46 protein-coding genes and 3 pseudogenes are annotated in these 51,658 nt (G+C 40.8%); 23 read left to right on the forward strand and 26 right to left on the reverse strand.

All coding sequences use genetic code 11. The features are described from left to right. Positions 1-559 precede the first annotated feature (559 nt). Positions 560-853, reverse strand: a complete 294-nt coding sequence (locus tag WAE57_RS14575; RefSeq protein ID WP_237788475.1) for a hypothetical protein — start codon at positions 851-853, stop codon at positions 560-562. A gap of 529 nt (positions 854-1,382) precedes the next feature. Further along, complete coding sequence (tyrS, locus tag WAE57_RS14580) at positions 1,383-2,615, reverse strand: tyrosine--tRNA ligase (RefSeq protein ID WP_171264069.1); 1,233 nt, start codon at positions 2,613-2,615, stop codon at positions 1,383-1,385. A gap of 63 nt (positions 2,616-2,678) precedes the next feature. Between tyrS and WAE57_RS14585 the strand changes: the two genes are divergently transcribed. Next, the gene (locus tag WAE57_RS14585; RefSeq protein ID WP_237788474.1) at positions 2,679-3,806 is read left to right on the forward strand and encodes an anhydro-N-acetylmuramic acid kinase; all 1,128 of its coding nucleotides are present in this window, start codon (positions 2,679-2,681) and stop codon (positions 3,804-3,806) included. 93 nt (positions 3,807-3,899) lie between these two features. Here the strand turns inward: WAE57_RS14585 and WAE57_RS14590 are convergent, their stop codons facing one another. The 4 genes from WAE57_RS14590 to WAE57_RS14605 form a co-directional block, all read right to left on the reverse strand. Then, positions 3,900-5,186 (reverse strand): lytic murein transglycosylase, encoded by a 1,287-nt coding sequence (locus WAE57_RS14590; RefSeq protein ID WP_337711139.1) that lies wholly within the window; start codon positions 5,184-5,186, stop codon positions 3,900-3,902. A gap of 664 nt (positions 5,187-5,850) precedes the next feature. Then, on the reverse strand, positions 5,851-6,972 hold the full coding sequence (locus tag WAE57_RS14595) for a 5-(carboxyamino)imidazole ribonucleotide synthase (protein ID WP_337711140.1): 1,122 nt from the start codon (positions 6,970-6,972) through the stop codon (positions 5,851-5,853). Between the two features lie 27 nt (positions 6,973-6,999). Continuing rightward, entirely contained in the window at positions 7,000-7,512 is a 513-nt protein-coding gene (gene purE / locus WAE57_RS14600) for a 5-(carboxyamino)imidazole ribonucleotide mutase (protein WP_086176732.1), read from the reverse strand. Between the two features lie 180 nt (positions 7,513-7,692). Next, positions 7,693-8,031, reverse strand: coding sequence for a DMT family protein (locus tag WAE57_RS14605; RefSeq protein ID WP_086176740.1), 339 nt, complete (start codon positions 8,029-8,031; stop codon positions 7,693-7,695). A 257-nt stretch (positions 8,032-8,288) separates the two neighbouring features. Here WAE57_RS14605 and mpl point away from each other — a divergent pair, with 257 nt between their 5' ends. The 3 genes from mpl (at position 8,289) to WAE57_RS14620 (ending at position 12,062) form a co-directional block, all read left to right on the forward strand. Continuing rightward, positions 8,289-9,653: a UDP-N-acetylmuramate:L-alanyl-gamma-D-glutamyl-meso-diaminopimelate ligase gene (gene mpl, locus WAE57_RS14610; protein ID WP_337711141.1), complete on the forward strand. Its 1,365-nt coding sequence runs from the start codon at positions 8,289-8,291 to the stop codon at positions 9,651-9,653. Between the two features lie 337 nt (positions 9,654-9,990). Continuing rightward, complete coding sequence (locus WAE57_RS14615) at positions 9,991-10,140, forward strand: hypothetical protein (RefSeq protein ID WP_337711142.1); 150 nt, start codon at positions 9,991-9,993, stop codon at positions 10,138-10,140. 839 nt (positions 10,141-10,979) lie between these two features. Continuing rightward, positions 10,980-12,062: a zinc-dependent alcohol dehydrogenase family protein gene (locus WAE57_RS14620; protein WP_337711143.1), complete on the forward strand. Its 1,083-nt coding sequence runs from the start codon at positions 10,980-10,982 to the stop codon at positions 12,060-12,062. A gap of 55 nt (positions 12,063-12,117) precedes the next feature. Here the strand turns inward: WAE57_RS14620 and WAE57_RS14625 are convergent, their stop codons facing one another. After that, on the reverse strand, positions 12,118-12,402 hold the full coding sequence (locus tag WAE57_RS14625; protein ID WP_237788467.1) for a GNAT family N-acetyltransferase: 285 nt from the start codon (positions 12,400-12,402) through the stop codon (positions 12,118-12,120). 53 nt (positions 12,403-12,455) lie between these two features. Next, positions 12,456-12,724: pseudogene (locus WAE57_RS14630) on the reverse strand (N-acetyltransferase). Between the two features lie 174 nt (positions 12,725-12,898). Between WAE57_RS14630 and WAE57_RS14635 the strand changes: the two are divergent. The 5 genes from WAE57_RS14635 to WAE57_RS14655 all read left to right on the forward strand — a co-directional run bounded on the left by WAE57_RS14635 (position 12,899) and on the right by WAE57_RS14655 (position 18,081). Continuing rightward, the gene (locus WAE57_RS14635; RefSeq protein WP_337711144.1) at positions 12,899-14,089 is read left to right on the forward strand and encodes a sugar transporter; all 1,191 of its coding nucleotides are present in this window, start codon (positions 12,899-12,901) and stop codon (positions 14,087-14,089) included. Positions 14,090-14,405: 316 nt separating this feature from the next. After that, complete coding sequence (locus tag WAE57_RS14640) at positions 14,406-15,356, forward strand: TerC family protein (protein ID WP_337711145.1); 951 nt, start codon at positions 14,406-14,408, stop codon at positions 15,354-15,356. Between the two features lie 220 nt (positions 15,357-15,576). Beyond that, positions 15,577-16,893, forward strand: coding sequence for a guanine deaminase (guaD, locus tag WAE57_RS14645; protein ID WP_337711146.1), 1,317 nt, complete (start codon positions 15,577-15,579; stop codon positions 16,891-16,893). Between the two features lie 222 nt (positions 16,894-17,115). After that, on the forward strand, positions 17,116-17,643 hold the full coding sequence (gene hpt / locus WAE57_RS14650) for a hypoxanthine phosphoribosyltransferase (RefSeq protein ID WP_337711147.1): 528 nt from the start codon (positions 17,116-17,118) through the stop codon (positions 17,641-17,643). Between the two features lie 180 nt (positions 17,644-17,823). Then, positions 17,824-18,081 (forward strand): GlsB/YeaQ/YmgE family stress response membrane protein, encoded by a 258-nt coding sequence (locus WAE57_RS14655; RefSeq protein WP_086176722.1) that lies wholly within the window; start codon positions 17,824-17,826, stop codon positions 18,079-18,081. An 85-nt stretch (positions 18,082-18,166) separates the two neighbouring features. On the opposite strand, the gene WAE57_RS14660 is transcribed toward WAE57_RS14655, so the two are convergent. Together WAE57_RS14660 and dmeF are read right to left on the reverse strand one after the other, a co-directional pair. Further along, positions 18,167-18,868 (reverse strand): DsbC family protein, encoded by a 702-nt coding sequence (locus WAE57_RS14660; protein ID WP_337711148.1) that lies wholly within the window; start codon positions 18,866-18,868, stop codon positions 18,167-18,169. A gap of 81 nt (positions 18,869-18,949) precedes the next feature. After that, a pseudogene (gene dmeF, locus WAE57_RS14665) lies at positions 18,950-19,911 on the reverse strand (CDF family Co(II)/Ni(II) efflux transporter DmeF). Positions 19,912-19,972: 61 nt separating this feature from the next. Here dmeF and WAE57_RS14670 point away from each other — a divergent pair. The 3 genes from WAE57_RS14670 (at position 19,973) to WAE57_RS14680 (ending at position 22,780) form a co-directional block, all read left to right on the forward strand. Then, a complete protein-coding gene (locus tag WAE57_RS14670) occupies positions 19,973-20,239 on the forward strand; it encodes a metal/formaldehyde-sensitive transcriptional repressor (protein WP_337711149.1) in 267 nt (88 codons plus the stop codon). Between the two features lie 155 nt (positions 20,240-20,394). Beyond that, entirely contained in the window at positions 20,395-21,540 is a 1,146-nt protein-coding gene (locus tag WAE57_RS14675; protein WP_337711159.1) for an MFS transporter, read from the forward strand. 1,021 nt (positions 21,541-22,561) lie between these two features. Continuing rightward, entirely contained in the window at positions 22,562-22,780 is a 219-nt protein-coding gene (locus WAE57_RS14680) for a hypothetical protein (protein WP_337711150.1), read from the forward strand. 631 nt (positions 22,781-23,411) lie between these two features. Here the strand turns inward: WAE57_RS14680 and mnmE are convergent. The 5 genes from mnmE to rpmH all read right to left on the reverse strand — a co-directional run bounded on the left by mnmE (position 23,412) and on the right by rpmH (position 27,512). Beyond that, the gene (mnmE, locus tag WAE57_RS14685) at positions 23,412-24,767 is read right to left on the reverse strand and encodes a tRNA uridine-5-carboxymethylaminomethyl(34) synthesis GTPase MnmE (protein WP_337711151.1); all 1,356 of its coding nucleotides are present in this window, start codon (positions 24,765-24,767) and stop codon (positions 23,412-23,414) included. Positions 24,768-24,867: 100 nt separating this feature from the next. Further along, positions 24,868-26,622: a membrane protein insertase YidC gene (gene yidC / locus WAE57_RS14690; RefSeq protein ID WP_237788458.1), complete on the reverse strand. Its 1,755-nt coding sequence runs from the start codon at positions 26,620-26,622 to the stop codon at positions 24,868-24,870. Positions 26,623-26,627: 5 nt separating this feature from the next. Beyond that, on the reverse strand, positions 26,628-26,948 hold the full coding sequence (gene yidD, locus WAE57_RS14695; RefSeq protein ID WP_086176716.1) for a membrane protein insertion efficiency factor YidD: 321 nt from the start codon (positions 26,946-26,948) through the stop codon (positions 26,628-26,630). A gap of 9 nt (positions 26,949-26,957) precedes the next feature. Beyond that, complete coding sequence (gene rnpA / locus WAE57_RS14700) at positions 26,958-27,347, reverse strand: ribonuclease P protein component (protein WP_086198919.1); 390 nt, start codon at positions 27,345-27,347, stop codon at positions 26,958-26,960. Positions 27,348-27,377: 30 nt separating this feature from the next. Continuing rightward, the gene (gene rpmH, locus WAE57_RS14705) at positions 27,378-27,512 is read right to left on the reverse strand and encodes a 50S ribosomal protein L34 (RefSeq protein ID WP_000831329.1); all 135 of its coding nucleotides are present in this window, start codon (positions 27,510-27,512) and stop codon (positions 27,378-27,380) included. A 663-nt stretch (positions 27,513-28,175) separates the two neighbouring features. Here rpmH and dnaA point away from each other — a divergent pair. From dnaA to WAE57_RS14730, 5 genes are all read left to right on the forward strand, one after another. Further along, the gene (gene dnaA / locus WAE57_RS14710; RefSeq protein WP_237788457.1) at positions 28,176-29,555 is read left to right on the forward strand and encodes a chromosomal replication initiator protein DnaA; all 1,380 of its coding nucleotides are present in this window, start codon (positions 28,176-28,178) and stop codon (positions 29,553-29,555) included. A 108-nt stretch (positions 29,556-29,663) separates the two neighbouring features. Further along, positions 29,664-30,809 (forward strand): DNA polymerase III subunit beta, encoded by a 1,146-nt coding sequence (gene dnaN / locus WAE57_RS14715; protein ID WP_086198917.1) that lies wholly within the window; start codon positions 29,664-29,666, stop codon positions 30,807-30,809. Positions 30,810-30,836: 27 nt separating this feature from the next. Next, entirely contained in the window at positions 30,837-31,919 is a 1,083-nt protein-coding gene (recF, locus tag WAE57_RS14720; protein WP_237788455.1) for a DNA replication/repair protein RecF, read from the forward strand. A gap of 53 nt (positions 31,920-31,972) precedes the next feature. Continuing rightward, positions 31,973-34,441 carry a DNA topoisomerase (ATP-hydrolyzing) subunit B gene (gyrB, locus tag WAE57_RS14725; protein ID WP_337711152.1) on the forward strand — a complete coding sequence of 823 codons (2,469 nt, stop codon included), beginning with the start codon at positions 31,973-31,975 and terminating at the stop codon, positions 34,439-34,441. A 191-nt stretch (positions 34,442-34,632) separates the two neighbouring features. Beyond that, the gene (locus WAE57_RS14730) at positions 34,633-34,980 is read left to right on the forward strand and encodes a hypothetical protein (protein ID WP_086176710.1); all 348 of its coding nucleotides are present in this window, start codon (positions 34,633-34,635) and stop codon (positions 34,978-34,980) included. A 710-nt stretch (positions 34,981-35,690) separates the two neighbouring features. Here WAE57_RS14730 and WAE57_RS14735 read toward each other — a convergent pair. The 3 genes and pseudogenes from WAE57_RS14735 to WAE57_RS14745 all read right to left on the reverse strand — a co-directional run. Further along, positions 35,691-36,047: pseudogene (locus WAE57_RS14735) on the reverse strand (glutathione-dependent formaldehyde dehydrogenase); the annotation flags it as partial. Next, positions 36,023-36,145 (reverse strand): hypothetical protein, encoded by a 123-nt coding sequence (locus WAE57_RS14740; RefSeq protein WP_337711153.1) that lies wholly within the window; start codon positions 36,143-36,145, stop codon positions 36,023-36,025. The pseudogene WAE57_RS14735 and the gene WAE57_RS14740, both read right to left, overlap by 25 nt. A 330-nt stretch (positions 36,146-36,475) precedes the next feature. Next, positions 36,476-38,416, reverse strand: a complete 1,941-nt coding sequence (locus WAE57_RS14745; RefSeq protein ID WP_337711154.1) for an ATP-binding cassette domain-containing protein — start codon at positions 38,414-38,416, stop codon at positions 36,476-36,478. A gap of 231 nt (positions 38,417-38,647) precedes the next feature. Between WAE57_RS14745 and WAE57_RS14750 the strand changes: the two genes are divergently transcribed. The 4 genes from WAE57_RS14750 (at position 38,648) to erpA (ending at position 42,602) form a co-directional block, all read left to right on the forward strand. Beyond that, positions 38,648-39,655 (forward strand): putative solute-binding protein, encoded by a 1,008-nt coding sequence (locus WAE57_RS14750; protein ID WP_237788452.1) that lies wholly within the window; start codon positions 38,648-38,650, stop codon positions 39,653-39,655. Positions 39,656-39,889: 234 nt separating this feature from the next. Further along, the gene (locus WAE57_RS14755; RefSeq protein ID WP_237788451.1) at positions 39,890-40,900 is read left to right on the forward strand and encodes a putative solute-binding protein; all 1,011 of its coding nucleotides are present in this window, start codon (positions 39,890-39,892) and stop codon (positions 40,898-40,900) included. 238 nt (positions 40,901-41,138) lie between these two features. Further along, a complete protein-coding gene (locus tag WAE57_RS14760; protein WP_337711160.1) occupies positions 41,139-42,149 on the forward strand; it encodes a putative solute-binding protein in 1,011 nt (336 codons plus the stop codon). A gap of 117 nt (positions 42,150-42,266) precedes the next feature. Continuing rightward, positions 42,267-42,602 (forward strand): iron-sulfur cluster insertion protein ErpA, encoded by a 336-nt coding sequence (gene erpA, locus WAE57_RS14765; protein WP_086176706.1) that lies wholly within the window; start codon positions 42,267-42,269, stop codon positions 42,600-42,602. Positions 42,603-42,688: 86 nt separating this feature from the next. Here the strand turns inward: erpA and WAE57_RS14770 are convergent, their stop codons facing one another. From WAE57_RS14770 to WAE57_RS14800, 7 genes are all read right to left on the reverse strand, one after another. Continuing rightward, the gene (locus tag WAE57_RS14770) at positions 42,689-43,066 is read right to left on the reverse strand and encodes a hypothetical protein (RefSeq protein ID WP_237788477.1); all 378 of its coding nucleotides are present in this window, start codon (positions 43,064-43,066) and stop codon (positions 42,689-42,691) included. 119 nt (positions 43,067-43,185) lie between these two features. Further along, a complete protein-coding gene (locus tag WAE57_RS14775) occupies positions 43,186-44,097 on the reverse strand; it encodes a matrixin family metalloprotease (RefSeq protein WP_337711155.1) in 912 nt (303 codons plus the stop codon). Between the two features lie 167 nt (positions 44,098-44,264). Beyond that, entirely contained in the window at positions 44,265-44,708 is a 444-nt protein-coding gene (locus tag WAE57_RS14780; protein ID WP_337711156.1) for a hypothetical protein, read from the reverse strand. Positions 44,709-44,823: 115 nt separating this feature from the next. After that, positions 44,824-46,770: a molecular chaperone DnaK gene (gene dnaK / locus WAE57_RS14785; RefSeq protein ID WP_237788448.1), complete on the reverse strand. Its 1,947-nt coding sequence runs from the start codon at positions 46,768-46,770 to the stop codon at positions 44,824-44,826. Between the two features lie 125 nt (positions 46,771-46,895). Next, positions 46,896-47,444 (reverse strand): nucleotide exchange factor GrpE, encoded by a 549-nt coding sequence (grpE, locus tag WAE57_RS14790; protein WP_237788447.1) that lies wholly within the window; start codon positions 47,442-47,444, stop codon positions 46,896-46,898. Between the two features lie 438 nt (positions 47,445-47,882). Further along, positions 47,883-48,185 (reverse strand): hypothetical protein, encoded by a 303-nt coding sequence (locus WAE57_RS14795; protein WP_337711157.1) that lies wholly within the window; start codon positions 48,183-48,185, stop codon positions 47,883-47,885. Between the two features lie 63 nt (positions 48,186-48,248). After that, positions 48,249-48,785, reverse strand: a complete 537-nt coding sequence (locus WAE57_RS14800) for a hypothetical protein (RefSeq protein ID WP_337711158.1) — start codon at positions 48,783-48,785, stop codon at positions 48,249-48,251. Between the two features lie 203 nt (positions 48,786-48,988). Here WAE57_RS14800 and WAE57_RS14805 point away from each other — a divergent pair, with 203 nt between their 5' ends. Next, positions 48,989-50,059, forward strand: a complete 1,071-nt coding sequence (locus WAE57_RS14805; protein ID WP_237788445.1) for an alpha/beta hydrolase — start codon at positions 48,989-48,991, stop codon at positions 50,057-50,059. A 54-nt stretch (positions 50,060-50,113) separates the two neighbouring features. On the opposite strand, the gene WAE57_RS14810 is transcribed toward WAE57_RS14805, so the two are convergent. After that, positions 50,114-50,782 (reverse strand): acetoacetate decarboxylase family protein, encoded by a 669-nt coding sequence (locus WAE57_RS14810; RefSeq protein WP_237788444.1) that lies wholly within the window; start codon positions 50,780-50,782, stop codon positions 50,114-50,116. 102 nt (positions 50,783-50,884) lie between these two features. Here WAE57_RS14810 and WAE57_RS14815 point away from each other — a divergent pair, with 102 nt between their 5' ends. Continuing rightward, entirely contained in the window at positions 50,885-51,454 is a 570-nt protein-coding gene (locus WAE57_RS14815) for a peptidylprolyl isomerase (protein WP_330848259.1), read from the forward strand. Positions 51,455-51,658 lie beyond the last annotated feature (204 nt).

Below are 51,658 nucleotides of genomic sequence, written 5' to 3' on the forward strand. Positions count from 1 at the left end.
AATACCTCGTCAGTATTAAGAGCTGGACTTCAACAAACTTAACAACTCAGCGCTTCGCGCTTCGTTCGTTTCCGTCTATCTCGTCGGTATGGGGTGCATTCTAGAGGATTTCAGAATCATTGCAACCCCCAATTCACTATATTTTTCACGTATGTATCTTTTTTCAACGAAAATCACCAAAAAATCGCTTTTTCATCTAAATTTTGAGCATTTTTATGAAATAAAATCTGTACTCAGTGCAATTCATTTTAAAACAGCCCTTTTTATTAAGACCTAATAACTCTCAAAAAAGTGCTAAATTTTAATAAGACCACAAAATTTCAACTTTACACCCAGAATTTTCCAAAACTTTCTTATATCAGGTTACATATTTTGCTGTTTGCTATCCGACTTATAGATATAAGGTAAATCAACAAAGTCAGTCTGCTGCTTCTATTAGACTTTTCCTTCTAATTCCAGATTTTAAGTAGCGAAAAATAAGTAAATCATCTTTATTAAGCTTTAGATAAGATAAAAACTTAATTTCAGACCTATATAAAGCTAAATAGGATTTTAAGACTTAAGCTGCATATTGGGGATTGTTACCCCCTAACCAGTGTTGCATGACTTCCTCAATCACTTCTTTCTTACCCTTATAATCTTCAGCAGCAAATAATAGTTTAGCCCGACGTGGCAAACGTTCTTTAACTAAGGAAAATAGAAGATAGTGTGAGGCAAGATCTAATTGCTGTAATAAAGCATGTGCCAGCTCAAAGGATTTCCGCTTCTGTTCAGCGGTCTCGTATTCAAATAGAAAACGTAAAATGAAATCAACTTCCTGATCGAAAATATCCTGAGTTTGATAGTGGTACATAAACGCTATTTACCCTCTTTTTATAAATTTATAGATCTTCTTTGAGACCTCATATCATCAGCATACTGATAATTTTCTGGATGTCAGTATCTATCGGGCAATCTTCACGGGATTTGAAGCAAATGAAAAATGTGATTCTTAAATGAGAACATCGAAAGTAAAGGTGAAATTTTGGAAATAAAAAAAGAAGAGATCTCTCCCAAAATCTCTTCCTTGGAGTTGAATCTTTATGCGATCCATCGTGTCATTATTATAGTTATCTGCAAAAATTTAAAAAAGTCCCTTGGGGAAGAGACGTAAAATTGTGGAACTTTTTTGTTATACACGTACCCTCTAGATATGTTTTCTACACAATGTCTAGATGGATAAATCTTAAACATAAAATATGACAAAATCAAGACAATTGGAAAAATTTAAGTATTGTTTTTATAAGCTTTTTTTTGAATTTAGTTATTTAGAATATTAATATACGGTATAAAAAATAAAAGCAGGCCAAAGCCTGCTTTTATTTCAATAGCTTAGCTTAGGCTTAGTCAACAAAAATGACTTTTGCAATTGCTTTTTTGCTGGCTTGAATAATTAAAGTGACGTTTTCTTTCACCGAGAAATTGCCATCAACTGGCTCCCAATCTACTTTTACCGCACCACGTCCTACCGCATCTTTTGCCTGAGCGGCATTTTTGGTTAAACCGGCAGCACGTAAGATAGAAGCAATAAAGATTTCACCACCATATTCACCACGTGAAATGGTCACTTCAGGCGTACCTTCTGGAAGTTCACCTTCAGTAATCAGGTTACCCGCACCTTTATGTGCAGTTGCAGCAGCTTCCGCACCATGGAAACGCTCAACCAGCTCAAGCGCAAGAATTTTCTTCACTTCTTGCGGGTTACGACCTTCAGCCACTTCTTTTAACAACGCTTGAATTTCTTCAACTGATTTAAAGCTGAGTAAGTCAAAGTAACGTTCAATTAAGGCATCTGGCATAGAAAGTACTTTTTGGTACATCGCGCCCGGTGCATCAAATACCGCAATGTAGTTACCCAAAGATTTAGACATTTTATTCACGCCATCTAAACCTTCAAGAATTGGCACAGTAATACAGACCTGTGCTTCTTGTTCATAACGACCTTGCAAGGTACGGCCCATCAACAAGTTAAAGGTTTGGTCTGTACCACCCAATTCCACGTCAGCTTCGAGTGCTACCGAGTCATAACCCTGTACCAGTGGATACAAAAATTCGTGGATCGCAATCGGTTGATGGCTGTTATAACGCTTGGTGAAGTCATCACGTTCCAACATACGCGCCACAGTCTGCTGCGAAGCCAACTGGATTAAATCAGCTGCAGTTTTTTGAGCAAACCATTCAGAGTTGAACACCACTTTGGTTTTTGCTGGATCAAGGATTTTAAATACTTGTTCTTGATAGGTTTTTGCATTTTCCAGCACTTTTTCACGCGACAAAGGCGGACGTGTCGCACTCTTGCCAGTCGGATCACCAATCATGGCAGTGTAGTCACCGATCAAGAAATAAACTTCATGGCCCAAATCTTGAAACACTTTCAATTTATTAATTAAAACCGTATGACCTAAGTGCAAATCAGGTGCAGTTGGGTCAAAACCTGCTTTAATTTTAAGTGGACGATTCTGTTTTAATTTCTTCAGAAGATCTTCTTCAGAAATAATTTCGTGTGTGCCTCGTTGGATGAGGGCAAGTTGTTCTTCAGCCGGCAGGAAATTTGACATCACAAAACCCAAATACATCAGTTATTCAATTTGTGCGATATACTAACACTTTTTCAGCACATTGCAGGCTTAAGAATAATCATGACAGCGATCTATATTGGGGTAATGACCGGCACGAGCATGGATGGTGTCGATATTGTTGCTGCTTCTTTTGATCCTTTACAGCTTCATGCCACCCTCACTCTGCCTTTTGAACCGGACCTACGTGATGAGTTGATGGCATTAACGCTACCTTCAGACAACGAAATTGATCGTATGGGTAAAGCTGATGTTGCTTTAGCAACCATGATTGGTGAAGGAATCAATACGCTCATTGAAAAGAATCATTTAGATCGCACTCAAATTAAAGCCATTGGCTCGCATGGACAAACCATTCGCCACCGCCCCGAACATGGCTTCACCTTGCAAATTGGTGATCCCAATATCATTACCGAAATGACGCAAATTCCAGTGATTTCAGATTTTCGTCGTCGTGATATGGCTGCTGGCGGACAAGGTGCTCCCTTAGTTCCCGCATTTCATCAGGCCTTGTTCCAGCATGACAGCATTCATCGTGTGATTCTGAATTTAGGCGGGATTGCCAATGTCAGCATGTTGCCTGCAGGCAAACCCGAAGCAGTCTTTGGCTTTGACACCGGTCCCGCCAATATCCTGATGGATGCCTGGTGTCACCGATACACGGGTCAGCCTTATGATGAAAACGGCAACTGGGCAGCATATGGACAACCGATCCGCAGCCTGCTCGACCGCTTGCAAGCGCATGAGTTTTTTTCAAAAGAACCACCCAAAAGTACCGGTCGTGAAGACTTCAACCTTGAATGGCTAGATGAACAGATTCTGGATTGGCGTAATGACCTTGAATATGACGAGTTAGAAGATACGCCTGAAAATATCCAGGCGACTTTAATGAAACTCACCACCCGCGCGATTAAAAAAGCCATTTACCGTTCTGAAATGCAAACCGGCGAAGTCTATGTTTGCGGTGGCGGTGCCTATAACTCGAACTTACTTGAGCAATTGCGCTGGCGTTTACGCAAACACGAATGGACGGTACAAAGTACCGCTGATTTAGGTCTAAGCCCAACTTGGGTGGAAGCCACTGCTTTTGCATGGTTGGCGATGCGCTTTGTGAATCAGCAAAGTGGTAATCTGCCGGCAGTGACAGGTGCTGCAGGTTATCGTATTTTAGGTACCATGACTGCGGTATAAGTTTTTATTCCAAAAGACTTATATAAAAGGTCTGCATCAAGCAGACCTTTTTTATTTCTATACTTTTATTGCTTCTATACTTTATATAGTCACTTATTTCATCAGCTTTTTAGCATTTTCCTGACGAAAAGCATTCAGAATCTGTTGCCCTGCCCGTCCCGTCGGACTTAGGCCCAAACGAATCTGTTCCTGACGGATGGCTTGACGGGTTTTATCACCAATCAGACCATCTACAGTACCAATGTCATAACCGCGATTGGCCAAGAACTGCTGAATCTCACGACGTTCAGCGCGTGAAGTACCCGCATCATCAGTTGGCCAGGCTTTACTAAAGCCACCCTGTCCCTGTAAGCGGTCGGACAAATGTGCAATCGCCAAAGCATAACTTTCCGCCGCGTTATAACTATATATAGCATCGAAATTTTTAAATACTAAGAATAACGGCCCGTTCTCACCGGCAGGTGCCATTAAACCTGCAGCAGATGACTCGCTTAAATTACCTTGAATTAATGGTGTACCATCAGCGCGAACCACGCCTTGACTGATCCAGCTACTTAAAAGCTTTTTATTACGACGGCTTTCACCCGCAATTGACATGCCTTCAGGAACTTTCACCTCAAAGCCCCAAGGCATACCCGTTTGCCAGCCGCGTTTTTTCAGGAAGTTTGCAGTTGAAGCCAAAGCATCAGTGGTACTGGACACCAGATCATGACGACCATCCCCATCAAAATCCACCGCCAGTTCTTCATAAGTTGAAGGCATAAACTGGGTATGCCCAAATGCTCCAGCCCATGAACCCTTCATTTGCTGCTCGCTTACATCGCCACGCTGCAAAATTCGCATGCTGCTAAAAAATTCGCCACGAAAAAAACTTTGACGCCGCCCTTCACAGCTTAAAGTGCCCAAAGCCTGTAATAAAGGATAACTACCCGAAATATCTCCAAAATTACTTTCCACACCCCATACCGCAACCACCGTTTCAGCCGGTACACCGTACGTTGCAGCAACACGATTCAACACATCACGATGCTGGGCTAATTTTTGACGTCCAAGCTGTACCCGTTCTTCATCGACCAAGCCAGATAAATAATCCCAAATGGGAGTAGAAAATTCTGGTTGATAATTCAGTTTATCAATCACCGAATAATCCGGTGTTAAATTTTGCGTATAACGGTCATAAGTCGAGCCACTTACTCCAGCACTGATCGCTTGAGAACGTAAATTGGCAATACATTGCTGGAAATTATTTTGCGAACTAAAAATTTGATTTGCAGGTGGAGTTGAAGTGACTGTGACAGGTTGACCATTAATAATCAGCTCAGCATTGGCTTGAGTCATTGCAAGGAAAACTGAACCTAAAATGAAAGCTAAGCGCTGCATAGTATCCTTTACGATCTTTGAATTTAAATTATGCTTTTACCATACCACCATCAACACATCGTTTCTGAATCAAATCGTAAATTTAAATTTATTTTCTTTATTTTAAATTCATATTTAAGTTTTGAATTTAAAAAATCTATCCACAACCCTTTATTTACAAGTTTTTAAATTCAAAATATCTGGAAATATGAATTTAAATTCATTTCTATAAATTTAAAACATTATTTTAAATTTAAATTATCTGTGGATAAGTTAATTTCTTTTATTTTTATAGCTTTAAATAGCCAAAACTTTAAATTCAAAATCCAGCTTTTAAATTTAAAAAGCTTAAATTCATATTTCATAAAATACTTTGAATTCATATTTTTTAAATTCAAATGCATGGGTTTAAATTTAAATTCATATTTTTTGAATTTATTTTTATCTTTTGAATTTAAAATTTCTGCAGCGTTTTACAGTGCTAAAACTGAAATACAGAACCATTCTACTTGCTTGTTTTTTATGCACCATATTTATAAAGGATTGTATAAATAACATACAATTATTTTTTATTTTGTTCCGATAAACGGCGTACTCACTCAAAAGAGGCGCAATCATGCCCGAAGTGCAGGCATAAAAAAAGCGGTCATTGGCATGACCGCTTTTTTATCATTCAAACTTGGGTTTAAATGCTCATATCTTCGCTAAGTGCTAGTGGATTCGGTAAAATTTTCGCCAATGCACGGCATAAAGCAGTCAGTTCAGCACTGTCATTCGGCATCAAGGTGATGTGGCCAATTTTACGGCCTTCACGCTCAGTCTTGTTATAAAGGTGCAAATGTGCGCCATTTAAAGCCAAGACATCTTCAGACTTCGGATGTTGACCAATGATATTGATCATGATTGTTGGACGTACCACTTCGGTTGAACCCAAAGGTAAACCGGCAACAGCACGAATGTGGTTTTCAAACTGCGAACAAACAGCCCCTTCAATCGACCAGTGACCCGAGTTATGCACACGCGGTGCCATCTCGTTGGCATATAAACCTTTATCGGTCACAAACAGTTCTAGCGTCAACACACCCACATAATTCAAATGATTGAGCAGGCGAGTGATGTAATCTTGTGCCACAGGCTGTAAATCGGCACTGTTAGGTGCCGGCACAATTGAATGCGACAAAATGCCGTTGTGGTGATGGTTTTCCGCCAATGGCCAGGTTTTTACATCACCATTTAAACCACGCACCGCAATAATCGACACTTCACGTGAGAAAGTCACAAAACTTTCTGCAATGAGTTCACCGGCAGGACCCAGTTCTGCCCAAGCCTGATCAATCTGATCTGTTGAACGAAGAACAAATTGCCCTTTACCATCATAACCCCCACGTGAGGTTTTCAATACGATTGGCAAGCCCAGTTCAACCACAGCTGCGTTTAAGCTTTCCAGTGAAGTGACCGCTTTATACGGTGCGACCGGAATCGCCAGTTCATCAAACAAGGCTTTTTCAGACAGACGATGCTGGGCAATTGCCAGAGCCTGACGTGGCGGGTGCAATTCTTTTTGCTTGGTTAAAACGTCTACATCTGCAAGCGGGGTATTTTCAAACTCAAGACTGAAAACATCTGCACTTTGGATAAAGTCATTTAAACCATTTTCAGCTTGGCTTGAAATGACTTGCCCCAAGGCTGCCGCAGGACAGTCGGTATTGGCTTCAAAGAAAGTGCATTGAATATTCAGCGGTAAAGCAGCTTGCGCCATCATACGGCCGAGTTGACCACCACCAAAAATACCGATGGTTTTATTCATAACGTGTGTCCCGTTTTAAGCTTGGCTTTAGATTTGACCAGGAATATTTTTGCTTGCTACTTTTTCAGTTTGCGCAGCGCGGAATTCAGCAACATTTTTGGCAATTTCAGGGCGTGTCAGACCTAAAATTTGTGCTGCCATAATGGCCGCATTGGTTGCGCCCGCAGGACCAATCGCCAATGTACCGACAGCAATACCTGCAGGCATTTGCACGATTGAAAGCAATGAATCTACGCCATTTAGAATGGAAGATTTCACCGGTACACCTAGCACAGGTAAATCAGTTTTTGCTGCACACATACCTGGTAAATGTGCTGCACCGCCAGCACCGGCAATAATCACCTGAATGCCACGTTCACGTGCTGTTTCAGCATATTCAAATAAACGGTCTGGGGTACGGTGTGCAGAAACAACTTCCGCTTCAAATGGGACGCCAAGCTGTTTCAGCATATTGGCAGTGTTTTCCAGAGTTGCCCAGTCAGATTGGGAACCCATGATAATTCCAACGAGAGGTTGAGTGTCTGCAGCAGCCGCATTCATTGCAAATGTTCCATAAACGAATGTAAGGAAGGATAAATCTCGACAAGAGCCAAGCTTTAAATGAATCAGAAGCTCGATATTATAGACTGATTTTTCATCTCACCAAAATTTAACAGCCTACGCAGATGGATATTTTCAATCTTTTTTATAGAAATAGATAAAAATAGGGCAGTGGTCAGTTTATTGACTACGAAAGACAAAATAAATACAGCCCAATAAACATAGACCTGCCCACAGATAATCCAGTTTAAAAGGCTGCTTAAACATCAAAATCATAAAGGGGACAAAGACCAATAAAGTCACCACTTCCTGAGTAATTTTCATCTGTCCCATGGCCCAGCCTTGTTGCGCCAGCAGGCGGGTAGCCGGAATCATAAAACTATATTCAAGTAAGGCAATCAGCCAGCCAAATAAAATGGCTTGCCAGAGCGGGGCACCATGTAAAAATTTAAGATGCCCATACCAGGCCAAGGTCATGAAACAATTAGAAATAATTAAAAGCAATAAAGGAAAGAACATGGCAAATTGATCTGGTGCTGTTGTGCGTATTTTACGTTTTTCCTGCAAAAAAGCATGTTATTTGCGTACCGTTTTTTACTCCCTAAATACAGCATACAGGCTCAAAATAAAGCACCTGCTGCAATGCTATGAATAGATACAAGAAAGACTATCTTTTCCGCAAAACCCTTGATATCGTTGCTTTCAAATTGAATCGATAATGACAACACCACCAATAACAACGTGATGTGTCTTAATAAGCAGTGGAGTTAAAACGCATGCATCTGCATATTTTGGGTATTTGTGGCACCTTTATGGGCTCGCTGGCACTCTTGGCGCGTGATTTGGGACATAAGGTGACGGGTTCAGATGCGAATGTCTATCCACCTATGTCAACCCAACTGGAAAATGCAGGCATCGGCTTAATGCAGGGTTATGATCGCAGTCATTTGCAGCCACATCCCGATCTGGTGATTGTGGGTAATGCCATGAAACGTGGCATTGATGCTGTGGAATATATGCTGAATGAAGGTTTGCCTTATATTTCAGGTCCGCAATTTTTGGCAGATCACGTTTTACAAGGCAAACATGTACTTGGCGTAGCAGGTACCCACGGTAAAACCACAACCACGACCATGCTGGCTTGGGTATTAGATCAAGCCGGTTTAAACCCGGGCTTCTTGATTGGCGGCGTACCTTTAGGTTTCACTGAAAGCGCGCGTTTAGGTGGCGGCAAATACTTCTGTGTAGAAGCGGATGAATATGATTCTGCTTTCTTCGACAAACGTTCCAAGTTTGTGCATTACCACCCAAAAACTGCGATTTTAAATAACCTTGAATTTGACCATGCCGATATCTTTGATGATTTGGCTGCGATTCAAAAACAGTTCCACCATTTAGTCCGTACCATTCCGAGTGAAGGTCGCATTATTGCACCAATCACTGAAACCAATATTGATGAAGTTCTGGAAATGGGCTGCTGGACTCCAGTAGTTCGTACCAGTCTAGATAGCAATGAAAAAGCATCTTTATCTGCCGAACAGTTATCAAATGATGGTTCACACTTTAAGGTACTGCAAAACGGCGTCGTGAAAGGCATCGTGAAATGGAATATGACCGGTCAGCATAGTGTTGCGAATGCTTTAGCAACCATTGCGGCGGCGGAACATGTCGGTGTTTCTATTGAAACTGCATGTGAAGCATTGTCGAATTTCGGCGGTGTGAAACGCCGTATGGAATTGCTGGATACCGTGAAAGGTATTGAAGTTTATGATGACTTTGCCCATCACCCAACGGCAATTGAAACCACTTTAGACGGCGCACGCAAACGTCTTGGCGAGCGTAAACTTTGGGCGATTATTGAACCTCGCTCCAACACCATGCGTATGGGTAGTCATAAAGATGGTTTGGCGCACTCTGCACGTTTAGCCGATGAAGTAATCTGGTATCAACCTGAAGGGCTGGACTGGGATTTACAACCAGTGATTGAAGCTGCACCGAATAAAGCTGTGGTTGCACGTAGCTTAGATGACATCATTCAAACTGTTGTCTCTGGGGCAGGTGAGGGCGATGCTGTGGTGATTATGTCGAATGGCGGTTTTGGTGGTTTACATCAGAAATTGATTACGGCTTTAAAAGCTTAAGTCACAATTAATATTTGAAAATTAAGGACTATTTTTATAGTCCTTTTTTATTAGACTCAATGAATCATCTATTTTTATAATAAAACTTATGACATAAAAATATTATCCACCAATATTCCAAAAAGAAGAGTTTCATTGCCTCTATTGTAAAGTCTATGCACACCAGAGATGGAGCAATGATGCAAAGTTCCCAATTCCATTTCAAAATGATAGATATTTTCATGATCAAAAAGAGCTGAGAAGTAGCCAATGTACTTGTTGTCAACAGAGTACTTTATGGTTAGATAATGAAATTATTTACCCATTACTTGATGCTCAAATACAACCTCATGAAGACATGCCTGATAGCCTTAAAAATGATTTTGAAGAGGCTGTCAGCATTGTTAATAAATCACCACGAGGAGCTGCAGCATTATTACGTTTAGTAGTCCAAAAATTAATGATTGAAATTAATGAAAAGGGGAGCGAATTAATGAGGATATTCTAAATTTAGTCAAAAAAGGATTAGATCCACATATTCAGCAAGCTTTAGATTATTGTCGTGTAGTAGGAAATAGTGCTGTTCATCCTGGGGAAATAAATCTTGAAGACTCTCCTGAAATTGCAAACACTCTATTTGAAACAATTAATTATCTCATTGAAGATTTAATCGCGAGACCTAAAAAAATTCGCGATCGTTTTGAAACTTTACCTGAAGGTGCTCGGGCAAGAATTGAAGAAAAAGATAAACCTAAAATATGATTCGTTGAAAGCGACACGGATGTCGCCATGTTGAACTGTGGTATAGGGATATACCATCAGTTCAACAGAAGATTTTTGTTACTTTTGATCTTTCAAAAGTAAGGCAATACTTACTGTATATATTTTGAATATTTCTATAAATTTGAAGTTGTGCAATAAAATTTAACTATTTAGCCAATATTCTTCAGACTTTTATCACATTCTAAATATTAAAATAATATAAAAAATTTCAGACATTATTTTTATAAAAACAGTCCTTATAAATCACCTGAAATAAAAGTTCACATTTGTAAATTTTTTATCGTGAATAATTTAAGTTCACCTTCAAATCAGATCATTCTGTAAGAAAACCTGTCCAAGTAATGACTTCGTCAACGACTATTGCTAGCTTAGAGAGCGAAGCTCTGTGTATCCATGCCACAATTAAACAAGCGACAAATACCGCAGAGCCTCCAATATACTTCTTTCATGCTACTGCTCATATTTGGTTAGACTCAATTTAAAGCAACAGGTTTCAATTTTGAGAAAAATTTAAAATATATCAATACATAATGAAAGTAGGTGAATACTAAAAGGAATAAGCTAATGACAACAATGAAAGCAATGGTCTATTACGGCGAAAATGATATCCGCTTTGAAGACCGTCCCATCCCCCAAATTATTGATGCAACGGATGCGGTCATCCGGGTCACCAAAACCACCATTTGCGGTACAGATTTAGGCATATGGAAAGGTAAAAACCCCGAAATTCAGGAAGAGGCCAAGAAGAAGACCGGTGAATTTAGCGGTCGTATATTAGGTCATGAAGGGATTGGTATCGTTGAAGAAGTCGGCTCAGCCGTCAAAAATGTGAAAAAAGGCGATCGGGTTATTATTTCCTGTGTCAGCCGATGCGGGACTTGTGAAAATTGTCAGAAACAACTCTACGCTCACTGCCGTAACGGAGGTGGCTGGATTATGGGCTACATGATTGATGGTGCTCATGCAGAATATGTGCGCACTCCATTTGCCGATACCTCTTTATATCCCTTACCAGAAGGCTTAAACGAAGACATTGCCGTGTTTTTATCCGATGTACTGCCAACTTCACATGAAATTGGTGTGCGTTATGGCAATGTTAAACCGGGGGATAGCATTGCCATTGTGGGAACAGGACCGATCGGGATGGGTTGCTTGTTGACCTCACAATTCTATTCACCCGCGCAAATTATTGCGGTGGATATGGATGATCACCGTTTAGCGCTGGCTAAAGAGCTGGGTGCCACCCATACCATTAATTCCGGCAAGGAAGATGCGATTGCACGTATTCTAGAGATTACCGAAGGGCGAGGGGTCGATTGTGCGATAGAAGCTGTGGGTGCAGAACCCACCTGGAACATTTGCCAGAACGTGGTAAAAGAGGGCGGTCATATCGCCAATGTCGGGGTACATGGCAAGCCAGTCAATTTTGAACTGCAAAAGCTCTGGATTAAAAACCTGACCATCACCACCGGCTTGGTCAATACCAATACCACCGGCATGTTGCTGAAAACCTGTTGTTCCGGAAAACTGCCTTTGGAACGCTTAGCCAGCCATCACTTTAAATTTGATGAGTTTGAGAAAGCCTATGATGTGTTTAAACATGCCGCAGATGAAAATGCCATGAAGGTAATTATTGATATTGCCTAGTGGGCTGGAATGAGAAAAGCCCAGTTTTTTTGGGCTTTTTTAATCTATCTAAAATTTAGGCCGCAACATCTGTCAGGCTTTGATCACGTTTAAACATCACATCCACATAGGAACAGGTCGGTACAATTTTTAATTGGTTTTTACGAGCAAATTCCACCAATACATCCAGTAATTGACGTGCTGTACCCTGTCCACGCAAAGAATCATCTACCCAGGTATGATGGGCAATAATCTGATGTTCACCGCGCCATAAATAGCTAATTTCTGCAACACGTTCTCCTGCAGCATTCAGCTGGAAAAACTCGCCTTGTTGGCCGTTATCGTCATGTTGAAACTGCATAACTCTCCCTCATTTTTTGGCTTTAACTATAATCAGAATACTTTAAAAATACATTATTTCAATAGATCATGCAGAGTTAAATCTCGATCAAAAACGGATTTTGCAACAGGACAGAATGGAATAATTTTGACCTGTTTTTCTCGGGCCAACTGCACCACAGGTCAATGCCTTGTCTACGCAAAGTATCATCCACCAGGGTATGGTCAATAATCAGGATACTGTCACCGACCCAGGTATAGGTCATTTCAGCGAAATGATGACGATGGTCACTGATATAAAATTCACCTTTTTTGCCATCATCCTTATGTTTAATCTCTAACATGATTATGCTCTGCTGAGGAGCAAGATATTCAACATGCCATAACTGCTGGCGCCAGAGTGTTAAGTTTTTTACTGTTTTTGACCGCGCAGGATTTCTTTTTTTTAGCTGACTGTAAACTTAACAAGTGTAAGATTTCCACCTAAACTTCAACGCAAATTCTTATATTATTTCACTATGTCATCCCCATCTCCTAAAATTTCAGCCAATCCCACCCAGCAATGGATTTGTGTCATCACTTTAGCTTTTGCAGCCTTTATTTTTAATACCACTGAATTTATTCCTGTGGCCTTGCTGAGTGATATTGGCCATAGTTTCAATATGCCGGCCACCGATGTCGGCATCATGATTACCCTGTATGCTTGGGTAGTCGCACCCATTTCACTGCCGATCATGTTAATCACCCGCAATATTGAACGACGTTTTTTACTGATCAGCTTATTTATCGTGTTTATTGCCAGTCATGGCGTATCGTATTTCGCATGGAATTTTAACATGCTGTTGGCCAGCCGGATTGGCATTGCATTTTCCCATGCGCTGTTCTGGTCTATTACCGCATCCTTAGCGGTTCGTGTCGCGCCTAAAGGTAAAGAATTTCAGGCATTGGGTTTGCTGGCAACCGGGACGGCATTGGCGATGGTCTTGGGCATTCCTTTTGGCCGCATGATTGGTGAGGCCTATGGCTGGAGAAATACCTTTGCTTTAATTGCTATTGGTGCGGCAATCATCTGTCTAACACTGGCAAAAACCTTACCCAAACTGCCCAGTGTCAATTCCGGTTCACTGAAAAGTCTGGGCATGCTATTTAAGCGTCCAAGCCTGATGATGGTGTTTGCTTTAACGGTGATCATCATTACTGCCCAATTTACCGCATACAGTTATATTGAACCCTTTGCGCTGAATATTGCCCAGTTTAGCTCGGCACAGACCACCAGTTTATTGCTGATTTATGGCGCTGCCGGTTTTATTGGTTCTTATCTGTTTGGGAAGTTTGGCAATCAATATCCCAAACTGATGATTCCCTTAAGCTGCTCTTTGTTAGCTTTTTCAATGTTGCTGTTACTGCCCCTTGCTCAAGGTTTTATCAGCCTGAGTACACTCAGCTTATTTTGGGGAATGAGCATTATCTGCTTCAGCTTGGCGCTACAAGCCAAAACCCTGAATCTGGCTTCGGATGCAACCGATGTCGCCATGGCGATTTACTCCGGCCTGTATAATGTCGGTATTGGCGGTGGGGCATTGTTGGGGGGAATAGTCACGGCACATTATGGCTTAAGTCAGATTGGAATCGTGGGGGGCTTGATTGCTGTGCTGGGTACAGTGTTGGCATTCATTTTAGTGCAACGTAAAGACTTCATTAAAATGTAAATGGAATAGATAAAATTTGCACAATCCACATAAATATGCGATTCTTCCCGCATATTTGGAGTTAATCCAAAACAAATTTGAGTAGAACAAGGGGAGTAGCCTCCTCCAAGCCATAGCATTTTGAAGTTTTAAAATGCGGTGGTGTCAGAATATCGTCATTACACTTTGCAAAAAGTCGGTATCTGAGCATCTGAATTTACAAAATGTGGATTTTCAGATGTAGGCAAGACCTTGATCATGTTGACATAGATGTTTAATTCATCTGGCAACAGGTCAAGGTTTTTTTATGGCCAGTTGCCGGGTGTGGAGTTTTGTTATGGAATCCATCGGTACCCCGGGATTGTATCTGGCTTTTTTTGCGATGGTGGCAGTCATGCTCATTATCGACTTCATTGGCTTCAAACACAAAGAAGACCAACCCGTCAAAATTAAATCAGCAGCCTATTGGAGCATTGCCTGGGTCAGTGTGTCCATACTGTTCGCTGGCGGTTTATGGCTGTATTTACAGCAAACAGCGGGTGTTGCCTTAGCTAATCAAAAGACCATGGAATATTTTGCCGGTTATCTGTTAGAGAAATCACTGGCGATTGATAACGTGTTTGTCTGGCTGATGATTTTTGCTGCCTTCGCCATCCCTCCGGCATTACAACGTAAAGTGCTGCTGTATGGCGTACTCGGTGCCATTGTTTTACGTACCATCTTTATTTTTATTGGCGCATGGTTCGTTCAAGAATTTTCCTGGATTCTGTATATTTTCGGTGCTTTTCTGGTCTATACCGGTTTTAAATTTCTTAAAGGTCATGAAGAAAACCCGAATATTGAAGATATGGCCTTACTCAAGTGGTTACGCAAACATATCCGTATTACCCCTCAGCTAGATGGGCATAAGTTCTTTGTGCGTCAAAACGGCGTGTTATGGGCAACGCCATTATTTCTGGTGTTGATTTTGGTTGAAGCATCCGATGTGATTTTCGCGGTGGATTCTATTCCAGCTATTTTTGCAGTGACCAGTGATCCCTTTATTGTGTTAACCGCAAACTTAATGGCTATTTTAGGCTTGCGTGCCATGTTCTTCTTACTGGCAGGCGCGGCTTCTAAAATGCATTATTTACCCTATGGTCTCGGCATTATCTTGCTGTTTATTGGTTTTAAAATGTTAATGCTGGATGTGTTCCATATGCCGATCTGGATTTCACTTGGCTTTATTGTGATTGTACTGGCAATTACCACCTGGTTATCGCTTCGATATAACAAGAAGCAAGAGTAACTGTAATTTTTAAATAAAAGATCCAGCCTTCCATCTTTGAGATGGAAGGCTTTTTTATCGGTTCTATTGCCATATTTTCCTGTTGTTACAAACTTCGAAACCCTCTTCAAAGCCCTGCTTAATTTATAAAAGAGAGAAGGGGTTAAAACCAAGCTGTTACGGTTTAAATAAAAATTTCAGGTACAATCAATCGAAAAAACGAGAAATTAAAGGTTATTCCATGTCTTCCCTTCAAGCACAACGCGCCGTTCGTGGCCGCTTTCTTGATATTCAACACACCGTTTCCCAAGCCTCCGACATTGCTCCAGCCATACGTTATATTGAAGATGGTTTAATCCTCCTGAATGCGGGAAAAATCAGCTGGTTTGGAACATGGGAAAAGGGAAAAGATCTGCTCAGTGCCGATACGCCATTTGAGCATTATCCAGACAAGCTGATTGTGCCGGGATTCATCGATACCCATATTCATTTCCCGCAAACCGAGATGGTCGGTGCTTATGGCGAACAGCTACTGGAATGGCTGAATAGCTATACTTTCCCTACAGAATTGCAGTTTAAAGACAAAGCTTATGCCGACAAAATCGCACAATTTTTTGTTCAGCAATTATTGAAAAATGGCACCACCACCGCTTTAGTATTTTGTAGTGTCCATACTGAATCAGTCGATGCATTATTTGAAGCCGCAGAACAGCAGCAAATGCGTTTAATTGCCGGCAAGGTGATGATGGATCGCCATGCGCCTGATGAGCTGTGTGATACAGCAGAAAGTTCTTATCATGACTCTAAGGCACTGATTGAAAAATGGCACGGCAAAGGCCGTAACCTGTATGCCATTACTCCACGTTTCGCACCGACATCTACACCGGAACAACTGCAAAAAGCAGGGCAGCTCAAAGCGGAATATCCAGATGTCTATGTACATACTCACTTAAGTGAAAACAAGAATGAAATTGCCTGGGTCAAGGCGTTATTTCCCGAGCAGAAAGGCTATCTGGATGTTTATCATCATTATGGCCTGACCGGAGAGCGTTCGGTATTCGCGCATTGTGTACATTTGGAAGATGCCGAATGGGACTGTATGCATGCCACCCACTCAGCAATCGCCTTTTGCCCAACCTCCAACCTGTTCTTGGGCAGCGGTTTATTTCCCTTGAAAAAAACTTGGGAAAAACAGGTCAAAGTCGGCTTGGGCACAGACATAGGTGCAGGCACTTCGTTTAACCAGCTGCAAACCTTAAATGAAGCCTATAAAGTACAACAACTCCAGGGCGATAAACTCTCGGCATTTGAGTCCTTGTATCACGCCACTTTGGGGGGAGCCAAAGCCTTAGATCTGGACGATAAACTGGGTAACTTTAACTTGGGTAAAGAAGCCGATTTTATTGTATTGGACTTAAAAGCCACAGCACTGCAAGCACTGCGTCAGGAACGCGCCAAAGGCATTGAAGATGCTTTATTTGCCCTGATGACTATGGGTGATGACCGCAATATTCATACAACCTATATTTACGGAGACCCGGTATATGTCAAATACTAAATCGCAAAAAACATCCAGAAAAAAGATCATCTTGATGATTGGAATTGCGGCGGTGTGTACTTTCCTTCTCAAGCGCGATACTGCACAGCTCAAGGCCTGATTACATTTTCAGCCGCAAAAAAGATGCATATCTTGAGCAGATGTATTAAAATTAAAACATCTTTTGAGGTGTTGCTGGTCAACACCTTTTTTATTTTTTGATTTGCTTTTAGGTATCTACCCATGACCGTTCATATGAGCGTAATGATCTCAGCTGAAGAAATTCACGCTAAAGTCAAAGAGCTTGGTACAAAAATTGATGCTCACTATGCCAATAGTGACAAAGAACTTGTACTGATTGGTTTACTGCGTGGTTCAGTTATTTTTATGGCTGATTTATGTCGTGCAATTAGCAAACCGCACGAACTCGATTTTATGACGGTATCCAGTTACGGTGGCGGTACAGTTTCAAGCCGTGATGTGAGAATTTTAAAAGACCTCGACGGCGAAATTCGCGGTAAAGACGTGCTGATTGTTGAAGATATTATTGACTCAGGCAACACCCTCAGCAAAGTACTGGAAATTTTAAGCACACGCAGTCCTAACTCAATTGAGCTATGTACTTTAATTAGCAAACCTTCACGCCGTGAAATTGAACTTGAAGTCAAATTTCTGGGCTTTGAAGTCGAAGATAAATTTATTGTCGGTTATGGCTTGGACTATGACCAAAAATATCGCCATATTCCCTTTATTGGTGAAATTGGTCTATAAGACTCGGATCAGATACTTAAGTGGCTTCGGCCACTTTTTTTATCCTTAAAATTTGATAAGGAACAAAAAAACAACAGTTTTTAGCAGGACTCAGCTGTTGTATTTTTTATAAATGATTAATTATGAACACGAAAGCGAATTGAAACAAAATAAACAAACGATAACAAAAGGAGAAGCCTCATGTGGTCACTTATAGTTGCGATCGTGGTCGGTTTTATTGCGGGTTTAATCGCACGCGCTATTCATCCCGGAAATGATAAATCAGGATTTATTGTCACCACCTTATTGGGTATTGCAGGTTCTTTACTGGCCACCTACGGTGGACGCTTACTCGGACTGTATGGTGAAAACTCCGCAGCAGGCTTTATTGCCTCGGTCATCGGTGCCATTATTATTCTGTTTATTTATAACCTCATCACCAAAAGATCAGGCGTTTAACCGCTATCCCAGGATTGATTTAATCTCATAAAAAAAAGCACCTCAACAGGTGCTTTTTTATAGGGCTATTGAGCAATCGAGAGAGTTACAAACCTAGCTCTTTCCAGATTTGTTCAATTTCTTGGGCAGGGTAGGCACCCATCACTTTAAAGCCATTCGAGAAAATAATGGCCGGTGTGCCATTTAAACCCAGGGATTTTCCTAAAGCCAAATTACGATCCACAGGATTGGCACAAGTTTGTTTACTGGCCGGCTGAATACCTTTCGCAATCAAATTTGACCAGGCCAAGGCAGGATCTTTTTCACAGAACACCTGTTTGGAAACGGCCACAGATTGGGTTTTGATTGGATAAATAAAAGTATAGATGGTGACATCATTTAACTTGCTTAGTTCAGTCTCAAGTTTTTTGCAATAAGGGCAATTTGGGTCAGAAAAGATCGCTATCTGGCGTTTTCCATTACCTCGCACAGTTTTGACTGCATCCTGCAAAGGCAGTTTTTTCCAGTCGATGCTGTTTTGTTTCAGCATTAAATCTTTGGTCAGATTTTTCTGGTCAGTTAAACGGAACATCGAACCAACCAGAATATATTGCGCATCTTCGTTTAAATACACCACCTGACCATCCATCGAACCGCTATAAATTCCTTTCATTTCGGTGGTTTGAATCTTTTCAATTTTCAGTTTTGGATGCTGTTTACTCAGGTTACTTTTCACCGTATCAACATTTGCCAGTGTTAAAGTTGAAATAAAACTGACCAGGGCAAATGCCAATGTTTTTTTAATCATATTTTTTGCTCATTACTTCAAAATTTTTCAGGCTGATTCTACTTAAAAATCAGCCAGCAATGCTTAAAATTTTAGCATGCCTTACTTAAAGCACACAGATTTGCTCATCAAGGTTTCACGTGGAACATTGACATGACTTATAGTGGATTAATTTCTACCGAGATATGCACAATTTCCTCATGTATAGATAATGCTTCCCGTACCTGATCGGCATTTAGGCTGCTATTGGTGGCTAAAGCCAAAATGCAGGAAAATTTACCTTTGCCCACTTTCCAGACATGCAGGTCGGTAATTTCTACACTGGAAAATTCCTCAATGACCTCACGAATTTCCTGCACCACAGGATGATCCATTTCGGCATCCAGTAAAGTTTTTCCGGTTTCTTGAATAAGGCCCCAAGCCCATTTTGCCACCAGTATAGATCCAATAATCCCCAACAGCGCATCCAGAAAGCTCCAGCCCAGATATTTGGCGGCAAACAGCGCAATAATGGCAAAGACCGAAGTCACTGCATCTGCAACCACATGCATAAAGGCTGCTTTTTGGTTTAAATCATGATGGTGCTGGCCGTGTTCATGGTGATGGTGATGGTGATCATCATGCAGCAACCAGGCGCAGATCAAATTGATCACCAAACCCAAAATCGCAATCGGAATGGCTTGGTTATAATGAATATCAATCGGATTGAGCAGTCGCTCTATGGATTGAAAAGCCATAAACAGCGCCACCACCATCAACAGGATGGCACTGCTATAGCCGGCTAAAATTTCAATTTTCCAGGTGCCAAAACTAAAACGCTGATCTTGAGCATAATGTCGGGCAGAACGGTAAGCAAAATAAGCTAGCCCCAATGCCAGCATATGTGAACTCATATGCCAGCCATCCGCCAGCAAGGCCATAGAGTTGTAAATCCAGCCCCCAATCACTTCTAATAGCATCATCGCTGCCGTTAGAATGGTCGCCAGCAAAATGCGTTTTTGTGCCAGTGGATTTCCCTCATCAAACTGATGGGCATGTGTCCTGGTGAATGGGGCTTTTTGCATCGTCTTAATCTTAGTGTTTAAATATACTCCCCTATAGTATATTTATTTTTGGAGTATTGTGTTGGGCCATTTACATCAAGACAAGAAAATTATTAATCGTGTCAAACGCTTACAAGGGCAAATTCATGCCGTAGAGCAGGCTTTGCAACAGCCGGACAATTCCTGTATCAGTGTTTTACAACAGGTGGCAGCCATTAAAGGTGCGGTCAATGGTTTAATGAATGAATTAATCGAATCCCATTTACGTCATCACGTGATTGGGGAACAGGCCGACATCAATCAACAGGAACTGGATGAATTTTTAAAATTATTAAAGCGTTACGGCTAAATCTTTACATCTTGTAAATTGACCTTCCAAGTAAATCGCAATTAAACTCCTGATATATCTCTTCTACTTTCTCAATACGTGAAATTTAGTTTTAAACTTCGCGTATTTTTGCGACCCTCTAAATGACACATTCTCAATCATGGCGACCTTTTATCATGGTCAGCCTGGCACTGATTATGGGAACAATCGGAACTGCACTGGCTAGTCCGTTATATCCCATTTACCAGGCACTCTGGGGTTTAATGCCTAGCCAGATCACCTATATTTTTGTCGCTTACATGTTTGGCTGTCTGGCCACCCTGTTATTTCTGGGCCGTCTCAGTAATAGCATCGGTTTTTTACGTAGCCTGCAAATTGGTATGGGTTTTATTATTCTCGGTTTGGGCCTGTCCAGCATTGCTGCAAATACGGTATGGCTGGCTGTCGGCCGTTTTATTATTGGCATTGCCTCCGGTCTGATTAGTACCTCAGCCATGCTGGGACTGGTTTATACCATTCCTGAACCTTACAAAAACAGTGCACCTCAGTTGAGTTCAGTGATTACCGTCATCGGATTTGGATTGGGACCGTTTATTGGCGGGGTGATTGCGCAATTTTCCACACATCCCGTGCTAACGCCTTATCTTCCGGTGATATTGGGAGCCATTATCTGTTTAGGTGGTCTGTATGCGATTAAAACCCCGAGCTTTGAATCACAACCATTTTCTATGGCACCTCATCTAGAGCTGCCCGAACCGCAGTATAAATCGCTGTTTTATATTGCCGGGTTTACCGCATTTGCTGCATTTGCTTCATTCAGCCTGTTTGCCTCACTTGCACCTTCCTTTGTGAAAGAAGCCATTCCCTGGCATGGTCCTTTGGTCAGTGGTTCAACCATTGCCAGTATTTTGCTGGTTTCAGCCCTGGTGCAGTTCTTTGCCAAATCGCTTCCCTCGGGCAAATGTCTGAATTACGGTTTAATCACCTTAATGACGAGTTATCTATTGCTCGGTTTATGTATGACCCAGCACTGGAGTCAGCTGTTCTTTATCAGTGATATTCTGGTTGGCATCGGTCACGGGTTGGGACTGTTGGGAGCCTTTGGTCTGGTGCATCAGATGACCAATAGCAACAACCGTGCTGCAGTGATCTCCACTTATTTGTTTATTGGTTATCTCGGCACCATTATCCCGATTATTGCGGCAGGCTATCTGTCCGATCATTTTGGTTTGGTGAGCGGTGTTTTGGGCTTTTGTATCGGTGTAGGCTTACTCTGTTTAAGCTTATTGCTTTGGCATAAAAAACTTGAGCACGCAGCATAAAAAAGTCCTCAATTGAGGGCTTTTTTATTTGATGTACGTAAATTTACCTGCCATACAAAAAGCTATCGAAATAGGCTTAGAGTGTAATGGATAGAAGTGCTAGTTATACATGCTTGCATTTCTGATTGATTGAGGTGAAAGATGAAAAAGATAAAATTGTTAAAGGTGATTGGTACATGTGCGATAGCTGGTTATTGTTTTAAGAAGGCTACATGTAAGCAGAAAAACCCCAAATCCAATGACTTTCGAGACAGTGAGGAACATAACAAGACACAAAATGATACTGTTTAATTGACTAACAGGCCTCACAATTTTGTGAGGTCTTTGATTTTTCAGAGGCATGTTTTTGAGCAAACAGCTAAATTTTTTTAATTTATGGGGAAGCTAAAATCGATTTTAAAAATGATGATCGTTGTCTATCAAAAAATTAAAAAATAACCCAAAACAAACAAGAAAAAACGATTTCTGCATATTTTATATACTTTGTAATTTGCTTCGAAGTGATAATTTTTTAATCACACTAAAGAGAATGCAGCGTTAATAAAAATAATAAAATGGTCATCAAACTCAAGCCCGCTTAACTCAATCCCCAAGTTAAGTGGGCTTTTTTAATATTTAATGGTTTTTTAGTAATTTCTACCTAATAATATGATTTAATTAATAATATTGTTTTAAATTTTGGTATATTTTACCACTGAAAATTAGTTTATTAATATACAAGATGGTCAACAGAAACAGCTGTAGTTTCTGAATGGCCTTTCGAGGTCCTTAGTTTTTGCCCATACATCCATGTTAGGGCATTTTTTTTGCCAGGAGAAAAGTGATGCTCCGATTTTGAATCTGCTTATTTGGTTTTCATGGTGCCACTAAAAATGATTTCGCAATGGATAATGAAGAAATCAAGGTGCGTGGTGATTGCTTGAAAGAAAATAGGAGGGTCTGAAGGTATAAAATTATTCTCTACATTCGGCATTTTGTATTCAGGTTATAATTGTATTTTTGGTAATCAATGGTGACCCAAATGACCTATCCCACCCTCATAACATATGAAGAATTATTTACTAAACTCCACGAAGCCATTGCTAAGCGAGAGAATAATCCGGTTCGTTTAAAAGAGCCTTTAGATGCTATCAATAAGGGCGCTATTTTAGAATTGGAAGAATATTGTCGCAAACACGCTTTTAATTTTCAAACGCATTTAGAGGGCGAAAATACATTTGTGATCACTGTAGAGTATTAATTTAATCCAGTTTTTAAAAAAATTATTCTGTATTCATGTATTTGATTATGAGTCTGACATATTCGCTTATATTGAATGCTGAAAGGTGTGGCAATAAGTAATTTCTCCCTTGCCCAACATGCTTGGCACATAAGATCCTGTCTAGATAACCAACTTGGCGGGATTGAACGATTTGATTCGTACCACTGATACAAATGTGGATTCGTTCAGTGAATACCTAAACGACATTCATACATTCAGTAATAAGCATGAATGTTATCTACATACGCCAGATGATTTGATGTTTGCGTGGACACCTATTTATCAGTAAGAATGGAATCACAATATTCGGACCACAAAGTTTCTTACCAGAGTTACCTATATTGAATAATTCTAGTTTTGCGAAAGTGTTTCTCTGAACAATAGAAAGCATTGAGTAAGCCAAATCAATAAGATCAGGATATTGCTGCTGGGCTATTAATATAACTTCACCTCCATCAATTAAATCTCCTATATTTAATTTAGGAGGAATCTTGCTTTCCACATTGATGATATAAAGATATTAAAAAAGCACTAAGTCTTTATAACTTAATGCTATTTAATTCTCACTGGAACTTATTAGAACTTATTGGAATATTGGCTCAATCTGAGATTACTTTCCGATACAGAACGATCCAAAGATTTTTCCTAATAAATCATCTGCACTGAAGTCACCGGTAATTTCACCCAAGGCATTCTGGGCAAGTCGCAGTGACTCCGCGACCAACTCACCGGCATGGTAAACCACCAATTGCTCTTTTGCCTCAGCCAAATATGCCTGAGTGCGTTTCATTGCGTCTAAATGGCGGGTACGTGCAATAAAGGTATCTTCTTCCGGCTGGAAGCCCGCATGCGCTGTAATCGCTTCTATGAGCGATTGAACCCCAGTTTCCTGCTTGGCAGAGACGGTAATATGACGGAAACCTTGATAATCGCCAATTTTAGCCGCTGCACCGGTTAAATCACATTTATTGGCAATCAACATTAAACGACGTGGTTCCAGATGTTCGGCAAAATAGTTTTGTGCCAGTTGCAGCGGATCATCACCCTGGCTTAGGTCATAGACCAGCAGCAACAAATCAGCCTGTTCAATTTCTTTAATCGCGCGACGAATCCCTTCTTTTTCCACCACATCGCCGGTTTCGCGCAGTCCGGCAGTATCGGTCAGGGTAATCGGCAAACCATTTAAAGTGATTTTTTCATGCAGCACATCGCGGGTGGTACCGGCAATATCGGTCACAATGGCACGCTCATTTCCGGCCAGAGTATTCAGCAAGGAAGATTTACCGGCATTAGGTTTACCCGCAATCACCACCTGTAAGCCTTCACGCAATAACTGGCCTTGGCGTGCCGAGGTTTGCACTGCAGCCACAGAACTCTGCACATCTGCCAGCAAAGCCAAAATTTTGCCATCGGCCAAAAAGTCGATTTCTTCTTCGGGGAAATCAATCGCAGCTTCCACGTGTAAACGCAGGTGAATCAGTTTTTCTAAAACCGTATTCACTCGGGTCGAGAATGCACCCTGTAAAGAGCGTACCGCAGAACGAGCTGCTGCCTGTGAAGTGGCATCAATCAGGTCAGCAATAGCTTCTGCCTGTACCAGATCCAGCTTGCCATTTTCAAAGGCACGCATCGAGAATTCACCGGCTTTGGCAGCAGTTGCACCCAGTTCCAGCAAGCGGCCGAGTAAAGCATTTTGAATCACCGGGCCACCGTGACCTTGCAACTCCACCACATCTTCACCGGTAAACGAGTTAGGGTTGGGGAAGCAAATGGCCAGACCCTCATCCATCACTTCACCGGCCGCATCATAAAACTGGCGAAAACCGGCATAACGGGCTTTAGGCAGGGCTTTCTGGGTTAATGCTACTGCAATGGCATAAGATTTTGGACCAGACAGACGAATTACCCCCACGCCACCACGCCCAGGTGGAGTTGCAATCGCAGCAATCGTAGTAAGGTTTTGCATAAAATTCACCTAAAAAAATCCCAAATCACAGCCAAATAAAAATCCGCCTAAGATTACCATCTTAAGCGGATTTATTCAGCTATTCGCAATCAGTCGTTACTTAAACAACGTCGCGTTTTTCTCTTTCTTTTGCCACACCTTTGTTGATCAGGCTTTGCTGCAAGATGGTAATACTGTTGTTGACAATCCAGTACATTACCAAGCCCGCAGGGAAGAACAACATAAATACAGTGAACATAATCGGCATGATTTTGAACACTTTCGCCTGCATCGGATCAGCTGGCTGCGGATTTAAAGACTGCTGAACAAACATGGTTAAACCCATCAGTAATGGCAGGATAAACCACGGATCCATTGCAGATAAATCTTGAATCCAGCCTAACCATGGCGCATGACGAAGTTCTACCGATTCCATCAATACCCAGTACAAGGCCAAGAAAATTGGCATTTGTAACAGCAGTGGCAAGCAACCTGAAAGTGGATTGACCTGTTCACGCTTATACAGCGCCATCATTTCTTGTGAGAAACGCATGCGGTCTTCACCGAACTCTTCTTTCATGCGTTGCATTTCGGGTGCAATCACACGCATTTTCGCCATAGAGCGGTAACTCTTAGCCGATAATGGCCAAAGAATCATTTTCACCAACACAGTCAACAAGATAATTGACCAGCCCCAGTTACCCACAATGTTATGGAAGAACTGCAAACCTAAAAACAATAATTTGGCAATTGGCCACAACCAGCCATAATCTACAGTTTGATTCAAGCCTACAGCCAGGTCTTTCAATTCAGACTGTACTTTAGGACCTGAATAGAATGTGGCATCCACTTCCGCAGTCGTACCGGCAGGTACATTCATGGTCGGTGAAGTAAAACCAATAATATTCATTTTATCGGTAGATTGGCGAGATTCCAGTTTGGCACTATAAGGCTGACCATTGGCTTGAGTCAGTTTCAGATCACCAGGAATCCAGGCACTGACAAAATAATGCTGTACCACAGCCACCCAGCCACCTTTGGCTTCAACATTCAATTTTTCTTCATTGAAGTTGGCAAATTTCAGCTTGTTGTAATGTTCATCTGGCGTACCCCAAGCCCCGCCCAGGAATGTACCGAGGGTGAAAATACCTTGAGAAGACTTACCAGGATCATCCGAGTTATCACGTTTGATTTGACCAAACATCTGACCTTGCCAGTTCTGGCCACTACGGTTCACCACTTTGTGGTTCACAATAATCGGATATTCACCTTGTTTAAAGGTAAATGTTTTAATGATCTCTACACCATCGGCAGTTTTATAGACCATCGGTACTGATAAAACTTTAACCGCTTGACCATCTTTGGTTTTTTCTGCTTTGGCATCCGCCAGGGTATAAGATGCTTTTTCAATCTCATACACCGGACGGCCATTACGGTTACTGTCCGGTCCATTTAAACCAATCAGTCCAGACTGAGCAACATACGTACGTTTTGCATCGCTTTCCAGCATAACAAACGGAGCATTACTGTCTTTATCTTTATCATGGTTCAATAATTCAATACGAACAATGTCACCACCTTTAGGATTAATCCAAAGATGGTAAAGGTCAGTTTGTACTGAAATAAGCTGTTGACTTACAGGTGCTGTGGCAGCTGTTGTAGTTTGCTGAGTAGCAATATTCGCTTGAGGCATGTCAGACGCTGTAGTAGCGGTTTGACCATTTGGCAAATCTGCAGATACTTCATGTGAAACAGCGGCAGTTTCTTGCTGCGGTTTAGTTTCTGCATGACCATAATCTTTTTGCCAAGCCAAAATAAGCAAATATGCGACGACAAACATGGCCCCTAGAATTGCAAACCTGGCCCATTGTTGCATATCTATTATCCCAAGTAGTTAGAGTGATTTCGGTTCAATAAACGATCACGAAAGGGTACAACAACGTGAAGCGTTTGAGAATCTATTTGCTGAAATGAAATAAAACGAATTGCCTTTGGCGGAACCGGATCATAACCCGAGCCCCCCCAAGGATGACAACGGCAAATACGCTGAGTCGCTAACCACGCACCACGCACAGCACCATAGCTATGGACTGCTTCCAAAGAATATTGAGAACATGTTGGAATATAACGACAGCGGGGTCCCAATAAAGGACTAATCGCGATCTGATAGAATCGAATCAACCAATGCAGTAAACGTACCATTGGCCTTCTCTACTTTTGTGGGGAGGGAGCTATCTTTTTATGCTTTTTGGCAAGGCGTTGCAATTTCTGCCAAGCAAATTGTAATTGCTGCTGCAATTCCTCATTAGGGATTGCTTCAATACCCATTTTAGGCATGACCACAATATCTAATAAATCTAATTGCTGCTGATGCAGGCGAAAACTTTCACGAGCAAGACGCTTTACTCTATTTCTTTCATGTGCGCGACGCACTTTTTTCTTAGCAACAACAATACCCAAACGGCTTTTAGGCTGTTCGGAATTTTTTGCCAAAAATAAGAAATGGGGTTGATGCACTTTAAAAAGCGCACCATCAAACACACTTTTATAATCGGCAGCACAGCGTATGCGTACATCTGTGCTGAAGCCATAAAGTGTCATAACACCCAAAATCGTAATAGCTTTAACAGATTAAACAGTTAAGCTATGACGACCTTTTGCACGACGGCGAGCTAATACTTGACGACCAGCTTTAGTAGCCATACGAGCACGGAAACCATGAACACGCTTACGCTTTAATTCTGATGGTTGAAATGTACGTTTCATATTGAAACTCCAAAAATGATCTTTCTATGAAGGTTCGCGATTTTAGTGTTCATTCAGTGAGCTGTCAATCAAAAACAAACTTTCTTTCAAAATAAGTGGGTTTTTTAAAGATTGATCTGGTGAGTGTATTTTCTAAATAACTAAATGTTGTATCTATTTTATACACAGTGTAAATTATTGATTAATAAAACAACATAAGTTATAAACAGAAATATTCACAATATTATCCACAACTTACTGTTGATAAAAATGAATGTTGCTGGTTTTGAATTTAAATTTAAAACTTTTGCAAGTTATCCCCACAAATCGTGTCTCTATAAATAAATTCAAATTTATAAATTTAAATTTATTATTATTAGGGTGGGTTTTTTCTGTGGAAAAGCATATTTTGTTTTTTATAAACAAGAATTTAAATTGTGGATATCTATGTTTTTATGATTTTATTAAATTGTGGATAACTTTATGGTATATTTTATCCACAGCTTGCGGATAAACTTATCCACACCGTGATTTAAATTTAAATTTAATCGGAAATTTGCTTTTTTGAGTGATATTTCCTGAATTTTGCCATGACAGATGTGGATAACTTCGATAGAATGGCGACCCGCTTGGTCGGACTCAAATGTTTTTTGTTATTAACAATGGAATGAATAGGGGTTTCACATGCTTTGGACAGACTGTCTAACTCGTTTGCGACAAGAGCTTTCGGGAAATGTCTTTACCATGTGGATTCGCCCCCTGGTTGCCGAAGAGCTTAATGACACTTTAAGACTGTATGCCCCCAATCCTTACTGGACCCGTTATATTCAGGAACACCATCTGGAACTGATCACCATTTTGGCTGAACAGATGTCTGAAGGTCGGGTGCGTAAAGTTGAGATTTTGGTCGATTCTCGTCCAGGGGCAATTTTATCTGCCAATGAACAACCAGCAACTACTACAGCAGCCTTGCAATCAGTTCCGGCGCCTGTTTCCAAACCGAAAAAAGAAAAAGATGAAACCGGCAGTAAAAATAGCCGTAAACGTTTACTTAATCCTTTATTTACTTTTTCACTGTTTGTTGAAGGCCGTTCCAACCAAATGGCCGCGGAAACCTGCCGTAAAGTTTTAACCCAGTTGGGGGCTTCACAGCACAATCCTCTATTTTTATATGGACCGACCGGTCTGGGTAAAACCCATCTCATGCAAGCTGTCGGCAATGCCTTGTTACAGGCCAAACCTAATGCACGGGTGATGTATATGACCGCCGAGAGTTTTGTACAGGATTTTGTCAGCTCTTTACAACAAGGCAAGGTGGAAGAGTTTAAAAAGAATTGCCGCTCGCTTGATCTGTTGTTGGTGGATGATATTCATTTGCTGGCGGGTAAAGAGGCCAGTCTGGTGGAGTTCTTTTATACCTTTAACGCGCTATTAGATGAATCGAAACAGATTATTCTGACTTCGGACCGTTATCCCAAAGAACTCACCGAACTGGATGCGCGTCTGGTATCGCGTTTTTCCTGGGGCTTATCGGTTGGGGTGGAACCACCGGATATTGAAACCCGAATTGAGATTTTGCTGAAAAAAGCCGAAAGCAGTGGGGTGGAATTACCGCGTAACTGTGCCTTGTTTATTGCACAGCAAGTGGTGGCCAATGTTCGTGAACTGGAAGGTGCACTGAACAAAGTGGTGGCAATTTCCCGCTTTAAAGGCACACCGATTGATCTGGATGTGGTGCGTGAATCGTTAAAAGACGTGTTGGCCATTCGTGCCCGTACCATTAGTACTGAAAATATCCAGCGTGTGGTCAGTGAATATTTCCGTATCCCTTTGAAAGAAATTGTGGGTCCAAAACGTACCCGTATTTATGCCCGTCCACGTCAGCTTGCCATGGGCTTGGCACGTGAATTAACTGGCGACAGTTTCCCTGAAATTGGCATGGCATTTGGTGGTCGTGATCACAGTACTGTCATGCATGCCTGTGAAAAAGTCATCAGCCTGCGTGAGGAAGATCCGATCTTCAATGAAGACTATAAAAACCTGCAACGGCTGTTGCAAAGTTGATCCGATTTGATCAAATTCTATTCTTGCAATGCGGCATATTCTGCCGCATAGTACACTGCTAAAAACCCATTTATTTATTTTAATCTTCAGTCGTTAGAGGAATGTACCGTGCGTTTGAAAATCGCGAAAGAAAGCTTACTTAATGTTCTGTCACATGTCGTAGGAGCGGTTGAACGTCGCCATACTTTAAACATTCTGTCTAACGTCAAGATTCAAGTGAGCAATGAATCTTTAACCATTACCGGTTCCGATCTGGAAGTGGAATTGGTGGCGAGTACCACGCTGGCTGAAGGTGCTTGCTTGCAGGCTGGTGAAACTACAGTTCCCGCACGTAAACTGATGGATATCTGTAAATCATTGCCTGCTGCTGCATTGATTGACCTGCAAATCACTGAAGATCGCTGTATTTTAAAATCGGGCAATAGCCGTTTTGTGTTGGGTACTTTACCAGCTGAAGATTATCCGCTGTTAAGCACTGAAAATGCTCAAGGTACGCAAGTGACCGTGACTCAGCGCGAATTAAAACGCCTGTTTGAAAAAACGGCTTTTGCAATGGCTGTGCAGGATGTACGTTTTTATTTGACCGGTACCTTGCTTGAAATTGACCAGAATCAGCTTCGTGCAGTCACTACAGATGGTCACCGCCTGGCACTGTGTGAAACCGTTGCACAATCTACTGCAACTCAGCCGATCCAAGCGATTGTGCCACGTAAAGCGGTGGCAGAATTACAGCGCTTGCTCAGCATTGAAGATGAACAATTATCTTTGTTGATTGGCCGTGAACTGTTAAATGTAACCATTAGCACCCCAAGTCGCGATAAAGAGCAGGGGGACATCACCGTTCGCTTTACTACCAAACTGATTGATGGAAAATTTCCGGATTACCGTCGTGTGATTCCACGTGGTGGCGATAAAAATGTATTGATCGCGCATGATGTGTTTAAACAGTCATTGCAGCGTGTAGCGATTTTGAGTAATGAAAAATTACGTGGTGTATTCCTGAATTTTGGTGCTGATTCTTTACAGCTGCGTGCCAATAACCCGGAGCAAGATGAAGCGATTGAAGACCTGGCCATTCAATATGCGGATGCACCGATGGAAATGTCATTCAATGCCCAATACTTGTTAGACGTATTGGGAGCTCTGGATGGTGACGATGTTTCTATGACCATGACTGAAGCGAATCAGTCGGTATTGGTGCATGATCCAGCGCAACAGGATCAGACCTATGTGGTAATGCCGATGCGTGTTTAATTTGACGATTTTCATTCAGATCAAAGCATGTATATCACGCGTTTAAATATAGAGCGTGTGCGAAACCTAAAGGCGGTTGCACTCCAGGAGTTGCAGCCGTTTAATGTCTTTTATGGGCAAAATGGTTCAGGCAAAACCTCGATTTTAGAAGCCATTCATTTGCTGGCGACCGGGCGTTCTTTTCGTACCCATATTCCTAAAAATTATATTCAGAATGAAACCGGCGACGCGATTGTATTTGCACAATCGGCGACAGAAAAAATTGGCATGCAAAAGCTGCTATCTGGTGAACAGCTGATTAAGGTCAATGGCGATCATATTGCCACCCAGGGGCAGCTGGCTAAAATTCTGCCTTTACAGCATATTGATCCACAAAGTACCGATATTATCGATTATGGCGCCAAGCCACGCCGACAGCTGATTGACTGGTTGATGTTCCACGTGGAACCGGAGTTTTATCATGCCTGGCAGTACTATTCGCGTGCCTTAAAGCAACGCAACAGCTTGCTGAAATCCCGCCGTAATCTCAGTCTGCAAGATTTGGAACCGTGGAACAAAATGCTGGCTGAATATGGCGAAATGCTGAATTCGCAACGTAGTGGCATTGTGGAACAGTGGAAAGTCTATTTTGAGCAGGATTTAAAACATTTGTTGCCCAATCTGGATGTTCAACTGGAGTATAGTCCCGGTTTTCATACTGAGCTCGGCTTGCTGCATGACTTGACTGCACATCATCAGAAAGATGTCGATCGCCGCTATACCGAGTACGGTCCACATCGTGCAGATTTGCGTTTAAAAACAGCCATGGGCGATGCCGATGTAGTGCTTTCCCGCGGTCAGAAAAAGCTGCTGATTATGGCCTTAAAACTGTCACAGATTGCAATGCTGCATGCCTGTAATAAGGAAACTGTGGTATTATTAGATGATCTGACAGCAGAATTAGATTCAACTGCACAACGACGATTAATTGAACGATTGAGTCAGCTGGGTAGTCAAGTTTTTATTACCACTTTAGAGCATGAATCAGTCAAAAAACATTTACATGATTTGTCAATTCCATATCAATTATTCAAAGTTGAAAATGGTCAAGTTCAGGTTGTTGTGCACTAATTTTTAAATTTTACCCATCTTTGGATAGACCTATATTTCACTAGGGAGAAACCATGAGTTCAGAAGATCAAGCTGCTTCTCAAACAGAACAAACCAATGAAAAAGCTTATGATTCCTCTAGTATCAAGGTATTACGTGGCCTAGATGCTGTGCGTAAGCGTCCGGGTATGTATATTGGTGATACGGACGATGGCTCAGGCTTACACCACATGGTGTTCGAGGTGGTGGATAATGCCATCGATGAAGCCTTGGCGGGGCACTGTGATGAAATCTTGGTAATCATCCATGAAGATGAGTCGGTCAGCGTATCTGATAATGGCCGTGGTATTCCGACCGATATTCACCCTGAAGAAGGCGTATCTGCTGCGGAAGTGATTTTAACCATTCTGCATGCCGGGGGTAAGTTTGACGATAACAGCTATAAAGTTTCCGGTGGTTTGCATGGGGTGGGTGTTTCTGTTGTAAATGCTTTATCAAGTAAATTATTACTAAATATTCGTCGTGCAGGAAAAGTATATGAACAGGAATATCACCATGGTGATCCTGTCTATCCATTACGCGCGATTGGTGATACTGAAGAAACCGGTACCACGGTTCGTTTCTATCCAAGTGCCGAAACTTTTAGCCAAACCATTTTCAATGTCGATATTTTGGCACGCCGTTTACGTGAACTTTCTTTCTTGAATGCGGGTGTTCGTATTGTGCTACGTGATGAACGTATCAATGCAGAACATGTATTTGATTATGAAGGTGGTTTGTCTGAATTTGTCAAATATATCAATCAGGGTAAAACCCACCTAAATGAAATTTTCCACTTCACCACACAATCGGAGAACGGTATTGGGGTTGAAGTTGCCTTGCAATGGAATGATACTTACCAGGAAAATGTACGTTGTTTTACCAACAACATTCCACAAAAAGATGGTGGTACTCACTTGGCAGGCTTCCGTGCAGCCTTGACCCGTGGCTTAAACAGCTACATGGAAAATGAAAACTTGCTCAAAAAAGAGAAAGTTGCAGTTTCGGGTGATGATGCGCGTGAAGGATTAACCGCGATTGTTTCAGTCAAAGTGCCTGATCCTAAATTCTCTTCCCAAACCAAGGAAAAACTGGTTTCAAGCGAAGTCAAACCTGCAGTTGAGCAGGCCATGAATAAATCATTCTCTGAATATTTGTTGGAAAATCCGCAAGCAGCCAAATCGATTGCCGGAAAAATTATCGATGCTGCACGTGCGCGTGATGCTGCACGTAAAGCACGTGAAATGACCCGTCGTAAGAGTGCCTTGGATATTGCCGGTCTGCCAGGTAAATTGGCGGATTGCCAGGAAAAAGATCCTGCATTATCTGAACTTTACCTGGTCGAAGGTGACTCTGCGGGCGGTTCTGCAAAACAGGGCCGTAACCGTAAAATGCAGGCGATTCTGCCATTGAAAGGTAAAATCCTGAATGTGGAACGTGCGCGTTTTGACAAAATGATTTCTTCGCAAGAAGTTGGCACACTGATTACTGCACTGGGCTGTGGTATTGGTCGTGAAGAGTACAATCCGGATAAATTGCGTTATCACAAAATCATTATCATGACCGATGCCGACGTCGATGGTTCGCACATTCGTACGCTACTATTGACTTTCTTCTTCCGTCAAATGCCTGAACTGGTAGAACGTGGTTATATCTATATTGCACAGCCACCGTTATATAAACTGAAAAAAGGCAAGCAAGAGCAGTATCTTAAAGATAATGATGCTTTGGAAACTTTCCTGATTTCAAATGCGATTGATGATTTATCCTTGCATATCAGTGCTGAATCTCCTGCAATTACAGGTCAAGCACTGGCAAAAGTCATTGAAGATTACCAAGTTTCACAGAAAAGTTTGACTCGTTTAACTGTACGCTATCCTGCAAGTTTACTTGATGGTTTACTGGGATTAGAGGCATTCAAACTTGATCAAAATCATGATGAAGATTATGTGAAACAATGGTCTGAACAGTTACGTGCTGCAATTGAAAAATATCAACCAAGTTTACGTCCTGAAATCACTTTAGAAGTGTTTGAAAAAGAACATGCTGATGGTTCTAAAGTGGCTCATTTCTGGCCACGTGTAACAGTTTACGTGCATAACTTGCCGCATCAGTATTTACTTGATTCAGGCTTGCTGGCTTCAGGTGAATATAAGCGTTTACTGCAAAACTCGAAGAGCTGGTTTACTTTGCTTGAAGAAGGCGCTTATTTGCAGAAAGGTGATCGCAAAATTAATGTCACTACTTTCCATCAGGTTTGGCAGCATATTTTATCCGACTCACGTCGCGGCATGATGATCCAACGCTATAAAGGTCTGGGTGAGATGAATGCGGAACAGCTGTGGGAAACAACCATGGATCCTGAAAACCGTAACATGCTGCAAGTGACCATTGATGATGCAATTGAAGCAGACCGAATGTTCTCTTGCTTGATGGGTGATGATGTGGAACCACGTCGTGCCTTCATTGAAGAGAACGCACTGAACGCAGATATCGATGCCTAATTGATACACAATACATTTAAAAAAGCACCTTTCGGGGTGCTTTTTTTACGAAAATTTTATGCTAATGTCATGTTAACTTGTCAATATAAACAGGACCTGATCGGTGAACTCAGGCCTTATGCCGGGTACTATTTTTAGACTTCATTCTCTCCCTGATCAAGGCCAGCTTACAACAATAAAGAGGTTTATCCATGGATAACCAGCTTGAAGAAGTCCGTAATATATGGACTGATGCATTTTACAACGGTAACTATGAGGTGCTGCGTCATTATGAGCATGATGATTTTAAGGTGGTCTATGAGCAGGATGGCCGCGTAGAAACCAGCTATGTGCGTTATGACCGGATTGCTCATGCCGTACAGAATGGTGTATGGAGACCGCACCGGCCAGAAGTGGAGTTTGAGGAGTATGAGTTTAATCCGGATCAGACAGAATGCCGTGTCCTGATTGGGCTTGAACAGGACAAGCAGCGCCTGCAGGAGTTGTGGCGCTATGATACAGAATGGAAAATTATTGAACTGAGATTCCTAAAGGCCTGATCTTTCAGCAAGTTGGATAAAATCATTAAAAGTAATTAAATTATATGTGAATAATACTTTTTATAATCAGTTCAAAGCTTGGTCAATATTGTGGATAACTTTTAAGTTATCCATATTTTTATGTGAATAATAAAATAAATATCCAAAATTTCTCTTTATAGAAATTATTATATTTTTTAAATTTAAAAATTAGTCTGTTTGCGGCTTGTGGATAAGTATTTTTAAATTTAAAATACGATTTTAAATTTAAATCACGGTTTTAAATTTAAAAGAGGTGTTTTAGTTAAATGTCACGACAGGGCACTTGAAGTCTCAATATTGTGTATTTTTATAATAAAAATTAATTACTTATTTTATATGTGTAGTTCTAATAAACAATCGGCGTGGAACATGAAAATTACAGATAAATTATTAGTGTAGTTAAACTACACAATTATTTTAATAATCAAGTGAACTTTCAAATTATTATATTTATCTTATTATTCTTGGCATCTTTGGTTGTACGACCTGTAAGGCTTGAGGAAATCCTGATATGGATTCATAAAGATTGGAATGTGTCAGATAGGCTGGAAATGGCTAAAGAATCTAAGACTATCGAAGTTACCAGCATCTACTTGCTTCCTAGGTGTAGTGACATGCATTGTCTAGCGTTCGCTGATTTAGATTTAAAAAAAGCACCTGATGCGGCGCTTTTCCAGCTTCAGTTCTGTCTAAGGGGTCAGAATAATCTTGCGACAGTCCTGTTCACGTTTATCAAAAATACGATAGCCTTCAGCCGCATTTGACAGATTCATACGATGGGTAATAATCACCTCAGGGGAAAGATCGCCATTTTCAATAAATTCGAGCAACTGAGGCAAGAACTTATGCACATGGGTTTGCCCCATTTTAAAGGTCAGGCCCTTGTCAAAGGCATCGCCGAACAGGAAGCCGTGAATTGGACCGGCATAGACCCCGGGCACACTGACCACACCGCCACGGCGGACGGCCGCAATACACTGATGTAAGGCAAAGCCACTAGAACCTTCAATTTTCAAGTTGGTCAGCATAGTTTCCAGCACGCTGCCGTCACCCTTAAAATGACATCATCTGCTTCCTTAATAACTGGATCAGCAACAGATTCAACTCGTACATCCCGAGTACCATGATAGGTAAGTGCACGCATATGGTTTTCCTCTCTAGTTCAACATTAAAACAAACCTCAATAAGGCTGCCGAAAATGACAACGCCCTTTTATTAGAGCCACATGATGTGGGGCAGGGCTGTAAATTAATGTATGAAATAGGGAACTCAACTGTTTAAAAATAAGCTTATAGGGTGCTTGCGTAATTCATTATCAGATGGGTTAAACAGAATAGGTATTCAGGAGAGAAAGACAGAGATCACACAACAATTGTGGATATTGCAGGGAGGATAGAACTTGAACATTTCAGTAAAAAAAGAGACCAGTGATGCTCATCACTGGTCTCTGAATGCTGAAAAGCAGGTTTAGGGCTTAGCTTTCTTCAAAGGATTGCTCCAGGCTTTCCAGTTCCATCATGAGTTCTAACATTTGTTCTTCCGCAGTTTCCAGCTGATTTTTTAACTCAGTCTGCTTATTCATCAGCTTGAGTAAATCATCTTTACGACTTGCTTCATAAATTGCCGTATCAGCCAGTAATACTTCAATTTCAGTCAAACGTGGCTGTAATTTTGCAATCTGAGCTTCCAGTTTTTCAATATTTTTACGAATTGGACGGCTAAGTTCACGGCGGCGCGCAGTTTCCTTACGCTGAGCTTCTTTATCGAGTTTTGAAATCGTTGGTTTAACTTCAACTTGTGATTGCACCGGTGCAGCAGGTTTTTGACCATTTTTCATCATCTCGATACGTGCTTGACGCAACCAATCCGCATAGGCAACCAGATCACCATCAAACTCACGGCATTGACCATTGTGTACCAACAATAATTCATCACATACGCTGGCAATCAATTGACGCTCATGCGATACCAACACCACAGCACCTTCAAAGTCTTGTAAGGCCATAGTCAGGGCATGACGCATATCTAGGTCCAAATGGTTGGTTGGTTCATCCAGAATCAATACATTTGGACGTAACCATACAATTAAAGCCAAAGCTAGACGTGCACGTTCCCCACCAGAGAAGCCCTCACTTGGTGTATCCATACGTTCGCCACTAAAGCCAAAGCTGCCCAGGAATGAACGTAAAGTTGCTTCACTGATTTTTTTGTCCGCAATGCGTGACAATTGCAACATTGGGCTGGCGCTACCATCCAGGGCATCCATTTGATGCTGGGCAAAATAACCAATATTGAGTAATTCTGAATCTTTGCGCGTACCTTTAAGTAGTTTGAGATCACCCACTAAAGATTTGATCAGGGTTGATTTACCTGCACCATTCATCCCAAGTAAACCAATCCGGCTGCTGGGTGTGATTTGCAAATTGACGTTAGTCACAATCAGCTTGTCACCATAACCAATATCTGCATTCTCAAGTTCAAGCAGTGGCGAACTCATTTTAGTCGGTTCACGGAATGAGAAGGTAAATGGTGTATCAACATGCGCTGCAGACAACTCTTGCATACGTTCAAGTTGTTTAATCCGGCTTTGCGCCTGTCTGGCTTTGGTTGCTTGTGCTTTAAAGCGGTCGATATATTTCTGTAGATGGGCCCGTGTTTCTAATTGCTTTTCATAAGCTTGTTGTTGTTGTGCCAAGCGTTCACTACGGGTACGTTCAAATGTGGAATAATTCCCTGTATAGAGGGTAAGTTCCTGATTTTCTATGTGTAATATATGATCGGTAACGGCATCCAGGAAATCACGGTCATGTGAAATTAAAATCAGGGTACCTTCATAGGCTTTTAACCAGTCTTCCAGCCATAAAATGGCATCTAAATCTAAATGGTTGGTCGGTTCATCCAGTAACAGCAAGTCGGAGCGGCTCATCAGGGTGCGGGCCAAATTTAAACGCATACGCCAACCACCAGAGAAACTTGAAACATCCAGTTGAGACTGATGTTCAAAGAAACCCAGACCGGCCATCAATTGTGAGGCTTTTGATGGGGCAGAGTAGCCATTAATTTCGTCAAAGCGGCCATATAAATGCGCAAGTTCTTCATTATCCAAGTCTTCAGAATGTTCCAGTTTGTGCTGGATGTCCCAATATTCTTCATCACCTGACAGGACAAAATCGATAGCCTTCATCTCTAGGGCTTTAATTTCCTGCGCCATATGCGCCACAGTCCAAACAGCAGGACGGGTCAAAGAACCGCCATCCGATTCCATGCCACCCAACAATGCCGCAAACAGGGTCGATTTTCCTGCGCCATTGACACCGGTTAGGCCAATTTTCCATCCTGGATGTAGCTGCATAGACGCTTTTTGAAATAAAACACGTCCACCGCGACGTATAGAAAGTTGATCTAACTGAATCATTGAAATATCTAAAAGAGAAGAATGATGGGCGTATTCTAAAGGAAGCCACTCAGAAAAGAAAAAGACAGTGCATTATTCTTTCCTATAAAAGCATAATTTTAAGTAGATCAATAAAAATGTGACAAATTGTACAAAAAATAGCCTTTCGTCAGAAAGGCCTGAGCAGCTCTATTTTTAGTATAAAAAGAAAATTATAGTGATTTTCTAAGAGAAATAAGAATAAGGTATATCATGAAAAAAAGGACTTTTATTTTATCTACACTCACGCTTTTGAGTTTTTCCAGTTTGGCGCAGGCAAAACAAAATATCTGTGTATTTGACCTGTTAGGTAAAGCAGGTGAGTCCTATAAATTAATTGAAGAATGGGCTTTAGCCAGTAAAAACTGGGGTGCTGAGGTCAATCTAATGCCGTATCAAGATGAAGCAAAAATAGAAAAAGATTTTAAAGCCGGTGTTTGCGATGCTTTTTACATGACCTCAATGCGTGCCCGTGCCTATAACAAATTTGCCGGTTCAATTGATGCATTAGGTGGTGTTCCCAGTAATCAGATTGCGCAAAAAGCCATTTCTTTTGTGCTGGATAAACGCAATAAAAAACGGCTTATCAGTACCATTGGCAATGAAAAATATGAGGTAGCAGGGATTGGGCAAATTGGAACGGCCTATCTTTTTGTACGTGATAAATCAATTAACTCTATAGAGAAGACAAAAGGTAAAAAGTTTGCCATTCTGCATTACGATCAGGCGCAAAAAATTACTGTACAGCGTATTGGTGCAGTACCGGTTATGGCCGATATTTCTAATTTTGTGAAAAAATTCAACAATGGTGAAGTCGACATGATTGCTGCACCTGCCTATGCCTTTAAGCCGCTAGAAATTTATAAGGGTTTAGGCTCTACAGGGGCAATGATTAATTTTCCAGTGGTCAACGTGACTGCAGACCTGGTCATTCGTCCCGAGAAATTTCCTGAAGGTTTTGCAGAGCAGTCGCGTAGCTGGTTTGTACAGTTATTACCGAAAAGTTTTGCCATGGTACGGCGTCTGGAAGCAGGCATTCCTGCAAAATATAAAATAAATTTAACCAAGGAAGATCATGACAAGTATCAAAAATTACTACGGGATGGACGTTTAGATCTGACTAAACAAGGCATTTACGAACCGACCATGATGAGCGTACTTAAAAAAGCCCGTTGTACAGTGGAGCGCACCAACTTTGAGTGTTCATTGAGTGGTGAATAAATCGATTATTGTGTGTTAATTTGTAAAATAGCTCAAATTTCATAAGTTATACGTAAAAATTATTATTAAATAAGACTATGATTTTTAATATTAATATCGAAAAATAAAAACCAATTGGCATTTGAGTTGTAATTAATTGGAGTAAATGCTCTATTTTTTTAGAATGAACTTGCTTAATATTTGTGGCGTGAACGGATACTCGTCAAACAACAAGATTCCAAAAGGACAGAAATAATGAAAAAAACAATTTTTGCATTCGCTACATTGGCTGCTGTAGGCCTAGCGAGTACAGCGCAAGCCGCTAAAGTCGATGTATGTGTATTCGATTTACTGGGTAAATCGGGTGAATCTTTTCAAATGGCTCAGGAATGGGCGCTAGCTGCCAAAGGATGGGGCGCGGAAATTAATCTTATTCCACGTCAAGACGAAGCAGTGGCTGATAATGACTTTAAAGCAGGCAAATGTGACGGCGTGTTTATGACAGCAATGCGTGCCCGTCAATATAACAAATTTGTAGGTTCTATTGATGCTTTGGGTGGTGCACCAAGTAATGCTATTGCTCAGCGTGCCATCACTTTTGCTTTGGATAAACGTAATGCACCGAAGATGGTCAGTAATTTAAGCGGTAAAAAATATGAAGTTGCCGGGATTGCACCTTTAGGTTCCGCATTTATTTTTGTACGTGATAAAAATATTAACTCGATAGAAAAAGCGGCAGGTAAAAAATTTGCTGTGTTGGGTTATGACGATGCACAAAAAATTATGGTACAACGCGTTGGTGCACAAGCGGTGATTTCTGACGTATCTAACTTTGTCGCTAAATTCAATAATGGTCAGGTCGATATGGTGGGTGCACCTGCCTATGCTTATAAACCTTTAGAAATTTATAAAGGTTTAGGTTCAAATGGCGCGATGTTCAATTTCCCGGTACTTCAGGTGACTGCAGATTTTGTTATCCGTCCAGATCAATTCCCTGCAGATTTTGGTCAAAAATCACGTGATTGGTTTGTGAAAAACTTACCAAAAAGTTTTGCCATGATTAATCGCCTGGAAGCCACCATTCCAGCCAAGTTTAAATTGAACTTAACTGCAGAAGATAAAACGAAATATCAAAAATTATTGCGTGAAGGCCGTATGGATATGACCAAGCGTGGTATTTATGATTCAGGCATGATGGGCGTTTTGAAAAAGGCACGCTGTTCTGTCGATAAAGCCAATTTTGAATGTTCACTTGGCGGTGAATAACTTTGATTTTAAAAAAGAAAGCCTAGATTTAATCTAGGCTTTTTTGTCGCTTGGATTTTGTCATTTTTGCCATTGTGGTCAGTAAAAAAAGGCGTAATCTTAAAAAATAACAGCAAAATTTTATCAGTCCAATAAAACAACAAGTCTTAAGGACTGGTGATGGATGATGAATAAAAAAGCAAAAACAATTCAATCTCCGATTGAATAAAATAATGAAACAAGGAAGAAAAAAATCATGATGCCATCGTCTAAAACACTGCTGCTTGGTTTGGGTTTGTGTGCCGTAACCAGTGTTACTCAAGCCAAACAAGTAATTTGCGTATTTGATTTAGTCGGTAAAAGTGGTGATGTTTTCGCCCTGATGAAAGATTATCAATTGGCCGCCAAAAATTGGGGTGCAGATATTGAATTACGCGTGGGACAAAACGAAGCTGTCATCGCTGAAGATTTTAAAGCCGGCAAGTGTGATGGGATTAGTGTGACCGGTATGCGTGGTCGTCAGTTTAATGAGTTTACCGGGTCTCTTGATGCAATTGGTGCAATTCCTGATTTAAAACTGGCTGTAAAAGTGATGCAGGGTTTAGCCAATCCGACTTTTGCCAAACATATGGTGCATGGCAAATATGAAGTGGTGGGTGTTATTCCGGTAGGCGATGCTTTTTTAATGGTGAATGATCGTCGCATTAATACTGTAGCCAAAGCGGCAGGTAAAAAAATTGCAGTGCTGGATTATGATGAAGCGCAAAAAATTATGGTTCAGCAAGTTGGGGCACAGGCTGTCAGTGCAGATGTCACCAATTTTGGCGCGAAATTTAACAATGGTCAGGTCGATATTATTGGTGCACCTGCTGCCGTGTTTAAACCTTTAGAACTCTATAAGGGCTTAGGAAATAAGGGCGCGATCGTGAATTATCCTATTTTACAAGTGACCGGTAATGTAATTATCCGCCCCGATAAATTTCCGGCAGGGTATGGGCAAAAATCACGTGAATGGGTGAAAAGCCAGTTACCGCGTGCCTTTGGTATTTTAGGCAAAATGAAAGCTGATATCCCGCAAAAATATTGGATGCAAATTCCTGAAGCAGATAAGTCTGGCTATCAAAAGCTCATGCGCGAGTCGCGAGTCGATTTAACCAAACGTGGGGTTTATGATAAACGGATGATGAAATTACTGTGGCAATTCCGTTGTAAGGAAGATCCGAAGAATTTTGAATGTAGCCTGCAGGATGAAAACTACAAACAATCTTGAGAAAAATAGTCTGATTTAACTTTAAATCTGCAAATACTGACCATATATTGGGTATGCTATACTTGATATATGGTCTTTTATATTTCAAGACACCTGAATTGAACAGAGGAATCCGACATGAATGCCCAAGCTCTGGTGCTGACCGACAATGCTGCGAATAAAGTACGCCAATTGCGTGATAGCGAAGGCAACCAAGAATTAATGTTACGCGTTTATGTTACAGGTGGTGGTTGTTCTGGTTTCTCTTATGGCTTTAACTTTGCTGAAAGCATGAATGAAGATGATGCTGAATTTGTCAATGGCGACGTGAAAATGCTGGTCGATTCACTGAGCTATCAATATCTTGTCGGTTCAGAAGTGGATTATGTAGAAGGTTTGGAAGGTTCACGTTTTATCGTGCATAACCCTAATGCAACAACAACTTGTGGTTGTGGTTCATCTTTCTCGATTTAAGCAAATTTAAAAAAAGCCCTCCTTTTTTGGAGGGCTTTTTATTGCCAGTCAGTAGGCGGAACGGCCATTTTAAACTGGTAAAATGATTAAGCTTCTAGTTTTGCAGCTTCTAAAATATCAAAAATAACGGTAGTCACATCTTGGCTTAAATCACGGTTGTTAAAAATTTCATAAGCACTAATGGTGATATCGGTATCACTTGGAAGTAAGCGTTGTTCTTCTTCAATCAAATCCTGAATAGGCAACAGCGTCTGTTTGACTTGTAAATGTAGAATATCTTTGAATTCTATATTTTCATCTTCAAGTTCAATTAGTTGCTCATTGAAATAAGGCAACAGAATGGAATGGAGATAAGGCTGAATCTCAATAATATCAAAAATTTCAATATCACGAGTTTGTTCAATCGTACTGATGTGATCATTTACTTCAATAACAATATGGTAGTAACTCACATGCATCTCCAGAGATTTTCTGTTGTCATTTCGGGTATTACAATAACATGAAATCAGCTTTATTACCGCTGTATTGCGAGGCATATGCTTATAAAAAGTAAGGGCTTTTTTCATTGTATCGCGGTCATGCTTTAACGCGCTTGTAATAAGGCAATATCTGCGGTGGATAATTTGAAGTTTTGCAGATTCTGCTCTTTCATGAGCGGGTACATCAGTGCTTGAGGATCTTGATTATGTTTGAGTTCGAGTGCATGGCCAAATTCATGTGCCAGAGTTAAACGTAAATCATCTTGCGATTCAAATTCATAAATATTAATTTGTTGGCCATTAAACGAGCCTTTATCAAATAATCGCGGCTGAAAACGCTGATTAAAGCTTTGTACCGAGCTATCAATCTGTTGATTAAGCTGATCAAGTTCATCAACCTGAAAATTGAGTTGCTGAATTTTTTGGTTGTAAATATTAATTTCTTGTTGCAGTACAAAGATTTGCTGTTGTAATTGACTTTGTTGCTGGGTCATCTGCTCGCGTTGTGCAGCCGGGATTCCGCCATTTTGATTAATGATAGCAATATGCTGATTATATTTATTTAATTGTGCATCAAGTTGGTTTTTTTTCATTTCCAGCTCAGCATTGTTTCGGTCTAGTTCATCTTTAAAATGTTTCAGTTGTTGATTTTTATTGGACCACAATTGCTGGCTTTGTTGAATCTGCCCTAATTGCTGCCGGCGCTGCACCGATTCATCTTGGCGTTGGTCATAAATTAAATGAATGCTTAGCCGGGCCTGCGGATCATAGACAAAATAATCTTGGCCTGTGCCATCTTTCCAAATATCAGTGGCTTGTTGGCTAATCTGTTTTAACTCATGTTCAGTAAGACCAAAACGCGAATCCACTTCAGCAATCCGGTAACGTAGACGTGTATCGAAAGGATGCTGAATCCGATCCAACAGCTTGTTGTAGCGAATTTGAGGATGATTTCGGGTTTGATAGGTCATGCCAGATAGAAAGATGAGCAAAAGACCCAGTAGCACTAAGCGCATAAAAGCTTAAAGATATTTGTTTTTCTATACTGTATAACAATTGGACAAAAATAAGAATAAAAAAACCGCGCTTTCGTGCGGTCTTTTTCTTTACTCTTTCGAGTACAGTTAAAGCGACAAAGTATTTTTTGTCATGCTTAACTTCAGGAAATTTAGCATCTTAAGCTTTATTTTTTTTGTTTTTTAAACTGATCAATTTGTTTTGGCAAATTAGAATGATAGACCAAGATTAGACCTAAAAAATTGAATAAAAAAATAATAAGTTCAATTAAATATTTAACATTGTAGGAATTTTCATTTCGATGATTGAAAGCATATAAATTCACTTCATATTTATACACCTGGAAAATAATATAGCTGATTAATCCCAAGCCCAATAATATAAAGCCTTTTCCATAAGGGTAGCGCTGAGGTATCGATAACATCAGCAACACTATTGCTGAAATTAAAAAACCAAGAGCAAAGGCAGCCTCTATACCTAAAGCTTGCAAATAATTAAATGGGGAAAGAAAAACACTAGAGGGCAGTACGATAAACAGATTACCCATCGGGTAGAGCATCATAATTGCAAAGCTAGAAGCAATGAGTAGAAGTTTAATAAAATTTTGCATATTTTTATTTTTCAGTGATTTATATAATTATATAGTAGTTAAAATCCATCCTGTTGCCTATAAGATCACCAAAAAAAGACCGCACAAAGTGCGGTCTTTTTTTCAAAGCGACAAATTATTTTTTGTCATCTTTTACTTCAGTGAACTCAGCATCAACTACGCCGTCATCCGCTTTTTGTTGTTGACCAGCAGCATCACCTTGGAATGCATTTGGATCAAAACCTTGCGCACCACCTTGAGCACCTTGCGCTGCTTCATAAGCACGTTGGCTAATCGGCATGATGATGTTTTGAAGTGCTTCAGTTTTCGCCTTGATGTCATCAACATCATTCTCTTTGGTTGCAGCTTCAAGCTCTGAAACCGCAGTTTCAATTGCAGTTTTTTCGTCTGCAGTCACTTGTTCGCCAAGATCTTTCACTGCTTTTTGCGCGCTAGAAACAAGTGCATCTGCTTCGTTACGTGCTTTAGCCAGTTCTTCGAACTTACGGTCTTCTTCAGCATTCGCTTCAGCATCTTTAATCATTGCTTCAATTTCAGCATCGCTCAAACCTGAGTTTGCTTTAATTTGAATGGATTGTTCTTTACCAGTGCTCTTGTCTTTTGCAGATACTTTCAAGATACCGTCAGCGTTGATGTCGAATGATACTTCAATTTGTGGCACACCACGTGGAGCAGGTGGAATGTCGCCCAATTGGAAGTTACCCAACAATTTGTTTTGTTGAGCCATTTTACGTTCACCTTGGTAAACTGAAATGTCTACAGCAGGTTGGTTGTCAGCAGCAGTAGAGAACACTTGAGATTTCTTCGCAGGAATCGTGGTGTTTTTCTCGATGATTGCTGTTAACACGCCACCCATAGTCTCAATACCTAGAGTCAATGGAGTTACGTCAAGTAAAAGTACGTCAGTTTTGTCACCAGACAATACCGCACCTTGAATCGCAGCACCCATTGCTACAGCTTCGTCCGGATTCACGTCTTTACGTGGTTCGCGACCGAAGAATTCTTGTACTTTTTGTTGTACAAGTGGCATACGAGACTGACCACCAACCAGAATTACATCAGAGATCTCTGAAGTTGAAAGACCGGCATCTTTAAGCGCAATACGGCAAGGCTCAATCGTACGAGCAACTAAATCAGCAACCAAACCTTCAAGTTTCGAGCGAGTTACGTTGATCACTAAGTGTTTAGGACCAGTCGCATCAGCAGTGATGTATGGAAGGTTGATTTCAGTTGCGTTAGAAGAAGAAAGCTCGATTTTTGCTTTTTCCGCAGCTTCTTTCAAACGTTGTAACGCAAGTGGATCTTGTTTCAAGTTCACGCTTTGCTCTTTCTTGAATTCTTCAACCAAGTATTCAATTAACGCGTTATCGAAGTCTTCACCACCCAGGAAGGTATCACCGTTAGTAGATAACACTTCAATTTGTTGGTCGCCGTCCAAGTCAGCAATTTCGATGATTGATACGTCAAAAGTACCACCACCCAAGTCGTAAACCGCGATTTTACGGTCGCCTTCTTTTTTGTCCATACCGAACGCAAGAGCCGCAGCAGTTGGTTCGTTGATGATACGTTTAACATCAAGACCGGCAATTTTACCTGCATCTTTAGTTGCTTGACGTTGTGCATCGTTGAAGTATGCAGGAACGGTAATCACTGCTTCAGTAACTGTTTCACCTAGGTAATCTTCTGCAGTTTTTTTCATCTTTTTCAAGATTTCAGCAGAAACTTGTTGTGGTGCCAATTTTTTATCGTTTACATCTACCCAAGCATCGCCATTGTCCGCTTGAATGATTTTATAAGGTACTAAACCGATATCTTTTTGTACCGCTTGGTCTTGGTATTTACGACCGATCAAACGTTTGATCGCGAATAAGGTGTTTTTAGGGTTAGTTACTGCTTGACGTTTAGCAGATTGACCCACCAGAATTTCACCATCTTTATAGGCAATAATAGATGGAGTTGTACGAGCGCCTTCAGCGTTGTCGATGACTTTAACTTTGTCGCCTTCAAGTACTGCAACACAAGAGTTTGTTGTACCTAAGTCAATACCAATGATTTTAGCCATTTGGATGCTTCCTCAAAATTATTTTTTGCAATGTTTTTTGCTTGTTATCCGATATGAGAGCCATTCAAAATTTTTCAAGTTCTTTCAATGAAAAAAAAATGGAAAAACTCCCGAATTTCTTTGTCTTATTGACCCACTAAGACCATAGCTGGACGAAGTAAACGGTTCGACAAGGTATAACCTTTTTGCAATACCGTACCGATTTCACCGGCTTTAGCATCAGGTGCAATACCGACTGCCTGATGTAAATCTGCATTGAAACCGTTGCTCATATTGACTTCTACAACGTTAAATTTTTCCAGTGTATTAAGCAGGGATTTCAGCGTCAGTTCCACGCCTTCAAGTAATGGAGACTCAATACCTCCAGCAGCTTGAATGGCACGTTCTAAATTATCGACAGAGTCGAGTAACTCTTTCGCAAATTTTTCAATCACTGTTTCTTTATGCTTTTCAGCATCACGTTGAATACGTTCTACACTTTTTTGTGCTTCATAGACCGCATTGGCTGTACGTGCTTTTTCAAGTTTTAAACTTTCTTCCAGCTTGGTGATTTGATTTTGTAAATCTTCAACTGAAACTTCGGCTTGCTCTGTTTCAGCTTGAGTTTCTACTGTTTGCTGCTCAGCTTGCTCTTGCCCTAGATCTTGAGCATCTTGATTTTGCTCAGTTGCCATAGATTTACTCCGTTTGAATGGGTTTTTAAACATGTCAGTCCTTTTGGCTTCAGTGCTAACCGCGTTAATCCTGAACTGCCATGAGTGATAATATTCATGATTAATACAAGAGTTCGGGGCAGACGGTAAAAATTCAAGCGAGACAACTAATTAAATCTGTTTAATTTGATTAAAATTATTAAAAAGTATTATTTTTTATAAAATAGAGTGCAAAATTGTGATGCGATCGCTGGTGAATACTGGAATTTATCCTTGGTTAAGCCGAGCAGTTCAGATTTACCCATATTGCGCAGCTGATCGTCTTGTCTACATATACTATTTATAAGGTAGTAAGCGAACGGCTCAAAACGAAGTAGTAAAAAGCTTGGATAAAGTAGAGATATACAAAGGTCAGGGGAAATCATGACCAAATGGAAATCCTGAATGTATAGCTTAGACTTAAAAACGATCAATATTAAATAAATAATATATTTCACAAAAATGCTTCAGATGCTTATTATTTAACCCAGATTCTATCGCTGTAGTTTCTTCTTGGTATTTAAGAAATGTGTTTTCTAAGCTTATCCAACCTCCGGATAAGCTTTTTTTTTGCCTTAAATTAAATAACTTACCGAAACTGATCTCATGGTTTGATTGCGCAATGGCATTTCTCTCATTTTTTAAATAAAAATACTCAGAGATAAAAGAAGATTTGAATTGGGTTGATTCTTTGAATAAAAAATAGGTTGAGCTATTCAACATTTTGACTTGGTCATTTATATAAATAATGCCGTTTTTAGAAAGGGCATTATGAGAAGAAATAATTTAATGGTCGCGACGATGATGTTGCTGTCGATTGGTCTCTCGACGACGGTCATCCCAGCGTTTTTCTTGTGCTTGACGTTGCTGTTGTACTCTAGGGTTAGGCTGTACATTCGCTCTATTGCGCTGCTGTTCTAAACGCTGCCGGTCAATTTTATGGTTTTTACGGTCCCAGTCAGACGGACTTTTATGATTCTGTTCAGCCACTTTTTTACGTTGTTCTAATAAACGCAGTTGTTCACGTCTTCTACGTTCCCAATCCGATTGTTGTTGCCGGTTCTGTTCCCATTGGCGACGCTCAAGCTCACGTTTTCTACGCTCTAGTTCCAAGCGGTTTTGTTGCTGTTGATATTCCCAGCGTTGACGGTCTCGCTCACGAGCATAGCGATCATCATAACTTGTGCCATAACCCCGATCATAACGAGGGTCATAGCGATCATCATAATGGCCATCGTCATAGCCACCATTCTCCGGAAATGCGACACATCCCACCGCTAAAAATGTTGTTGCTAATGAGAGCATGATTAGTCTTTTAGCCATAACATTTATCCTTCTTGTGGTAAGGAGTAGCAAAACACTCCCAAATATGCGTGGAAATTGTCAATGACAAGGTATAAAAAGAAGATTAGCGTATGAATGTTTTTACTGTGTATACAGATGACTAGACTTATATAAGATTATGGTCACCTATTGGCTTGATCATGTAGAAAATGTGAAGATTAAAATAAAAGGAAGGTGCGTTTATGGTTGCTTTTAATCGAACTCTACAGGCTGTGTTAGAAAAAGGACAAGGCACAGCTGCACGCACCTTGGATCGCTTGCCTCGCTTTGCACAAAAATCTCTAGTTAAAATTTTAAGATATCCTCATCAATATCCTGAGCTTGATCCACTCGTGCAGTGCATGATGGCGGCCCAGTTAAAGCGGGGAAATAGTGGTTTTGTCACTGAAGATCTTATTCAAGCCCGTAAAAGTTTTGATCTGCAAATACAGTCTATCAAGAGTAAACCTACACCGGTGAAACGGGTCGAAGATTTACGTTTACCTTTACACAGTGGCACCATATTTGCGCGGCATTACAATCCAGCTCCCAGTAAAAAGCTGCCGATGGTAGTGTTTTACCATGGCGGTGCTTTTGTGATGGGAAGTCTGGATTCACATGATGAAGTGTGCCGTTTACTTGCTGTGCATGCCAAAGTACAGGTCCTGAGCGTAGATTATCCTTTGGCACCTGAAAACAGTCCAATGAAAATGATCCAGACCTGTGAAGATGCGCTGGCATGGGTATATCAAAACCGAAGACAGCTGAAAATCTTAAAGAATAGAATCTCGGTAGCAGGGGATAGTGCCGGCGGTAATATCTCTGCGGTGGTTGCACAGCGCAGTACCCATAAAATATATGCACCGCAAGCGCAGTTACTGCTTTATCCGGCTGTAGATTTTAAAAGCCGTCATCCATCTTTTTATGCTTATAAAGACGGCTTGGTGCTTACCGGGGAAGATGTTGATTTTGTGACGCACTATTATGCAAATACCCATCAGGTTGAACTGGATGATCCACTCATTTCACCTACTTATGGTAAGCATGAAAAATTAGCGCCTGCATTTGTGGTTACTGCCGGTCATGATGTATTACATGATGAAGGGGAAATTTACGCTTACAAGTTACGCCATCGTGGGGTAAAGGTGCATTATCAGGAGTATCCCGATCAGGCCCATGGTTTTGTCAATCTAACGCCTATTTCTTATCGGGCTAAAAAATATTTTATTGAAATCAGTAAAAATTATAGAAAGTTTTGGGATAAACACGCTTAATTTTTTAAGTCGGGTATTGATCTGGGAAAAAGTGTTTCACGTGAAACACTTTTTTTATTTTTTCTCAATTTGGGCTTTAGGTAAGGTGAGGCTAAATTCTGGCACATAAAAGCTGTGTAAATAGCGGGCTTGAGAAAAATCAGGGAAAATACCCTGAGTGTTTTTCCAGCTGGCTTGTTTTAATTTACTTAGTTTACCGCGAAATTGTGGCGTGAATTGATAACGTAAACCTTGCCAGGCTTGTTGAATGTTGAGCAGCCGTGCTGGCAAATGATGACTATTAATATAAAAAGTTTGACTATGTTTATATTTCTGCAAGCACAAACTCATTTCTTGCTGTTCAAAGTACACATTGCAATACACCACATCATCATTGATCAGCCATTCAAATTGGGCCAGCTGTTTTGGAATTCCCCAAAAATGTTGACCATTGAGCATAGAAGCTTTGGTAGAAACATAAATTTTAGGAATGGAAGATAAGCGTCTTTTACTTATTAATGGATGATCCAAGATCAGCAATTCATCATACGGGCCCACAGGAGAATCATGATAACGCACCAATATGACCTGTACCACGCGACCAATCGGAGAAGGAGCAATATAAAAAGCCCGATGCTGATCAATAAAGTTTGGCGTTAGCCAGTAATTCAAAATAAACGCGTCACCATGTAAATGCCAGGGCGGATAAAGAGGAAAAGAAGTCGTGTTTAATTCGTCACTCATTGTAATTCTCGTTTTATCTCAAAAAGAGAGACTGTTATATTTATATTGAAAGATTAATATATAGACATTCACAATTACAACTTGACGTAGAAGAGTAAAGAAATGTTAAAACAAACCTTATTCGCTATCGCTGCTGCTGGTATGAGTTTGCAAGTGATGGCTGCAAATACCCTGGTAGAAATGAAAACTTCAATGGGTAATATAGAAATAGAACTATTTAACGATAAGGCTCCTATTTCGGCAAAGAATTTCGAAGCTTATATAAAAGATAACTTTTATAACGGCACTGTTTTTCACCGCGTCATTCCTGGCTTTATGATTCAGGGTGGGGGAATGGATGCCAACATGGTCGAGAAGCAGACTAAAGCACCAATTCAGAATGAATCTTATAATGGTTTAAAGAATGCGCGTGGCACTTTGGCCATGGCTCGAACCAACAATCCTAATTCTGCAACCAGCCAATTCTTTATTAATACAGTAGACAATGACTTTTTAAACAGAAGCCAGATGAATGCGGGTTATGCGGTGTTTGGTAAAGTGACTAAAGGTATGGATGTGGTTGATAAAATCACTCAAGTACCAACGGCAAACTTTGGAATGCATCAAAATGTACCAAAACAAGCAGTGAAAATTGTCAGTGTGAGCATTAAAGCAGCAGCTGAGAAAAAGTAAGAAAAAAATAAAGCAGAAATATTTTATTCATATTTCTGCTTTAAAATTAAATATTTATATTTAAAATAGAATAAAAACGATCCAATATGGTGCGCAAAAATACAACACTCAATAAAACAATCAGTTAAAAGCACTTGCACGGGTACGAAATTGCCCTATAATGAGCTCATCCCGACGCGATACAGCAAACGAACTTAGCTGAAT

The organism is Acinetobacter sp. NS-4 (genome assembly GCF_037402435.1).
Classification (GTDB): Bacteria; Pseudomonadota; Gammaproteobacteria; order Pseudomonadales; family Moraxellaceae; genus Acinetobacter.

What these genes read in the sequence shown, in the direction of transcription:
- WAE57_RS14590 (WP_337711139.1), bottom strand. Translation starts at nt 5,186, where the DNA reads ATGCAGCGCTTAGCTTTCATTTTAGGTTCAGTTTTCCTTGCAATGACT.
- WAE57_RS14625 (WP_237788467.1), bottom strand. Translation starts at nt 12,402, where the DNA reads ATGCAGTTTCAACATGACGATAACGGCCAACAAGGCGAGTTTTTCCAG.
- WAE57_RS14755 (WP_237788451.1), top strand. Translation starts at nt 39,890, where the DNA reads ATGAAAAAAACAATTTTTGCATTCGCTACATTGGCTGCTGTAGGCCTA.
- WAE57_RS14605 (WP_086176740.1), bottom strand. Translation starts at nt 8,031, where the DNA reads ATGTTCTTTCCTTTATTGCTTTTAATTATTTCTAATTGTTTCATGACC.
- WAE57_RS14775 (WP_337711155.1), bottom strand. Translation starts at nt 44,097, where the DNA reads ATGCGCTTAGTGCTACTGGGTCTTTTGCTCATCTTTCTATCTGGCATG.
- WAE57_RS14730 (WP_086176710.1), top strand. Translation starts at nt 34,633, where the DNA reads ATGGATAACCAGCTTGAAGAAGTCCGTAATATATGGACTGATGCATTT.
- WAE57_RS14575 (WP_237788475.1), bottom strand. Translation starts at nt 853, where the DNA reads ATGTACCACTATCAAACTCAGGATATTTTCGATCAGGAAGTTGATTTC.
- WAE57_RS14620 (WP_337711143.1), top strand. Translation starts at nt 10,980, where the DNA reads ATGACAACAATGAAAGCAATGGTCTATTACGGCGAAAATGATATCCGC.
- mnmE (WP_337711151.1), bottom strand. Translation starts at nt 24,767, where the DNA reads ATGCAAAACCTTACTACGATTGCTGCGATTGCAACTCCACCTGGGCGT.
- WAE57_RS14640 (WP_337711145.1), top strand. Translation starts at nt 14,406, where the DNA reads ATGGAATCCATCGGTACCCCGGGATTGTATCTGGCTTTTTTTGCGATG.
- WAE57_RS14805 (WP_237788445.1), top strand. Translation starts at nt 48,989, where the DNA reads ATGGTTGCTTTTAATCGAACTCTACAGGCTGTGTTAGAAAAAGGACAA.
- WAE57_RS14745 (WP_337711154.1), bottom strand. Translation starts at nt 38,416, where the DNA reads ATGATTCAGTTAGATCAACTTTCTATACGTCGCGGTGGACGTGTTTTA.
- grpE (WP_237788447.1), bottom strand. Translation starts at nt 47,444, where the DNA reads ATGGCAACTGAGCAAAATCAAGATGCTCAAGATCTAGGGCAAGAGCAA.
- mpl (WP_337711141.1), top strand. Translation starts at nt 8,289, where the DNA reads ATGCATCTGCATATTTTGGGTATTTGTGGCACCTTTATGGGCTCGCTG.
- hpt (WP_337711147.1), top strand. Translation starts at nt 17,116, where the DNA reads ATGACCGTTCATATGAGCGTAATGATCTCAGCTGAAGAAATTCACGCT.
- WAE57_RS14740 (WP_337711153.1), bottom strand. Translation starts at nt 36,145, where the DNA reads ATGCGTGCACTTACCTATCATGGTACTCGGGATGTACGAGTTGAATCT.
- purE (WP_086176732.1), bottom strand. Translation starts at nt 7,512, where the DNA reads ATGAATGCGGCTGCTGCAGACACTCAACCTCTCGTTGGAATTATCATG.
- dnaA (WP_237788457.1), top strand. Translation starts at nt 28,176, where the DNA reads ATGCTTTGGACAGACTGTCTAACTCGTTTGCGACAAGAGCTTTCGGGA.
- WAE57_RS14780 (WP_337711156.1), bottom strand. Translation starts at nt 44,708, where the DNA reads ATGCAAAATTTTATTAAACTTCTACTCATTGCTTCTAGCTTTGCAATT.
- WAE57_RS14815 (WP_330848259.1), top strand. Translation starts at nt 50,885, where the DNA reads ATGTTAAAACAAACCTTATTCGCTATCGCTGCTGCTGGTATGAGTTTG.
- erpA (WP_086176706.1), top strand. Translation starts at nt 42,267, where the DNA reads ATGAATGCCCAAGCTCTGGTGCTGACCGACAATGCTGCGAATAAAGTA.
- WAE57_RS14675 (WP_337711159.1), top strand. Translation starts at nt 20,395, where the DNA reads ATGGTCAGCCTGGCACTGATTATGGGAACAATCGGAACTGCACTGGCT.
- WAE57_RS14800 (WP_337711158.1), bottom strand. Translation starts at nt 48,785, where the DNA reads ATGGCTAAAAGACTAATCATGCTCTCATTAGCAACAACATTTTTAGCG.
- dnaK (WP_237788448.1), bottom strand. Translation starts at nt 46,770, where the DNA reads ATGGCTAAAATCATTGGTATTGACTTAGGTACAACAAACTCTTGTGTT.
- WAE57_RS14750 (WP_237788452.1), top strand. Translation starts at nt 38,648, where the DNA reads ATGAAAAAAAGGACTTTTATTTTATCTACACTCACGCTTTTGAGTTTT.
- rnpA (WP_086198919.1), bottom strand. Translation starts at nt 27,347, where the DNA reads ATGACACTTTATGGCTTCAGCACAGATGTACGCATACGCTGTGCTGCC.
- gyrB (WP_337711152.1), top strand. Translation starts at nt 31,973, where the DNA reads ATGAGTTCAGAAGATCAAGCTGCTTCTCAAACAGAACAAACCAATGAA.
- tyrS (WP_171264069.1), bottom strand. Translation starts at nt 2,615, where the DNA reads ATGTATTTGGGTTTTGTGATGTCAAATTTCCTGCCGGCTGAAGAACAA.
- yidD (WP_086176716.1), bottom strand. Translation starts at nt 26,948, where the DNA reads ATGGTACGTTTACTGCATTGGTTGATTCGATTCTATCAGATCGCGATT.
- WAE57_RS14810 (WP_237788444.1), bottom strand. Translation starts at nt 50,782, where the DNA reads ATGAGTGACGAATTAAACACGACTTCTTTTCCTCTTTATCCGCCCTGG.
- WAE57_RS14595 (WP_337711140.1), bottom strand. Translation starts at nt 6,972, where the DNA reads ATGAATAAAACCATCGGTATTTTTGGTGGTGGTCAACTCGGCCGTATG.
- yidC (WP_237788458.1), bottom strand. Translation starts at nt 26,622, where the DNA reads ATGCAACAATGGGCCAGGTTTGCAATTCTAGGGGCCATGTTTGTCGTC.
- WAE57_RS14635 (WP_337711144.1), top strand. Translation starts at nt 12,899, where the DNA reads ATGTCATCCCCATCTCCTAAAATTTCAGCCAATCCCACCCAGCAATGG.
- WAE57_RS14760 (WP_337711160.1), top strand. Translation starts at nt 41,139, where the DNA reads ATGCCATCGTCTAAAACACTGCTGCTTGGTTTGGGTTTGTGTGCCGTA.
- WAE57_RS14680 (WP_337711150.1), top strand. Translation starts at nt 22,562, where the DNA reads ATGACCTATCCCACCCTCATAACATATGAAGAATTATTTACTAAACTC.
- recF (WP_237788455.1), top strand. Translation starts at nt 30,837, where the DNA reads ATGTATATCACGCGTTTAAATATAGAGCGTGTGCGAAACCTAAAGGCG.
- WAE57_RS14660 (WP_337711148.1), bottom strand. Translation starts at nt 18,868, where the DNA reads ATGATTAAAAAAACATTGGCATTTGCCCTGGTCAGTTTTATTTCAACT.
- WAE57_RS14655 (WP_086176722.1), top strand. Translation starts at nt 17,824, where the DNA reads ATGTGGTCACTTATAGTTGCGATCGTGGTCGGTTTTATTGCGGGTTTA.
- guaD (WP_337711146.1), top strand. Translation starts at nt 15,577, where the DNA reads ATGTCTTCCCTTCAAGCACAACGCGCCGTTCGTGGCCGCTTTCTTGAT.
- rpmH (WP_000831329.1), bottom strand. Translation starts at nt 27,512, where the DNA reads ATGAAACGTACATTTCAACCATCAGAATTAAAGCGTAAGCGTGTTCAT.
- WAE57_RS14615 (WP_337711142.1), top strand. Translation starts at nt 9,991, where the DNA reads ATGCCTGATAGCCTTAAAAATGATTTTGAAGAGGCTGTCAGCATTGTT.
- WAE57_RS14585 (WP_237788474.1), top strand. Translation starts at nt 2,679, where the DNA reads ATGACAGCGATCTATATTGGGGTAATGACCGGCACGAGCATGGATGGT.
- WAE57_RS14795 (WP_337711157.1), bottom strand. Translation starts at nt 48,185, where the DNA reads ATGTTGAATAGCTCAACCTATTTTTTATTCAAAGAATCAACCCAATTC.